The following is a 57,417-nucleotide window of genomic DNA, read 5'->3' on the forward strand; positions in this document are numbered from 1 at the left end:
ATGACATCGTATTGCTCAGCAATTTCCGGCAGCTCGTCGCGATTGACGTCAAACCATTGGTAATTATCGTATTGTTCCATGATCGGGTCGATAAACATATCCATACGCGTGCAGTCTGGGCACCAGCCAGCTTGGAATTTTACGATGACTGGAGCATCGTTGTTAATTGTATCGTTAAACTGTTCAGTAGTTTTTAATGATTTCATAAAATTGCCTCCTTAAATATAATCTTTATCAGTTTACCCTTTTTTACCTGTCTCTCCAAGCACTTGATTTGAAGTGCTTGAAAAATCTTCCGATTAAATATTGCGAAAATAAGAAATATAATTTACACTAAGAACAAGAAGGACAGCATTTCTTTTTTTTATCCAGAAAATGAATGAGTGTTCATTCAAAAACAGGAGGGTTTGCTCGTGTCATATAAAATTAAAAAAGCAGCCGTGCTCGGATCAGGCGTCATGGGATCTGGAATCGCAGCGCATCTAGCCAATATTGGAATTCCGGTCATGCTGCTTGACATCGTCCCGAAAGAAACCACACAAGAAGAACAAGCGAAAGGGCTGACGCTAGAAGACAAAGCAGTCCGCAATCGCATGGCCCAAACGGCTACTCAAAAATTATTGAAACAAAAACCTGCTCCACTGACACAAAAGAAAAATCTGCAATTGATTACACCTGGTAATTTCGAAGACGACCTCGACAAATTATCTGATGTGGATTGGGTCATCGAAGTCATCGTGGAAAACTTGGAGATCAAAAAATCGCTTTATGAAAAAATAGATGCCGTCAGAAAACCCGGCACCATCATCTCGTCCAATACATCGGGCATCAGCATCAATGCGATGGCAGAAGGGCGCTCAGAAGATTTCCAGAAACATTTCCTCGGCACTCATTTCTTCAATCCGCCGCGTTATCTGAAACTGCTTGAAATCATTCCGGCGCATAAGACGGCTCCAGAAGTGGTCGGGTTCATGCAGCAATTCGGGGAGGACCAGCTCGGAAAAGGCGTCGTCTTAGCGAAAGACACACCGAATTTTATCGCTAACCGCATCGGAACGTATGGCTTGCTTGTCACAGTACGTGAAATGCAAAACCGAGGCTATTCTATCGGTGAAGTGGATTCGGTCACCGGACCTTTGATCGGCCGCCCGAAATCGGCGACATTCCGCACTCTCGATGTTGTCGGACTTGATACGTTTATGCATGTTTCGAAAAACGTCTATGATCAAACAGAAGGCGAAGAACAGCAAGTTTTCAAAACGCCTGACTTTATGAAGCAGATGGTCAAAAACGGCTGGATCGGCGCCAAAGCGAAGCAAGGCTTCTTCCAGAAAAAAGACAAAGAAATCCTAGAGCTCGATCCAGAGACGATGGAATATCGTCCAGCGCAAAAATTGAAAACGCCTTCACAGGAAATGGCCAAGCAGCAAAAAGGCTTATCCGCCAAAATGAAGACGCTCGTTTATGCAGATGACCGCACAGGTGAATTGCTGTGGAGCATTCTCGCTCCGACACTTGCCTATTCTGCACAATTACACGGTGAGATCGCAGACGACATCGTTGCCATCGATAATGCCATGAAATGGGGCTTTGGATGGGAGCAAGGGCCGTTTGAAGTATGGGACGCAATCGGCGTCAAGCAATCCACTGAAAAAATGACCGCGCAAGGTTTGGAAGTACCAACATTTGCACAAAGCTTATTGGATAAAGAATTCGATTCTTTCTATAAAGAAGAAAACGGCGACTTGTATTATTTCGATGGTTCGGATTATCAGCCGGTCCCGGTCAATGAAAAAGTGATTGATTTGAAACGCTATAAGAAAAAGCATGGCGTCATCAAATCGAATTCTGGCGCAAGCTTGATCGATCTTGGAGACGGCATCGCATTGCTCGAATTCCATTCGCGTTCGAATGCGATCGGGCTCGATATTATGCAAATGATCAATTTTGCAGTGGATGAAGTCGAGAAAAACTACAAAGGGCTTGTCATCGGCAACCAAGGCAAGAATTTCTGTGTCGGCGCCAACCTCGGCATGATTTTGATGGAAGCGCAAGACGACAATATCTTTGAACTCGATTTGACGATCCGCACGTTCCAGAATGCCATGCTGAAATTGAAATACAGCTCGAAGCCGGTCGTTGCGGCACCATTCGGCATGACGCTTGGCGGCGGGGCAGAAGTCATCTTGCCAGCGGCACGCGTCCAAGCTTCGATGGAAACGTATATGGGCTTAGTTGAAGCAGGCGTCGGGCTTATTCCTGGCGGCGGGGGAAATAAAGAACTTTATATGAAGCAATTAAAAGGCTTGCCAAATCATGTGACAGCCGATTATGTCAATGTGGCAGCGGGTGTATTCGAATCAATCGCGACCGCTAAAGTGTCCACTTCAGCAGATGAGGCACGTCAAAACAACTTTCTGAACTTTGTCGATCACATCAGCGTCAATAGCGACCATTTGATCTACGATGCGAAGCAATTGGCGTTAGCGCTCCATGATAGCGGCTATCAGGCACCGAGAAGAGAAAAAGTGCCGGTCGCAGGGGAAGCGGGCTACGCAGCTATGCTACTCGGCGCGGAAGGCATGCTATTGTCCGGCTATATTAGCGAACACGATATGAAAATCGCCAAAAAACTGGCTTACGTTTTGTCCGGAGGCAAATTGCCATACGGCACAAAAGTAGATGAACAGTATTTGCTCGATTTAGAACGCGAAGCATTCTTGAGCCTCGTTGCGGAACCGAAATCACAGCAACGCATGCAGCATATGCTCATTAAAGGAAAACCATTACGCAATTGATCGCCGATTAGATAGAGGAGGAAATGAAATGCGCGAAGCAGTTATTGTGGCCGGTGCGAGAACACCGGTCGGAAAAGCGAAGAAAGGTTCTCTTGCCTCGGTGCGCCCGGATGATTTCGGGGCACTGGTCGTGCGGGAAACATTGAAGCGGGCAGGATATGACGGCCCGATAGACGATTTGATCATGGGTTGTGCAATGCCAGAAGCAGAACAGGGCATGAACATCGCCCGCAATATCGGGGCGCTTGCGGGATTGCCGGATACAACGCCGGCTGTTACCGTTAACCGTTTTTGTTCATCAGGCTTGCAATCCATTGCGTATGCCGCGGAACGGATCATGGTCGGCCATGCAGAAGCAATTATTGCCGGAGGCGTCGAATCGATGAGCATGGTGCCAATGATGGGCAATGTGCTGCGGCCAAACGCCAAAATCGCTGAAATTGTCCCGCAATATTATATGAGCATGGGCCATACAGCAGAACAAGTCGCCACGCAATACGGTGTCAGCCGGGAAGACCAGGATGCGTTTGCGGTCCGTTCCCATGACAATGCAGCTCGGGCGATTGAAAAAGGCCATTTCGTCGATGAAATCGTGCCGGTCGAAGTGATCCAGCGCTATGTCGATAGCCAGAACAAATATCAGGAAAAATCATTCATGTTCGAAATGGATGAAGGAGTGCGCCACGGCACTTCTATCCAGACACTCAATAAATTACGCGCTGCGTTCTCTGCGCGCGGCACGGTGACTGCAGGGAACTCTTCCCAAACTTCTGACGGTGCAGGTTCAGTGCTCGTCATGGACCGGGAAAAAGCGGAAGCGCTGGGGCTTAAGCCAATCGCAAAATTCCGTTCATTCGCGACAGGCGGTGTCCCACCAGAAATCATGGGAATCGGTCCGGTCGTCGCAATTCCAAAAGCGTTAAAACTTGCGGGTCTGACAAAAGACGATATCGATGTTTGGGAACTGAACGAAGCATTTGCGTCTCAATCGCTCGGCGTCATCCGCGAGCTCGGCTTGGATATGGACAAGATCAATTTGAATGGCGGCGCCATCGCACTTGGCCATCCGCTCGGTGCGACAGGCTCGATTTTGACTTTGCGCATGCTCAGTGAATTAAAGCGTCAAAACAAACAATTCGGCGTCGTCACAATGTGCATCGGCGGCGGCATGGGCGCAGCCGGCGTCTTCGAAATGTTGTAAAGAGAACTTTAGGGGATACGGCTAACAGGGGATTCAAGATAAACGATAAATTGGGAGGAATGGAAAATGGAACAAGAAAAAACATTGATCAAAGGCGGAAGCTTCTTGATCGAAGATGCAGACTTATCGCGTGTATTCACGCCGGAAGATTTCACAGAAGAGCATAAAATGATCGCCAAGACGACAGAGGATTACGTCAACACAGAAGTTATGCCTTTGGTTGAAAAGCTGGAGAACCATGAATTCGAGCATTCCGTTAAGCTATTGAAAAAAGCGGGCGAACTTGGGCTACTCGGGGCAGACGTTCCGGAACAATACGACGGGCTTGGGCTCGACAAAGTTGCCTCTGCCTTGATTGCGGAGAAAATGTCGAAAGCGGGCGGCTTCTCGATCACGCACGGCGCACACGTCGGCATCGGGTCGCTTCCAATTGTCTTGTTCGGCAATGACGAACAGAAAAAGAAATACTTGCCAGTCCTTGCAACAGGCGAGAAAATCGCAGCGTATGCTCTGACTGAGCCAAGCTCTGGTTCAGATGCTTTGGGCGCGAAAACAGTCGCGAAACTAAATGAAGCAGGCACACATTACGTTTTGAATGGTGAAAAGCAGTGGATCACAAACGCAGGATTTGCGGATGTTTTCGTTGTCTATGCAAAAATTGACGGCGAACAGTTCTCGGCCTTTATCGTCGAGCGCGATTTCGGCGGCGTATCGGTCGGCCCGGAAGAAAAGAAAATGGGCATCAAATCATCTTCTACGCGTACATTGATTTTGGAAGACGCAGAAGTGCCGGTCGAAAACCTCCTCGGCGAAGCAGGACGCGGGCATATCATTGCCTTTAACATTTTGAACATCGGGCGCTATAAACTGGGTGTCGGCACAATCGGCGCATCCAAGCGTGCTATGGAATTGACGATTCCTTACACGAACCAGCGCCAGCAATTCAAGACGCCAATTTCTTCTTTTAACCTGACAAAAGAGAAACTAGCGACAATGGCTTCCAAATTGTATGCAGTTGAAAGTTCCGTTTACCGCACAGTCGGCTTGTTCGAAGACCGCATGAGCGGCTTCACGGATGAGCAGCAAGCGGACGGCAAACTGGTTGCGGATTCTATCGCGGAATTTGCTATCGAGTGTTCATTGAATAAATTCTTCGGAACGGAAACTTTGGATTATATTGTGGACGAAGGCGTTCAATTGCACGGCGGTTACGGTTTTATGCAGGAATATGAAATCGAGCGCATCTACCGCGATTCCCGCATCAACCGGATCTTCGAAGGAACGAACGAAATCAACCGCCTGCTCGTACCGGGCACATTGCTCCGCAAAGCGATGAAGGGCGAATTGCCGCTATTGCAACATGCACAAGCTTTGCAGGAAGAATTGTTGATGATGATGCCTGAAGAAGTCGGCACAGAAGCTTTGGCGCAGGAAAAAGCATTGGTGAAAAACGCTAAGAAAATTGCCATTCTTGCAGCCGGACTTGCCGCGCAAACTTACGGCAAGAAATTAGAAGCCGAGCAAGAAGTATTGGTTAACATCGCCGATATCGTCAGCAATGTATTCGCAATGGAATCCGTTGTTCTTCGTACAGAAAAAGCGATTGCAGCAAGCGGAGAAGAAAAAGCGAAGCAGAAGCTTCTCTATACGCAAATCTTCTGCCAAGAAGCATTGGAAGCTATCGAAAAGGATGCGAAAGAAACGCTCATCGCAGCAATCGATGGCGACAACCAGCGCATGATGCTGTCCGCGCTCCGCAAGTTGACGCGCTCTACACCTTATAACTTGATCGCGAAAAAACGCGAAGCATCCGAAAAATTGATCGATGTGGAAAAATACGTCGTGTAATAGATTGGACAAAACAGGAAGGGGAAACCCTTCCTGTTTTCAGGCTGTCGAGAAAGGTAATAAATCGTATTTTCCGAAGCTTATCGCACGACTCCGTGGGCTCGCGCCCAAGCCTCCTCAGTCGCTATGCGCCTTGCGGGGTCTCGGTCGTCTCGCTGATCCACAGGAGTCGAGCGGACGCTTCTCCAAATACTTAAATAGGTCTTTGATTTTTAAATGTCGAAAAGATGGTCCGATTTTAATTCGTAACTGTTTATTAAACTTCTTCAAAAGTCTGAGAAAGGGAAGGAAAAAACCTTTCCTTTTTTTGTTTAAGACATGCAAGAAGAGGAAATTTTATAATTTTTGTATAAAGTACTTTTTCTGAGCAACAGAAACGGTGAGGTTTCTTTAGTATTTAAGATCTTTCCTTCGTTCGATACACAATAACGGATGGGAATGGAGACGGCGACTCCTGCGGAAACAGCACGAGTTGAAGACCCTGGACTGAGCGTAGCGAAGGAAGCGGCTGAAGCCGTGTCCACGGAAAGCGTCCGTCGAAATGGACATCCGCTTTTTAATACAGGACAACCTTATTTGTAATTTAATTTGCATAAACTCCCTTCCAGTCGACTGCTTCGGGGCATTTTGATATGCTTGATTGACAAGATAGGAGGAGATTGAATGATCCAGTATTACGCATATCCCAAATGCTCGACTTGCCAAAAAGGCAAGAAATGGCTGGAGGCGAATGGCGCGGAGTTCGACTATATCGATATCTCGCAAACCCCGCCTTCCGCAACGCAGCTGAAAGAAATCCACGAGGTGAGCGGCATCGAGCTGAAAAAGTTTTTCAATACGAGCGGCAAAAAATACCGTGAACTGGAATTGAAGGAAAAGCTGCCGGAAATGTCTGCAGCTGAGCAATACGAATTGCTCGCATCAGACGGCATGCTGATCAAACGCCCACTTGCTTGGGACGGGTCCAAAGTGACACTCGGCTTCAAAGAAGAAACCTACACAAATACCTGGGGCTGACAAGCCTACCATCTTGTTTTTCAGCCTTCGTTGTGGCAAACTGAAATTGAGTCAATTACATATTTGGAGGGGTTTGGATGAGCACACCACAAGAGCTTCGCTATTCAAAAGAACACGAATGGGTCAAAGTCGAAGACGGCAAAGCAACAATCGGCATCACTCATTTCGCGCAAGATGAACTTGGAGACATCGTATTTGTCGAGCTTCCGCAAGTCGGCGACGAGCTGAAAAAAGACGAGCCATTCGGCAGCGTCGAATCCGTTAAAACGGTATCGGAATTGTATGCGCCGATCAGCGGGAAAATCGTCGAAGTCAATTCTGAGCTTGAAGACAGCCCGGAATTCGTCAACGAATCACCTTATGAACAAGCGTGGATGGTCGTTGTGGAAGCCCCTTCCGAAGATGAGGTCAATGCCTTGATGTCAGCTGACGAATATAAAGAAATGACAAACGAGTAAGTTCCGAAAGCGCCTTTTTTTGGCGCTTTTTTTCATCTATCGTTTTCTTGGGGGGATACCTATGCAGAAAGTAATAGTGGTTGAAGGGATTAGCGACAAAACCCGCATCGCGCCATTGATTGCAGAACCCGTGACGATTCTTTGCACAAATGGTACAGTAAGTGCTACAAGACTCGAAGAAATGCTTTTGCCTTTTGAAGGGCAGGACATTATCATCCTGGTTGATGCGGACGCATCCGGCGACAAACTGCGCAAGCTTATCAAGCGCGAGTTTCCGGAAGCCCGCCATTTCCATATCGACCGAAGTTATAAAGAGGTGGCGACGACGCCGCTGCGGAAGTTGATCGATGTGCTCATCGCAGCAGATGTACGGGTCTTAAATCCAGTAGCAGGGAATGACTAGTATGAACGAATGGACACATAAAGAATGGCTGAAGGAAAAAAACACGCAGCCGGTTTCAGCTTATTATTTGTATACGCCGATGTGCGGCACATGCCAAGTGGCGAGCAAGATGCTCGGTGTGGTGGCGGAACTATTGCCGGATCTTCCGATGGGCAAAGCCAATTTGAATTATGTACAGGAAGTGGCGGAGCTCTATGAAGTGGAAAGCGTGCCGTGCCTATTGATTTCACAGGATGGCCAAGTGACGGATAAGGTCTATGCGTTCCAATCAGTGCCGTATTTGTATGAAAAATTAAAAACGGTTGACGAATACAGCCAGCCATGATAGATTTAATTTCTGAAATTAACTAAATAGCGTAGCTCTTATAAAGAGAGGTGGAGGGAAGTGCCCGATGAAGCCCGGCAACCGTCATGAAAATGAAATGGTGCCAAGTCACTCAAAGTGAAGACTTTGAAAGATGAGAGAACGGTTTATTGTGTTTACACATGTGCCTTTCTGCTCATCTGAGCAGAAAGGCTTTTTTATTAGCCAAAGATTTAGGAGAGTGCCCAAACATGATTGAGTTAAAAGGATTAACAAAAGTGTTCGATACGGGGAAGGCGCGTTTAACAGCTGTCGACCATGTCGATTTAACGGTGCCATCAGGTGAGATTTTTGGCATTATCGGCTATAGCGGAGCAGGAAAAAGTACGTTGATCCGTCTGCTAAATGGCCTAGAACAGCCGAGCGAAGGATCCGTAGAAATCAATGGCCAGAACATCACGGCGATTTCAGGCCCGAAGCTCAGAAAAGCCCGCCAAAAAGTCAGCATGATCTTCCAGCATTTCAACTTGCTCTGGTCACGCACCGTTCGTGAAAATATCGAATTCCCGCTGGAAATTGCCGGTGTAGGGAAAGATGAGCGGCGCAAGCGTTCTGCAGAGTTGATCGAATTGGTCGGCTTAGAAGGACGCGATAATGCATATCCGTCACAACTTTCCGGTGGGCAAAAGCAGCGCGTCGGCATCGCACGCGCATTGGCCAACGATCCAGAAGTTTTGCTTTGCGATGAAGCGACTTCAGCACTGGATCCACAGACGACCGATGCCATTTTGGATTTATTGGTCGACATCAACAAGCGCCTCGGCTTGACGATTGTGTTGATCACTCACGAAATGCACGTCATCCGGAAGATCTGCCACCGGGTGGCGGTCATGGAAGGCGGGCGCGTCGTCGAATTAGGCGAAGTGCTGCATGTCTTCCAGCATCCGAAAGAGAACATCACCAAAACGTTCGTCGCTCAAGTGACCGAGACGGAAGACTCAGCAGAAACCGTCCGCCATTTGCGTGAGCAATATCCGGAAGGCCAACTGGTCAAACTGATTTTCGTCGGAGACCAAGCAGAACAGCCAATCTTGACGCAGCTCATCCGGGAATATGCAGTGGAAGTCAATATCGTCCACGGCAATATTTCTCACACCCAGCGCGGGGCGTATGGTACGCTGATTCTTCAATTGAAAGGCACTGCAGACGAAATAAGCAAAGCGATCGCTTTCCTCGGTGCACATGATGTACAGACGGAGGTGATGGGCAATGCTTGAGACTTTATTCCCGAACGTGGATTGGGCAGATATGTGGGAAGCGACACTTGAAACCATCTACATGACAGCGATGTCCACATTCTTCACTTTTGTCATAGGCTTGGTTCTAGGAATCGTTTTATTCCTGACCGCACCTAATCAATTATGGGCCAATAAAATCGTCAACTGGTTGACTGGCGCATTCGTCAATATCTTCCGGTCGATCCCTTTTATCATTTTGATCATCTTATTGATCCCGTTCACGAAATTCTTGATCGGCAGCATCCGCGGGCCGAATGCGGCACTTCCAGCTTTGATCATCGGGGCCGCTCCTTTTTACGCTCGAATGGTGCTCATCGCCTTGAAAGAAATTGATAAAGGCGTTATTGAGGCAGCCCGTTCAATGGGAGCGACGACGTGGACTATCATCCGCAAAGTCTTGCTTCCTGAATCCAAACCGGCACTCATTTCCGGCATCACGGTAACGGCCATTGCTTTAGTCGGCTATACCGCAATGGCAGGCATCATTGGCGCTGGTGGCTTAGGAACGCTCGCTTTCTTGGATGGTTTCCAAAGAAGCCGCGAAGACGTTACATTGATGGCAACTATCGCGATTCTCGTCATTGTATTTATCGTCCAATTCATCGGCGATTATTTGACCGGAAAAGCAGACAAGCGCTAAAACCCGGATGGTCTTTAGATCATGAAAAAGATTGGGCTTTACAGTCCATGAAATAAAAATACATTCAATAGTAGAAAAGGGGAAAATTGTAATGAAAAAACTAGTATTTGGTTCATTTGCAGCAGTATTGGCACTATCCGCTTGTGGCGCAGAAGAAAGCGGCAGCGGTTCATCAGAAGGAGAAACAAGCACGCTAAAAGTTGGCGCTTCTAACATTCCACACGCTGAAATTCTGGAACAGGCCAAACCGATTTTGGAAGAACAGGGCATCGAGCTTGAAATCGAAACGTACCAGGACTACATCTTGCCAAACCAAGATTTGGAATCGGGCGATTTGGATGCGAACTATTTCCAGCACACACCTTATCTTGAATCACAAATTGCTGATCATGGTTACGATTTTGTCAGTGCTGGAGGCATTCACATCGAGCCGATCGGTGTCTACTCACAAGACTATGCGTCTTTAGAAGAGTTGCCACAAGATGCAACGATTCTCATGAGCAATTCAGTAGCTGACCATGGCCGCATCCTGGCTATGCTTGAAGCAGAAGGCTTGATCACATTAGAAGAAGGCATTGACAAAACAACAGCTGAAACGAGCGATATCGTCGAAAACGAGAAAAACCTTCAGTTCGATACTGAGTACGAAGCAGCTTTGCTCGTACAAATGTACGAGTCAGGTGAAGGCGATGCGGTCTTGATCAACTCAAACTATGCCATCGATGCTGGATTGAGCCCGATGGAAGATGCCATTGCGCTTGAAAGTTCGGATTCGCCATACGCCAATATCATCGCAGTGCAAGCTGGGGATGAAGAAAACGAAGATATCCAAGCTTTGGTGGACGTATTGACCTCGCAAGAGATTCAAGATTTCATTTTGGAAGAGTGGAATGGATCGATCGTTCCAGTTGAACAGTAAAATTTTTAGCCAGCCTATTCCATGAGAATAGGCTGGTTTTTGTATTGCACAAAGCAGGGGCTTGGGTAAATAGCTTAAAGGAATAGAACTAAATGAGTAGCTATCTTTCTTCTTTTATTTTATCGGAATAATAAAAATATTACGTGATTTCGTAAAAAGCTATTAGCTTTTCGAAAACTGTGGTAATTTCACATAATACACAATAAACATCTGTTTACACAGGGAGGACAAGATCATGAAAATTCAATTCGGTTTATTGCCGCGGATTGTGCTGGCCATTGTGCTTGGCGTACTCATCGGTTCGTTTGCTCCAGAAGCGCTCGTTCGCGTATTTGCAACATTTACAGGAGTTTTTGGCGGGTTCTTGAATTTTATCGTGCCATTAATCATCCTTGGCTTTATCGCACCAGGTATCGCAAAGCTTGGGAAAGGCTCAGGGAAATTGCTAGGCCTGGCAACTGCAATCGCTTATTTATCAACGGTAGTGGCAGGGGTTCTAGCGTTTGCCGCGGCATCATCGATTTTGCCTAGTTTGATGGAAGGCGGTTCACTGAGTAATCTGGATGATCCTGAAAACGCACTTGCTGAAAGTTTTATCGCTTTAGAAATCCCTCAATTGTTTGGGGTCATGAGCGCCTTGATCTTGGCATTCCTGCTTGGTATTGGAATGGCTTCTACAGGAAGCAAGACGATGGCATCGTTTTTTGAAGAGTTCCAACAGATTATTGAAAAAGTTATTTCATACATCATAATCCCGTTATTGCCTTTTCACATTTTCGGTATTTTCGCGAATATGGCCTACGGCGGTGCCGTGTTTGAAATCCTTTCGCTCTTTGCGGTTGTCTTTATCCTCATCATCATCATGCATTGGGTGATGCTGACAGGGCAATACACAACGGCGGGACTATTACAAAAGAAAAACCCGTTTGCTTTAATCCGTACCATGCTGCCGGCATACTTCACAGCACTTGGTACACAGTCTTCCGCAGCGACAATTCCAGTGACGTTGCGCCAGGCACGTAAAACGGGTGTGAAAGAACGCGTAGCTGACTTTACAGTTCCGTTGTTTGCCACTATCCATTTGTCAGGCAGCACGATCACGCTTGTCACATGCGCAATAGGTGTCATCTTGTTGACAGGCCAGGCGCCGTCGTTCGGCAACTTCTTCCCGTTCATTTTGATGTTGGGCGTAACAATGATCGCAGCACCAGGTGTTCCGGGCGGTGCTGTCATGGCAGCTATCGGCTTGCTTGAAGTGATGCTCGGCTTTGACGAGACGATGGTCGCGTTAATGATCGCCTTGTATCTCGCACAGGACAGCTTCGGAACGGCAGCTAACGTCACAGGAGACGGAGCGCTCGCGAATATCGTCGACCGTTTCACTCCAAGCCAAAAAGTATGAATTGTGCCGGAATTCAATGAATTCCGGCTTTTTTACGCTCTCTATACGGGTAAATCTGGCTATGCTATCATATGCTGGATATGAAAATCAGGAGGCACGAACATGAAAAAAATCACAATTATCGGCTTATCTGCGGCGCTATTGCTAGCGGCATGCGGAAACGAACAATCTACTGACACAACTGAAACGACATCGGGGTCTGCCACGATGGAATCTGGTAAAGAGAGCATCAAGAGCCAATTGATGCAATTCTACCTATCCGTTTCCAAAGAAATAAATTCAGAAGATGCACCATTAAACGACTTTGAAATTGCGCAAGCTGAAGAGGCCTTGCCTAGTGGCGAAGAGCTTTCAGAGATGAAAGAAGCGGCTGCTGCAGCTGCAGAACAAGCCAAACAAGCGGTGGAAGCGATTGAAGTACCCGAATCATTAAGCGACTATCAAGAAGAGATCGACGGAGCGCTTACTTCGATTGCCACATCTTACGAGATGAAAATCGAAGAACTTGGAAAAGAGACAGTTGACTTCCAAGCGGCTGCTGAAAAATTTGCGGAAGCTGACGAAGTACTCAATGAATTATTGGAAGAAAACGGCTTAGTTGCTTCTAACTTATACAACGAAGTAAGCCAATAAATTATGAAAACTGTCCGTCTAGCGGGCAGTTTTTTCTATATATTCCCAATAACTATGACGATAGGTCTATTTTCAGATAAATTAGATTATTTTTGTTGTTTAACTTTCAATCAGTCGGGTATACTAATAAAAGTAAAATAAGAAAACTCGAAAGGGATGGTTTATTATCGATTCTCAAGGTATTGAAAAGACGGAAAAAATGGAACAGGCATTCAGAGACGTACACGGGTACGGACTGAACGAATACCAAAACGACCCGCAAAAAATCCTTGAAGTTGAACAGCGCCGTGAGCAAGACTACCGACAAGGCCAATCGGTCGCGACACAGATCGAGCGCCAAGCGCACCGCGAATAGTAAAATCCCTACACATGAATTTGACATGAAGCTGCCGGACAGAGTGATTTCTCTGTCCGGTTTTTTCTATGTCCAAACTAGTAGAATAAGCTGATTTTGCAAGGCTTCATTGAAATGCATTCTCATTTAGACTGACTTTATTGAAAATGCAGGCAATCGCCGCGATTTGTCAGAAATGGCTTCCTGACTGCAGAGAACACGGATTTCGAAATGGTTTTAATCCAAGGTTTCTAGCCGATTTTAACATTTGCTACTGAAGTGAATATAAGTTAAGATTAGAATGATACTAATTAAGAGTGCGCGGCATTCTTCAATAACATTATGGAGGTATTTACATGTCAACTTTGGTCATTAAAGATCTGCACGTTGAAATCGAAGGAAAACAGATTTTAAAGGGTGTAAACTTAAGCATTAACACAAGCGAAATTCATGCCATCATGGGGCCGAACGGAACAGGGAAATCAACCTTGGCGTCTGCTATCATGGGGCATCCTAAATATGAAGTAACACAAGGTACGATTGAATTGGACGGGGAAGATGTATTGGCGATGGAAGTCGACGAACGTGCCCGTGCAGGCCTATTCTTGGCTATGCAATACCCAAGCGAAATCTCAGGTGTTACAAACGCTGACTTCATGCGCTCTGCAATGAACGCACGCCGCGAAGAAGGCAACGAAGTTTCTTTGATGAAGTTCATCCGTGAACTCGACAGCAAAATGGAAACTCTTGCGATGGACCAAGATATGGCACAGCGTTACTTGAACGAAGGGTTCTCAGGCGGCGAGAAGAAACGCAACGAAATCCTTCAAATGATGATGATCAAACCGACATTTGCTGTACTTGATGAAATTGACTCCGGACTTGATATCGATGCATTGAAAGTTGTTTCAGAAGGCATCAACCAAATGAAGGGCGAAAACTTCGGTTGCTTGATCATCACTCACTACCAGCGTCTCTTGAACTACATCACTCCAGATCACGTCCATGTCATGATGCAAGGCCGCGTCGTAAAATCCGGCGGACCTGAACTTGCTCATAAACTGGAAGCAGAAGGCTATGACTGGATCAAGGCAGAGCTCGGCATCGAAGACGAGACTGTTGGACAAGAAGCATAATTGGAAGGAGAGACTAACGTGACGGTTGAAACAAAACTAACGATGACCGAGCAGGATGTACGCTCCTTCTCGGCTTTGCATTCAGAACCAGAAGCATTTACAGATTTGCGCGTACAAGCATTGGCAGCTGCTGAAGCGTTGCCGCTCCCAAAACCTGATAAAACGAAAATTATCAACTGGAACTTCACGGATTTCCCGGCGCATACAGTAGATAGCTCTACGTATGAATCGCTTAACGAACTGCCAGAACAAGTGAAATCTATTGTCGATCTAGAACAGAAAAACTTATATATCCAGCATAATAATACGCCGGCTTATATTTCCTTGGATAAAAACTTGGAGCAGCAAGGCGTCATTTTGACGGATATCCAAACAGCGATCCGCGAGCACAGCGATTTGGTCGCTAAATACTTTATGACAGAAGCTGTTAAAGCGGAAGAGCATAAATTGACAGCCCTTCATGCGGCATTATTGAACGGCGGGGTTTTCCTCTACGTGCCAAAAAATGTGGTCATCGAAAAACCGGTACAAGCAGTTTTCCTTCATGACAACGAGGAAGCATCCTTGTTCAACCATGCGTTGATCGTAGCGGATAAGAGCAGCTCAGTCACATACGTTGAAAACTATATTTCTACAGTGCCGCAAGCAAAAGGCCAAGCGAATATCGTGTCGGAAGTATTTGCTGAAGACAACGCGTCTGTCACTTATGGTGCAGTCGATGTACTCGCTGAAGGATTTACAACTTATGTGAACCGCCGTGGTGTCGCACAGCGCGATGCACGCATTGAATGGGCGCTCGGCATGATGAACGATAGCAACACCATTTCTGACAACACAACGTTCTTGATCGGCGACAATTCAGTTGGCGATACTAAAACAGTCGTTGTTGGCAGAGGAACGCAAAAGCAGAACTTCACGACACAAGTTATTCATTGGGGTAAAAACTCCGACGGTCAGATCTTGAAGCATGGCGTCATGAAAGATTCCGCTTCTTCGATCTTTAACGGTATCGGAAAAATCGAACACGGCGCAACGAAAGCCAATGCAGAACAAGAATCACGCGTTCTGATGTTGAGCCCGAAAGCACGCGGCGATGCAAACCCGATCCTTTTGATCGACGAAGACGATGTAACGGCAGGACACGCAGCATCAGTCGGCCGTGTTGATCCGGTTCAATTGTATTATTTGATGAGCCGCGGTATTACAAAACAAGAAGCTGAACGTCTTGTTATTCACGGCTTCCTGGCACCGGTTGTAAACGTGTTGCCAATCGAAGGCGTTAAAAAGCAATTGACGGAGGTTATCGAAAGGAAAGTCCGCTAATGAATCCAGAGATCAAGAGCTATTTCCCGATACTCAACCAGGAAATCAATGGACATCCCTTAGTATATTTGGACAGCGCAGCTACTTCACAAAAACCGACTCCGGTCATCGAGGCGCTGAAAGAATATTACGAGTTTGATAATTCCAATGTCCACCGTGGCGTTCATACGCTAGGAAACCGGGCAACAGAGAAGTATGAAGGCGCACGCGAAAAAGTGCAGCAGTTCATCAAGGCGAATTCGACGCAGGAAATTGTCTTCCTTCGCGGCACGACCACAGCGATCAACTTAGTCGCACAAAGTTATGGCCGTGCAAACGTAGAAGAAGGCGACGAAATCGTCATTACGTATATGGAACATCACTCGAACATCATTCCTTGGCAGCAGTTGGCAAAAGAACGCGGCGCTGTCTTGAAATACATCGAGCTTGAAGAAGACGGCACCATTTCGCTCGAGAACGTCCGTGCAGCCATTACCGACCGGACTAAAATTGTTTCAATGGTTTACGTTTCCAACGTACTTGGTACAATGAATCCGGTGAAAGAAGTCGCGAAGATTGCCCACGAACATGGCGCTGTCATGATGGTGGACGGAGCCCAGGCTGCCCCTCATTTGAAAATTGATGTCCAGGACTTGGATTGCGATTTCTTCGCATTTTCTGGCCATAAGATGGTCGGACCGACAGGCATTGGCGTACTCTACGGCAAAAAGCATTTGCTTGAAGCGATGGAGCCAGTTGAATTTGGCGGCGAGATGATTGATTTTGTTGGATTGTATGATTCAACATGGAAAGAACTGCCGTGGAAATTTGAAGGCGGCACGCCAATTATTGCAGGGGCAGTTGGGCTCGCAGCAGCGATCGACTTCCTGCAAAACATTGGATTGGACGAAATCGAAAAACACGAACACCATATGGCTGCTATGGCCATGGACAAGATGTCAAAAATTGAAGGGCTCGATATTTACGGCCCGACCGACCCTGCGAAACGCGCAGGCATCGTCACCTTCAATTTGAAGGAAGTCCATCCCCATGACGTGGCAACCGTGCTCGATATGAGCGGCATCGCTGTCCGCGCAGGACACCACTGCGCACAGCCATTGATGAAATGGCTTGACGTGACAGCGACAGCACGCGCAAGCTTTTACCTTTATAATGATGAATCGGATATCGATCGTCTAGTGGAAGGCTTGCGTTCTGCAAAGGAGTATTTTAGCGATGTCTTTTAATAACTTAGACCAGTTGTATCGACAAGTGATCATGGATCATTACAAGACGCCCCGCAACAAAGGGACGCTTGAAGAAGATAGTGTTAATATTGAGATGAACAACCCGACTTGCGGAGACCGGATTCAATTGACCCTGCAAGTAGAAGACGGCATTGTCAAAGATGCTAAATTCGACGGGGAAGGCTGCTCAATTTCTATGGCTTCTGCTTCCATGATGACGCAAGCTGTCAAAGGCAAAGACGTAGACTCGGCATTGAAAATGTCTGAGATCTTTTCAGACATGATGCTTGGAAAAGAGTACGACGATTCTGTGGACCTTGGGGATATTGAAGCCTTGCAAGGTGTATCCAAATTCCCAGCGCGTATCAAATGCGCGACCTTAGCGTGGAAAGCCATGGAAAAAGGTGTGCACGAGGAAGAAAAATCGTAACAGAGAACGGAGGAACGACGATGGCGAAAAAAATGCCGGATATCGGAGATTATAAATATGGGTTCCATGACAAGGACGTTTCCATCTTCAGATCCAAACGCGGTCTGACGGAAGACATTGTCAGAGAAATTTCGAAGATTAAAGAAGAACCGGAATGGATGCTTGAATCACGCTTGAAAGCGTTGAAACTATTTTACTCCATGCCGATGCCGCAATGGGGCGGAGATTTGAACTCGCTGGATTTTGACGAAATCACGTATTACGTCAAACCATCTGAAGCGAGCCAGACTTCTTGGGATGAAGTTCCTGAAGAAATCAAGCGTACGTTTGATAAATTGGGAATTCCTGAAGCCGAGCAAAAATACCTTGCGGGTGTTTCTGCACAGTATGAATCTGAAGTGGTTTACCACAACATGAAAGAAGACTTAGAAGAGATGGGCATCATCTTTAAAGATACGGATGCAGCGCTTCGTGAAAACGAAGACCTCTTCAGAGAAAACTTCCAGACAGTCATTCCAGCAGCAGACAATAAATTTGCTGCCTTGAACACGGCTGTATGGTCAGGTGGTTCGTTCATCTACGTACCAAAAGGCATTAAAGTGGAATCGCCGCTGCAAGCCTATTTCCGCATCAACTCGGAAAATATGGGCCAATTCGAGCGTACATTGATCATTGTCGACGAAGGCGCAAGCGTTCACTATGTAGAAGGCTGTACAGCACCGGTTTACACGACCAATTCATTGCACTCTGCAGTTGTTGAGATCATCGTGAAAAAAGATGCGTATTGCCGTTATACAACGATCCAGAACTGGGCGAATAACGTTTATAACCTAGTAACCAAACGTGCTTTCGTGGACGCGAACGGCACAATGGAATGGATCGATGGCAACATCGGTTCGAAATTGACAATGAAATACCCTGCTGTCTTCCTTAAAGGCGAAGGCGCGCGCGGCATGACCTTGTCGATTGCGATTGCCGGTAAAGGCCAGCACCAGGATGCAGGCGCGAAAATGGTCCACTTGGCACCAAATACGTCTTCATCGATCGTATCTAAATCGATTTCGAAACAAGGTGGGAAAGTTTCCTACCGCGGAATCGTGCATTTTGGCCGCAAAGCGGACGGCGCACGTTCGAACATCGAATGCGATACATTGATTATGGACAACCAGTCCACATCCGATACAATTCCTTATAACGAGATCATGAACGACAACGTTTCGCTTGAACACGAAGCGAAAGTGTCTAAAGTCTCTGAAGAGCAATTGTTCTACTTGATGAGCCGCGGCGTTTCTGAACAAGAAGCGACAGAAATGATCGTCATGGGCTTCATCGAGCCATTCACTAAAGAATTGCCGATGGAATACGCAGTCGAAATGAACCGTCTCATCAAGTTCGAGATGGAAGGCTCAATCGGTTAATAGATTTATCCCCGGCATTTTCGTGCCGGGGATTTTTTATGCCGATTGTGATTTTGCCTAGCTCTTGTTTTATGGATTTCCCATCGGGTATAGAGAAGGGGAAGCTAAAAATTGAGGAGGGATTTTTTCAATGAGCCAAACTTTTGACGCATTAAAAGAGAAAATCAGCAATGCTGATATGGGGGAAGCGAAAGAAATCATCACCCAAGTTAAGCAGGCATACGAAGACGGCAAAATCGATGAAAACGAAAAAAACGAATTAATGGACCTCGCCAAATCCAAAATTGGCGGCGGGCTTGGCGGTTTGTTCTAATAGCCTGAAGCCTAGTGAAAATAAGCTTTAGCTTCCATGCGGAGGCCAAAGCTTATTTTTTGTCTTTTAATGCTTCTCGCACTAGAAGAGTATAGCGTTAGAACCGTGTGTTAAATCGGTCTTCTCAAGAAGAGCAAGTAATTCGATGGCTGGGCCGTTATCAAGACGACGCGCATATCTGGATAAGGACGCCTGTTTTGTTCTATGCTATCATAAAATAATAACGAAAATGGAGGCAGGACGATGATTTATGTTGGATTGACGGGCTGGGGCGATCATCCGGATGTGTATAGCCCCGGGTCGAAACAAAAAGATAAATTGGCCGACTACAGTGCCCACTTCCCGATTGTTGAGCTGGATTCTTCATTTTACGCAGTCCAGCCTGAACGCAATATCAGCAAATGGATCCGCGAGACGCCGGACAATTTCCAATTCGTCGTAAAAGCCTATCAAGGCATGACGGGGCACCAGCGCGGCGAGAACCCATTTGATAGCCGGGAAGAGATGTTTGAAGCTTACCGGTTATCCGTCCGGCCCTTGAAAGAAGCAGGCAAGCTCGCGATGGTATTATTGCAATTTCCGCCATGGTTCGACTGCCAGAAAGAGCATGTCGATGAAATCCGCGCGATCATCGGCGAACTGCAGGAATTCGACTTGGCGGTCGAATTCCGCCACCAGTCCTGGTATGCAGACGGCATGAAAGACAAGACCTTGGAGTTTCTCCGCGAACATGGATTGATTCATTCCGTGTGCGATGAGCCACAGGCAGGGGAAGGGTCAATTCCACTGGTACCGGAATCGAGCCGCAATGACAAAGTGCTGCTGCGTTTGCACGGGCGCAATGTCCATGGCTGGCTGAATCCCGGAAACGCCGAAAAGTGGCGGGAAGTGCGCTATCTATACGATTATAACCAGCAAGAGCTAGAGCAGATCAGCCAGGCTGTGAAACGTCTCGAGCAGCAAGCAGAGCAAGTGTATGTGATCTTCAATAATAATTCAGGCGGGCATGCCGCGGGAGACGCCAAAGAATTCCAGGAATTGAACAGTTTGCAGTTTGAAGGGCTGTCGCCGAAACAGCTGGACTTGTTCGAAGGCGATTTTTGATGGTCTTCCTTATCCTTCTAGCGGCCGGTCTGGCTTCCGGCATTGTCGGCGCGCTGATCGGCCTGGGTGGAGGCGTCATCTTAGTGCCGGCGCTTTTGTTCCTCAGCTCGTCGGTCAGCCTGTTCCCGGATTTATCTCCGCAACAGATTGTCGGCTTGTCGGTCGTCATGATGATTTTTACTGGCTTGTCTTCGACGATCGCCTATATGAAAGTGGGGACTGTCGATTATAGGAGCGGCTTCATTTTCTTTCTCGGCAGTGCGCCGGGGACGGTTGTGGGCGCCTACGTTAACCGCAGTCTCGATGTGCCGTCTTTCCAATTATATTTCGGTTTGCTCTTGGTGTTCTTGTCGCTTCTGCTATTATTGAGAGACCGCTTGAAGGCGGTCAGCTGGTTTGTCGACAAGGGCAAGAAAAGAAGCTTTTATGACCGCAAAACAGATCAGGAATACGTTTACGGTTATCCGGTGTGGTTTGCGCTTGCGTTAACTTTTTTCATCGGCTTTGCATCCGGCTTGTTCGGTATTGGCGGCGGCTCGATTCTTGTGCCGGCCATGATCCTGCTGTTTTTATTTCCTCCCCATGTCGCTGTTGGAACGTCGATGCTCATGGTTTTCTTATCGGCCATTGTCAACTCTTTTACACATGTCTCGCTTGGGAACGTGCCATGGATTTATACTTTAGCCATTATCCCTTCTGCTTATATCGGAGCAAAGTTAGGAGCAATGCTGAACCGCAACATCCACTCTGAGACACTAGTTGTCGTGCTGCGGATTGCGTTATTATTATTCGGGCTCCGATCGATTTACGAAGGAATCTTCAGTTCATAAGAGGTGTTTGACATGAGTGAAATCATTCATATTTATCATACAAACGATTTGCATAGCCATTTTACGCATTGGCCGCGTATTCAATCCTTGCTGAAGGGGCGCAGGCAGTGGCATGAGGAAGCTGGTGATATGTGTTTGGTGCTCGACATCGGGGACCACGTAGACCGCTCACATCCGTTTACCGAAGGTTCTGCTGGAAAAGGCAATATCGAGCTGCTCAATGAAGCAGGATACGATGCCGTAACGATTGGCAATAACGAAGGAATCACATTATCGAAATCAGAACTCGACGTGTTGTACGATCAAGCTGATTTTTCCGTAGTGGTTGCCAATTTAATGGATATGGATGGCAAGCAGCCACCATGGGCCAGTCCGAACAAAATCATTGAAACAAAAAATGGCACGAAGATTGGACTCGTCGCTGCTACCGCTGAATTTACGCCCTTTTACCGACGTCTCGGCTGGCAAGTGACGAGCGGCAGGGAAGCGGTCAAACAAGAAGCGGCGGCTATCCGCCAATCAGTCGATCTTTTGGTCTGCATGTCTCATCTTGGCATCCGTGAAGATGAGCTTTTGGCTGTCGAATGTCCGGAAATCGATATCATTTTAGGGGCGCATACCCACCATCTATTCCATCAAGGAAAAGAAATCGGCAATACATTGCTTGGGGCCGCCGGTAAATTCGGCTATTATGTCGGCCATATCGAAATTAACCTCGAAACGCGCAAGATGACTGCAGAAGTGATCGAGACCGACCAATTGCCAGAAGCCGATGAAGGGTTCAATGAATATTTGGTCGGTGTTGGTAAACAGCAGATGGCTGAGACCGTCTTCTATAACGAACGCGCCATGAAAGCCGAGTGGTTCAAGCCCTCCGTGATGGCAGAGCTGTTCGGCGATGCCTTGGTTTCTTTTGCATCAGCGGATTGTGGCCTCTTTAACGCGGGGATTTTCATGGAAGATATGCCGGAAGGCGAAATGACGCGCTACGATTTTCATCGCATGTTGCCGCATCCAATCAATCCGTGCGTCATTGACCTGAGCGGCGCAGAACTGAAGGAAATTTATTTGCAGTCTTTGAACAAAGACTGGCCACAGCTTGAGCTGAAAGGGATGGGCTTTCGAGGAGCGGTATTTGGCCGCATGATCCATAGCGGGATGAACATGCATAACCATCAATTGATGGTGGGCGGCGAACCGGCAGACCCGGATCGCATTTACCGGCTTGCGACTCTCGACCTCTTCACATTCGGTTATTTTTTCCCTGCACTTAAGCGTGCACCGAAGAGTTATTTCATGCCGGAGTTTTTGCGCGATGTATTCGGTGACTATTTCCGCATGAAAACCGTGAAATAGAACAAACATTCAAAATGGACTGTTAGTTGATTTTCTGTGCATTTTGGGCTATGCTTTTTATGAATTAGATATCGATGGGTAGAGGCTGCAGCCTCCATCAGTAGGATGTGCGAGTTGACCGCGTTGACCACATTTGAAAGGGGAGCTTGCCGAAATTTCCGTCTCCGGGTCAAGGAGGCGGCGATTGGGGGCATTTCGAAGAGGAATGCCACTGTCATTTGCAGGTTGCTGCAGATGGAGAGCTACAGGGTTGTTTGATGCTTGTGCACACAGACGAATTGTAGGAAGCCGGTTTATCCATTGGATGAGCCGGCTTTTTTTAGTCTAGGCCTTACCATCAAAATGAATAGGAGGAATCTAATTATGGAAAACACGATTTTTTCGATACTGCCGCCAATCATCGCGATTGCGATGGTGTTGTTGACGCGACGTGTATTGCTGTCACTCGGTGTGGGTATTGTCGCGGCTGCGCTGATCCTGACTTCGTTTGCGCCAGTAGAGGCCCTGAACGAATTGTTCACTTCATTCGCAGTCATTTTTTGGAACGAGGGCTTTAATGCTTATAATGTCTTCATTATTTTGTTCTTATTATTGCTAGGAGTCATCACCGCGTTCGTCAGCTTATCCGGTGGTAGCCATGCCTTTGCCGACTGGGCATCAGCGCGCGTGAAAACACGCCGCGGGGCGAAATTGGTTACGGTATTTCTTGGTATCTTGATCTTCATCGACGATTATTTCAACGCGTTGGCGGTCGGGCAAGTTGCACGGCCGATTACAGATCGCTATAAAGTATCACGGGCAAAACTTGCCTATTTCATCGATTCTACAGCGGCTCCAATTTGTGTTGTGTCTCCGGTATCAAGCTGGGGCGCAGCGATAATCGGCATTATCGGCACGATTCTGGCAGGCCAGAATTTCTTGGAATATTCAGCCTTGGAAGCCTTTCTCTGGATGGCCCCGATGAACTTTTATGTCATCGCAGCATTGGCCATTGTTCTTTTCGTCGCTATCCGTGATGTCGATTTTGGGGAAATGAAAAAGCATGAACGTTTGGCAATTACAGAAGGCCAACTGTTCAATCCGGACAAAGTGATTCCGGGTGAGATGAAAGAAGATTTCCCAAGCCATTCACACGGGCGAGTCCGTGACTTGCTGTTGCCGATCTTGCTATTAATCGCCGGGACGGTTGCCGCGATGATCTGGACAGGTTATGTAAACGCTGGAGAAGTATTCGATATCTGGCTCATTTTCGAAAATACCGATGTTCCTTTATCCTTGATCACAGGCGGAATCATCGGCGCGCTTGCAGCGATCATCCTGTACGCCCTCCAAATCAAACGCAACGAAGTGGCAAAAGTGCAGTGGATCGGCAGAGGCATCTGGGCTGGCATTCAATCGATGGCCGGTGCAGTGTTTATCTTGATCTTTGCCTGGTCGCTGACGTATTTGATCGACGCGCTGCAAACTGGTACGTTCCTTGCCGATGCAGTGGCACGCGGCAATGTACCGACTAGTGTACTGCCAGTTCTATTGTTTGTGCTGGCGGGCGTCATGGCCTTTTCGACAGGCACTTCTTGGGGCTCGTTCGGGATCTTGCTGCCGATCGCTGGAACGATCATGATCCAGGCAGAACCTGAGTTATTGCTCGCTTCGTTATCGGCCGTTTTGGCAGGGGCTGTATTCGGAGATCATTGCTCGCCGATCTCGGATACGACCATCTTGTCATCGACAGGTGCAGGGAGTAACCATATGGACCATGTCGTGACACAGCTTCCTTATGCATTGACCTCGGCTGCCATTGCAGCGATAGGGTATATCGTCATAGGCTTCACTGGCTCGCTGCCTTTGGCTCTAGGAGCGGTAGCTATTGTATTGGCAATACTATTCGTTTTCTGGTCTAAGCGTACAACCTTAATGGAAAAACATGAACAGAACTAAGATTTGGAAGGTGGAGATAGTTTATCTCCACCTTTTTATTATTGTTATAATAGTTTTTTTGAAAAATTTTCAGAAATTATCTTTACTTTGTACAAGGCCCTAGTTATACTAAATTTAGATTCCAAAATAATCTGAATATAAACAAACTTCCTATTTTTCTGTTAAAAAATTGGAAGTTACAAACAAAAGGGGGAAGAGAAATGGAACGTTCTACATGGGGAACGAGAGCCGGTTTTATCATGGCGGCTGTCGGTTCAGCAGTAGGGTTAGGGAATATTTGGCGATTCCCGTATGTAGCATATGAAAATGGTGGGGGCGCATTTTTTATACCGTATTTGTTTGCTCTTTTAACTGCCGGAATTCCGATTCTCATATTGGAGTTCACCATCGGGCATCGTTATCGCGGATCCGCACCACTTTCATTTTTTAGAATGAGCGGCAAGAAAGCAGAATGGCTTGGTTGGTGGGCGATGTTCGTATCGTTCGTTATATCCGTCTATTATGCCGTCATCATCGCTTGGGCGATGCGTTACACGTTGTTCTCATTCAATCAGGCATGGGGCGAAGATACAGAAGGCTTCCTATTCAGTGATTTTCTTCAACTGACCGTATCGCCAGGCGAAACCGGGGGAATCGTTTGGGGCATCTTCATTCCATTAGTAATTGTTTGGGTCATCACGCTCGGCATATTGCTTGCAGGAGTCAAAAAAGGAATCGAATTGGCCAACCGAATTTTCATTCCAACTTTGGTGCTTATCTTCATTGTCATTGTTATTCGCGCAGTGACGCTTGACGGGGCAGCAATGGGCTTAGAAGCATTCTTCAAGCCGAATTTTAATGCCATCATGGATCCGACCGTTTGGGTTGCGGCCTATGGGCATATCTTCTTCAGTTTATCGGTCGCTTTTGCGATCATGATCACTTACTCCAGTTACCTTCCGAAAAAATCGGATATCACGAATAATGCATTCATTACTGGATTTGCGAACTCAAGTTTTGAGTTACTTGCCGGTATCGGGGTATTTGCAGTACTTGGGTTCATGGCAGCGCAATCAGGCGTAGAAGTGGCGGATGTAGCATCTGCCGGCGTTGGTCTTGCCTTCGTTGTATTCCCGGCGATCATCAATGAATTCCCAGGATTTAACGGACTCTTCGGATTCCTATTCTTCTTGTCATTGACGCTTGCGGGACTCACATCGCTTATGTCGATCACTGAAACCTATGTCGCTGGATTCACCGAGAAATTCGGGATTTCACGCCGTAAAGCAGTCGCAATCGGCGGGGGCCTTGCAGCTTTGATTTCCATCCTTTTCGCTACTCAAGGCGGTTTGTTCTTCTTGGATATCGCCGATTACTACATCAACCAATTCGGTGTCGCGGCTGTCGGTCTTGTGGAAGTTGTCATGGTCGTTTGGATCTTGCGAAAAGCAGGTGCTTTGCAAGACCATGCAAACGAAATCTCGGACATCCGTCTCGGCGGCTGGTGGAAGTTCAGCCTTGGGGTCATCACACCGATCGTTCTTGGTTATATGATGTTCGGCTTGTTGCGCTTGAACATTTTCCAGCAATTCGAAACGGATACGGGTAACTATGAAGGCTATTCCAATATGTTCACCTTGTTCGGTGGCGTAGCCGTCGCAGCAGGAGCCTTGATCTTCGGCATCTTGTTCTCGCTTGGCAAATGGCATAAAAACTATCGCTATTACGACGAGCATTCTGAACATCCAGCAAAAGAAAAAGAATAAGGGGGAATCGGCATGTCAGTTAGCGCGATTGTAGTCATGATCATCGGGATGGTCCTCCTCTGGGGTGGCCTTGCAGCGAGTATTTTCCACGCTGTAAAATCCAGTAAAGCAAATAAAGCAGAAGACTTAGGATAGAAACAAAACCTCTGGCAGAAGAGTCGCCAGAGGTTTTTGTTTGTACCTAGGCCAATAGCACAGCTTGTCCACAAAGCCCTGTTGTGATACATTTGAAGCAGGATTCAAGCACGTAAAGCAGAATGATGCGGGCCCAGGCTTTTGTCATTACTAGGTATGGATGGTGAGGATATTGATCACAATTGAGAAATGGAATTACGAGGTGATCGAGGATCATCGCGAAGGGTTCCAGCAAGAAGCGTTCGAGAACAGGTATAGCGATATTCTGGCCAAATACGATTACATCCTGGGCGACTGGGGATACGGGCAGCTTCGTTTAAAAGGATTTTTTGACGATACCAATAATAAAGCAAGCTACGATACAAAGATTAGCACGCTTCAAGATTATTTATACGAATACTGCAATTTTGGATGCTCTTATTTTGTTTTGAAAAAGGCAGGAAAAGCGCCTGAACCGGAAGTGCAGGAACACCTGGAAACCCCCGAGGCGGATTGAGCCGCTGGGGGTTTTTTTGTGTCTGTATGATATGATAGAGAAGAAAAGACACAGCGAGAAACAGCTAAATGGAGGGACTTATTATGTACTTTATCGACCGTGGAAACATCAAGCAAGCCATCACCTATATGGATGCACTCATCGCATTATATGAAGAGAACGGCAGCTGGGAAACTTTAAAAGACGAATTGGCTTTGGAGCGTCTCGCACTCGGGGCGATTGAAGCGGTGATCGACGTCGGAAATTCCATGATCGATGGTTTTATTATGCGCGATCCGGGTAGTTACGAAGATATCATCGATATACTCGTGGATGAAAAAGTGATCACTGAAGAAATGGACCAACCGTTAAAAGAGCTTGTTGGACTGCGCAAGATGCTGGTGCGTGAATTTATTGCGGTCGACCATGCCGAAATCAAGCGGGTGCTGGACGCCCACTTGGACAGCCTGAAGCAATTCGGCCCTAAAGTGGCCCATTACCTTGAGCATGAACTCGGCCCGGTTTCTGCGTTTATCCCGGAGAACGAAAATGGAAAAAATTAAACGCTACAAAGCTTATTGTTTGGATTTGGACGGCACTGTGTACCGGGGCGAGGCACCGGTACAAGAAGCTGCCCGATTCGTCAGCCGCTTGCAAGAAGATGGCATTGAAGCTTTTTATGTGACGAACAACGCTTCTAAAACACAGGACCAATTATACGAAAAACTGAAACGAGTTGGGGTCCAGGCCGATAAATCGCGTATTATGTCTTCAGCGGTAGCGGCAGCGAAATACATCAAGCGCTGGTATCCTGGACGCACAGTTTACTTGATCGGTTCAGATGGCTTGAAAGAGGCACTTGATGCAGAAGGAATTGAGCGCGTCGAACAGCAGGCAGATATCGTTTTGATGGGCCTTGATCTGCAGATTTCGTATGACAAGCTATCCCGTGCTTGTCTTGAAGTGCAAAAGGGAGCCGTCTTCTTGTCGACCAATAAGGATTTGGCATTCCCTTCAGAACAAGGGTTTCTGCCGGGCAACGGGTCCTTTACAGCCGTAGTATCCAAAGCGACAGATGTTGACCCCGTATTTATCGGCAAGCCGGAAATCCATATGCTCGAAGCAATCCAGCAGGAATGGGGATTCGAAAAAGAGGATATGGTGATGATCGGGGATAACTACGATACTGATATACAAGCGGGTATCCGTTTTGGCATCGATACGGTCCATGTCAACACGGGCGTGACCTCGATGGATGCCGTCATGCAAAAAGATTATCCTCCGACACATCTGCTTGAAAATCTTGGTTTTTGGAAACATTAAAAAAGCCGCTCAACAGGCGGCTTAAAACAAAGGATTTTCCTCTATGAATGTATAGATTTTCTGGGTTAGCTCTTCAGGGGTGTCCGCTTCCACAATTTCACCATTAACGAGTGCAAATAAGGATTCAGCGCATTGGCTACAATAGCTTAAACAACCATATTCGAGTACATCCAGATTCGGGTCTTGCTCTAATTTTGCAAAAGACTCTTCTGAACCATTGGCAAGATTGCTCATGCAAAATTCAATAATCGGATTCATTCAGCTCACCTCACTACTAGAAAATCCTACCGTGTTTCCGTTCAACCGTCAATTAATTGATTTTGCCGAGAAATGATTGTGAAAGTTATCACAATCAGCTATACTCATATTTGGAATCTACAGCAGAATGACGGGCTAAAGGAGAATTATATGAAGAAACTAGTCTTATTAGGCGGCGGCTATGGCAATATGAGGGTCTTGCTTCGGCTTTTGCCGAATAATTTCCCGCAAGACATGGAAATTATCCTCATCGACCGTACGCCTTTTCACAGTATGAAAACGGAATTTTACGCACTCGCGGCAGGCACCGAATCTGACCATGAGGTACGTGTCCCGTTTCCGGAACACGAACGCCTGAAAATCGTCAATGGGGAAATACGCGAAATCGGCCTGGAGGAAAAGTGCATCTTCTTGGAAGATGGCCAGCGCATCGCATACGATGACTTGGTCATTGGGCTTGGCTGCATCGACAAATACCACGGCGTGCCGGGGGCGGATGAGTTCACATACAGCATCCAGACCATCGGCAATTCCCGGAAAACTTACGAAGCCTTACTTGGCTTGAAATCAGGAGCTACTGTCGGTGTCGTCGGTGCAGGACTTAGCGGCATTGAACTTGCGAGTGAATTACGTGAAAGCCGTAAAGATCTGCAGATCAAGTTATTTGACCGCAGTCCGCGGATTTTGCGCGACTTCCCGGAACGGCTCAGCAATTTCGTTAAAAAATGGTTCGATAACAATAACGTCGATGTCGTCTCTAATTCAAATATCACGAAAGTAGAGCCAAACCTGCTGCACAATCACGAAGAAACGATTCCGGTCGATGCAGTGGTCTGGACGGCAGGCATCCAGCCGGTTAAACCAGTGCGCGATTTGAATTTGGAAAGCGATAGCAGCGGCCGCGTCGTCATCAACCAATACCACCAATTGCCAAACGACGAGAATGTTTACGTAGTTGGGGATTGTGCGGCACTTCCAATGGCGCCTTCTGCACAATTGGCGGAAGAACAAGCAGAACAGATTGTCAAAGTGCTACGCATGAAGTGGAAAGGCGAAGCGTTGCCTGAGACGATGCCAGAGATTAAGCTCAAAGGTTTCCTCGGCTCACTCGGGAAAAAACAAGGCTTTGCTTACCTCGCAGACCGTACCGTCACCGGGCGCATAGCGCGTTTGATGAAATCAGGCGTCTTATGGATGTACAAATGGCATAATGGGTGAATAAAAAAGCGCTCTGAGGAGCGCTTTTTTATTTATTCAGCAGCGGAAAAGCCGTGTTTCTCAAGTTCTTGGTAGACGGGTTTCAATTGGATATAGCCTTCGCCAACCACTTCGCCTTCGATCAGTACGAGTGGATAGAAAAATTCATCTTCCAAAATGCGTTCCGCATACTCTTGTTGCTTGGCATCTTGCAGCGGTTTCTCAATATCGATATAGCTTATTGAAAATGGCTGGTCTTTGTATTTTCGCGAGATGGCCGCCTCGAGCCATTCGTAGGTATCTTTAGACGACGGGGCATTTACACAGCTGGCGCAGATCTGGTCGGTTCCGTAAACTTCGATGTTCGGTTTTTTTGTCATGGATAATGGCCTCCTGAAAATTCATTATTGGCTTTTTGTGCTTATTCACATTATAATGATTGTAATGAAAGGAGTCGATAGAAATGACTGAAGCTATGATGGAAGATCAAGTAATGGAAGTCTTAGATAAATTACGGCCATTCCTTTTGCGCGACGGGGGAGACTGTGAATTGGTAGATGTAGAGGACGGCATTGTGAAATTGCGCCTACTCGGAGCTTGTGGCAGCTGCCCAAGTTCGACGATCACATTGAAAGCGGGCATCGAACGCGCGCTCGTTGAAGAAGTTCCTGGCGTTGTTGAAGTGGAACAAGTCTTTTAATGTCCAGGGGCCTGCTACAGGTCCCTTTTTATGTCTGCCCCATGCGGGTAGCAAAATGGAAAAGAAAGGGTGAACGTAGATGACACAAGTTGTAGAAATTACAGAAGCCGCTTCTTTCCAAGTGAAGGAAATGATGCGCCATAACGAAGAGGAAGGGTCCTTCCTGCGCGTCGCTGTTAAAGGCGGCGGATGCAGCGGTTTGACTTATGGCATGGGTTTCGAGCCGGAAGCTTCTGATGCGGACGATCAATACGAACAACACGGTATCCGTATTTTGATCAATAAAGAAGATGCCCCGATTTTGCAAGGAACGATCGTGGATTACAAACAGTCCTTGATGGGCGGAGGCTTCACGATCGACAATCCGAACGCCATTGCCTCATGTGGTTGCGGAACGAGTTTCCGTACTGCGAAAAAAGCAGGGACTCCTGAAAACTGCTGATGCAAGAACCCGCTTTGTGACAAAAGCGGGTTTTTTTATTTTCGTTTCGATTACGCATCTTGTGCTGAGGCATTCAACTGTTGAAAAGCATTTGCAAAAGGGCTAATATAGAGGATAGGTGTTTACTGGATTCGGTTTTATTATTTCCGGTACATAAAATGACTTGAAGGTGGTTGCGATTGTGTTGAAAAGACCGTCAATATTAGTATTAGGTGCAGGCTATGGTGGCTTGACTACTGTAGTGAACTTGCAAAAAGAATTTGGGACAGACGCTGCGGACATTACGCTGATCAACAAAAATGAATATCATTACGAAAGCACGTGGCTTCACGAAGCGGCAGCAGGAACATTGCTTCCGGAACAAGTGCGCTACGATATCGCAGACGTCATCGATACGGGCAAAGTCAATTTTGTCCAAGCTACTGTTGAAGGCATCGACGTTGACAGCAAAAAAGTTTCGACTGACAACGGGGAATTCACTTATGATTACCTCGTGATCGGACTTGGCTTTGAAGGGGAAACATTCGGGATCGAAGGCCTGGACACATATGCGTTGTCGATTGCCAACGTAAAAGCTGCGCGTTATATCCGCGAGCACATTGAATTCCAATTTGCGACTTGGTCCACTGAAGATGTGAAAAACGACAGCCGTTTGACGATCGTTGTCGGAGGAGCTGGCTTTACGGGAATCGAATTCCTTGGGGAACTTGCGAACCGTGTGCCTGAACTATGTAAAGAATATGATGTGCCACGTGAAAAAGTGCGCGTTATCTGCGTAGAGGCTGCACCGATGGTCTTGCCAGGATTCGATCCTGAATTGGTAGACTATGCTGTTGGCCATCTTCAAGCGAAAGGCATTGAGTTCTCTATCGGAACGCCTGTCGTAGAAGCGACTCCAGAAGGCGTGAAGATCAAGAAGAATGATGATGAGTTTGAATTCATCTATGCTGGCACAGTTGTTTGGGCAGCTGGTGTCCGCGGAAACCGCTTGATTGAAGAAACATCGATCGAGAGCATGCGCGCACGCATTAAAGTCGAAAAAGACATGCGTGCACCGGGCTACTCCGATGTGTTCATCGTCGGTGACTGCGCATTGATGATCAACGAAGAAACGAACCGTCCATATCCGCCAACTGCACAGATTGCGATGCAGCAAGGCGAACGCATTGCGAAAAACATTAAAGCACTTGCGGGAGAAGGCTCGACTGAAGAGTTCGTACCGGACTTGAAAGGAACTGTTTGCTCACTAGGCGATGAAGATGCAATCGGCGTCGTATTCGGCAAAAAGGTAACAGGAAAACGCGCGTCATTCATGAAGAAAATGATCGACAACCGTGCCTTGTATATGATTGGTGGACCTGGACTTGTCTTGAAAAAAGGTAAATTCAAGGTACTATAAGAATGAAAGCCTCCCAGTGCGGGAGGCTTTTTTTCACATGGCAAGAAGGAGGGGCATCTATGTCAAAAAGCAAAAGAGGAGACGTCTGGCTCGGTGCTGCCGGGCTAGTCGTAAATCAAAAGAATGAATGGCTCGTTGTCAAAAAGCGTTACGGCGGGCTACATGGCAAGTGGTCATTGCCAGCGGGATTCGTCGAAAAAGACGAAACCGTGGATCAAGCAGCGTTGAGGGAAGTCAAGGAAGAAACCGGTATTGATTGTCGCTTGCTTGGTATGATCGGCTTTCGCTCAGGCGTTATCAAAGGGAGAATTAGCGATAACATGGCAGTTTTTTTGTTGAGTCCAATTGAGGATGGTCAGGCCATCCAGGCACAGCAAGAAGAGCTGTACGAAGCTGCCTGGCGTACACCTGCAGAGTTATCAATTGATGAAGACGCTTCAGTCATGCTGCACGAGATGGCTTCCTATATCGTTGAAGAGGGCTTCGAGCCGATAGAAGATGTCGACCCTGGACATATCTTTGGTTATACCGACTACAAATTATTTTTCCGGCATAAATAGCCTTAAACTAATTAACAGATTATTTTGAAATAATAAGAAAAAAGAAGTATAGAAGAGAAAAAATGAGAAAAAGGCGTTTGTATCCGTTTACAAACAGCCTTTTTTATTTGCGGCGAGTTGCGATACGTGATATATTACCAATTATCAGAATATTAAAAACAACAGAGGAGGTGTTTCGAATGACAGTCTTCAAGAAAAGAGCAACTGGCAACCATTGCCCTTACTGCGCGGGCCAAGGATATTTCCAATTACGGTTGGGCGGCTCCGAAACGTGCTCCTGCTGTTCAGGATCTGGAAAAAACAAATAAACTATGAACACACAAAAGAGCAGCTATGCAGCTGCTCTTTTTTTTTAGAGTGTTGAAGAAGTCTATGATCCGCTAACAAATAAGAGAGAAAATCGCTATTTCTACATTTAATATACAATGATCTTCCTAAGTATTTGGAGAAGCGTTCGCTCGACCCCAGTGGATCAGCGAGACGACCGAGACCCCGCAAGACGCGAAGCGGCTGAGGAGGCTTGGGCGCGAGCCCACGGAGTCGTGCGATAAGCTTCGGAAAATACAACTTCCTATCTTTCTCGAGAGCCTGCAAAAGAGCAGCTATGCAGCTGCTCTTTTTTCATGGACTGCGCCCTTCTGTGACAAAGTCATGAATACTGTTCCTCCACATTGAAAGGGCCTTAGGTTTCGGGTAAACTGAGGAAAGGAATAACGGAGGTTAGAGTCCATGAACAGTTCATTTACCATTGTCCAATTGATCATTTCCATCTTGCTTTTTTATGTAATGTTTTTCGGCATCGGCTTTCTGTTGAACATGCTGCTGCGTATGACGTGGCTCATGGCAGTTGTCTACCCGGTTGTCATTTTGCTTGTCATTGACGATGTCGGCGTGTTTGATTATTTTACGGCTCCAGGTGAATCCTTTGCCATGCTCGGAGATACAATCCGTTCGTTGACGGGCAGCGATATTGCCGTCCTGACAGCCGGTTTTCTCGGGGCAGTTACTTCGGGATTTGTCATGAAAATATTGCGCAAGATGGGGTATCAAATGTTTTGATCCCAATTATCGAAAAAGCCGGTCCGCAAATTTGCGGGCCGGCTTTTTTTTAGAGCATGCTATAGAAGACGACGGACAGCGCAATTCCCGTCAGTGCCCCCATGAACACTTCACTCGGTTTGTGGCCGAGCAGCGTTTTGAGTTCCTCTATTTTCTCTTCCTCTTTTTTGGATGGCCATTTACGGGTTTCTTCCATAAAGTTATTCAAATCTTGGCGCAAGCGATTGATGGTCAATGCCTGTTGCCCAGCCTGAAAACGCACCCCTGTCGCGTCATACATCGTGATGACTGCAAAAAGGGCAGAGACAGCGAAGACAGTCGACGAAATGCCTGCCTCATAAGCGACTGCTGTTGTCAGTGAGGTCACGGCTGCAGAATGAGAACTCGGCATTCCGCCGGTCGAAGTGAAAAGACCCCAGTTCAATTCTCGTGTAACTGCATATTGAATGGGGATTTTAACGAATTGGGCGAAAAAAATCGCAAACAACGCAATCATTAATGGCGTATTTGATAAGAGTTCCATTTGGCCAACAGCCCCTTCCACATAAATTCCGTACAGAAAGTATATCATATGCCTGTCCTGGCACGCGCTTCATGCCACTATTCCGGAAGCCGAAGGAATGATACACTGAAGATGCAGCTAAAAGGAGGATACCTATGGAAATCAATGTATTGAAATCAACTGAACACAACGAAGCCGAAATTTTGATTGTCGGCTTAAGCCGTCACCCTGAAAATGCGGAGGGCTGGAAAGAATTAGAGAAGCGCTTTGATGGCCGATTGGCACAATGGATCAAAGCCGGCTTGTCATTCGATTCGAACTCGCTGAGCATTTACCCAACCTTAACAGGCAACATCCCGCGAGTGTTATTTGTGGGCATCGGTGATCGAAAAAAATTAACCGCAGATGAGTTGCGCCGCTCTTTCGGTATCGCAGGAAAGCAACTGGTAAAGGAAAAAATTCGCCATGCTGCCATCTACACCGCTTCTTTTGAAAACGAGAAAGTCACTGGTGAACAAGTCGCGCATGCTGCGGCTGAAGGTATTCAAATGGGCGCATACCGATTTGCCGATTACAAAACCAATTCCAATGAAGTAGATCATCGTCTTGAATCGCTGAGCTTTTTGACGAATCAGTCGGCAGATGCGATCCGCCAGGCAGCATTTGTCGGTACAGTCCATGCAGAGGCCGTCAACGAAGCGAGAACGCTCGTCAACATGCCAGCTAATATTCTGACGGCAACGGCAATGGCTGATTACGCACAAGATCTCGGTGAGACTTACGGTTTTGAAACAGAGATCCTTGGCCGCAGCGAGATCGAAGAGCTTGGCATGGGCGCGCTTTTGGCCGTCAACCAAGGTTCTGTCGAAGAGCCTCGACTGATCGTCATGAAATACAAAGCGACAGACAATTTTGACGCACCGCTTGCTTTGGTCGGAAAAGGCATCACTTTTGATACGGGCGGCTATTCGCTCAAGCCGAAAGACGGCATTGTCGGTATGAAAGGGGATATGGGTGGAGCGGCTGCTGTGCTCGGCGCGATGCGCATCATCGGTGAACTAAAGCCAGCTAAAGATGTGGTAGCGGTTATTGCTTCTACCGACAATATGGTATCAGGCGATGCCTTCAAACCAGATGACGTCATCACATCGATGAGCGGCAAGACGATCGAAATCCTCAATACTGATGCAGAAGGGCGCCTCGTGTTGGCAGATGCTGTCACATATGCTAAACAGCTCGGCGCAAGCCAAGTGGTGGATGTGGCGACGCTGACAGGCGGTGTTATTGTCGCGCTCGGTAAAGATAAAACAGGCGCATTGACGAATGATGACGCGTTCTACAGCAAACTAGTCGATGTTTCGAAACAGACCGGGGAGTTTGTCTGGCAATTGCCGCTTACTGAAAACGACAAAAAGCGGTTGCGCAAAAGCGACGTCGCAGATTTAAACAATTCGCCCGGACGCGATGGGCATATGATTTTCGGTGGTGGTTTTGTCGGTGAATTCGTTGGGGATACACCGTGGATCCATCTTGATATTGCCGGAACATCCCATGCCGATGGCGCGCATGATTTGGGCCCTCAGGGAGGCACCGGCGCGATGGTACGGACACTCGCACTATTCGCTGAAAAACTTGGAGAAGACAAATAAAAAAACTGCAGCCAAATCGGCTGCAGTTTTTTATTCGTTTTCTAGTTCTTCTTGCTGGTTGTTTTTACGTTTTTCAATTGCAGTGCCCATATCGTCGCGGACGGTTTCTTCTGCGACTTTAATGCCTGTCATATAAGCAGCTCGGCCGATTAAATGGCCGGCCACGGGCTGTGTGATGAACAAGAAGGCGATGGCGATGACCATCTGCGTATTGAAAATATCTTCTTTAAACCAAAAATGGACGAAGGTTCCGAGCAGGATGGACAATACACCGAGTGTCGAGCTCTTAGAGGCGGCATGTGTCCGCGTATAGACATCCGGTAGCCTGATAAGCCCGAGAGCAGTAACGGCGCTAAATAGGACACCAGTGCCGATTAGAATGATAATTAGGATATCAACGAGAATCTCGATCGAAAATCTCCCCTCTCTCCAGGAATTTCGCAAAGGCGGCAGTTCCGATAAAGGATAGAATACTCATCAGCAGAATGACCTCGAGGAAAAATTCTGTCTCAATGATCATCGACAATAAAGCCACAATCGATACGAGCGTCACGCCAATTGCATCGAGTGCAACCACGCGGTCTGCAACTGTCGGACCTTTTACGAGGCGGAACAATAAGCCAGCAAACGAAATGCTGACGATGAACAGGGAAACCCAATAAAACATCATCATGTCCGGCTCACCTCCTGTATTGCGCGCTCAAACGTTTTCTTGATCGATGACACTGCGGAATCGATGTCCTCAAAATCCAAGGCATGGATGTACAAGCGTTTTTGGTCTTCGGAAATTCCGATGACCAAGGTCCCTGGTGTCAAAGTGATTAATGCTGACAGCAAAGTCACTTGCCAATCGTTATTGAGTTCGGTTTCCATTTCAAAAATGGCCGGTTTGATGTTCATGTTCGGGCTTATGACGATGGATAGCACCTGAATACTTGATTTGAACAGTTCGCGTAAAAATAACAAGAACAGTGAAATCACTGCCCAGATACGCAGAACGTATAGCCGTTTTGAAAAGAAGCGGCGCATCAGGATAATGATGCCAAGGCCGACCAAAAAGCCGATGACGAAGCCGGAAGGAGTGAACGACACGGTCATAAACATCCAGACGAGCGCCAGGAAAAAATTCAGTAGTACTTGTAAAGACATATTGACCTACTCCTTTAATACCGCGTCAATATAGAGCGATGGATTCAGCAGCACTTCACCTGCGTCCGAAACGAACGGCATGAAGAGTTCCGCACCGGCGCCGAGCACAACAGTCAAGGCGACGAGTATAGCTGTCGGGACAAATATGGATAGATAATGTTTACGATCGATCGTAACAATCTTCGCTGGCTCGCCCCAGAATGCATAGATGAAAATGCGCACGACACTGAGCAAGACCAATAAGCTAGTCGCCAGAATCACCAGGCTGCCCCAGAAATGAGTGCCTTCAAAGCCACCTTGGACAATCAATAGTTTGCCCGGAAATCCGCTAAGCGGGGGAATGCCGGCGAGGCCGAATGCCGCAATGAGGAAGGTCCAGCCAAAGAGCGGATAGCTCTTGATCAAACCACCCATCTTGCGTAAATCGCTAGTACCGAAAATGACTGTCAAGATGCCCACTAACAAGAATAGAGCCGCTTTGATCAGCATGTCGTGCACCAAATAGAAAATGGACCCTTCGACACCTGCCGCGTTCATTTGCGAGATGCCGAATAAGATGACGCCGACTGCGATAATGATGTTGTAGATAATAATCTTTTTGACATCAAAATACGCAAGGGCGCCGATGCAGCCAGCAAGGATTGTCAAAATGGCGATGATCGCCAGCAACTCATGGGTAAATCCAATATTCATCGTGAAGAACAGTGTATAAGTTCTCATGATGGCATAGACGCCGACTTTCGTCAGCAATGCGCCGAACAAGGCAAGAATCGCCATAGGCGGAGCAAAGTAAGATCCAGGCAACCAGAAGTATAATGGGAAAATCGCCGCTTTAAAGCCGAAAACGACCAAGAACAAAACAGCAATTACCGTCAGGATGCCGACAGCTTCAATTTCTGGAATCTTGACGGCCAAATCGGCCATATTGAGTGTGCCGGTGACTGAGTACAGATAAGCGACAGCGGAAACGAACAATGCAGATGAAATAATGTTCACGAGCAAGTATTTGATGGATTCGCGCAGCTGTGGCTTTTCACCGCCATGAACGATCAAGGCATAAGAAGCCATCAACAGCACTTCGATAAAGACGAATAAGTTGAAGATATCGCCTGTCGTGAACGCACCATTGACGCCGGTCATCAAGAACAAGACAGCTGGATAATAGTACGATTGCTCCCGCTTTACACCAATCGTTGGAATGCTGTAGAACAGCACGAACAGCGTGACGAGTGTAGAACTGAGCACCAATAGCACCGACAACATATCGGATACCATGGAAATGCCGAACGGGGCAGGCCAGCTGCCGAGTGTCACGGCTTGAATGCCATCAGTAGAAACTTTTGAAAACAAGAACAGTGCCGAAACGAGTGTCGCGCTGACACCAGCAATCGCCACAATGCGTTGCATAGATACATTTTTCGGGAATAACATCAAAACAGCGGCAAAAATCAACGGAATCACTATTGGGAACAAGGCTAAATTACTCATAATCTTCTGTACCTCTCAATAGCTCCATATTGTCAGTGCCAAGTTCCTGGTATGCGCGGTAGGCGAGCACCAGGAAAAATGACGTGACGGCGAACGAAATAACAATCGCTGTCAGGATAAGTGCCTGTGGCAGGGGATCGGCATAATCACTTACCGAAACCCCATCCGCCACAACAGGCGGCGCCGTGCCGCCAAGGCCACCCATCGTTAGCAATAATAAATGCGCCCCGTGGCTCAAGAGGCCAGTGCCGATAATGATGCGGATTAAACTTTTCGATAGCATTAAATATACAGCCGCCATAAACAATAAGCCGATGGCAACCGACATGACTATTTCCATTATTCATCCTCTCCAATCGTTTGAATAATGGTCATCGTTACTCCTACAACAACCAAATAGACACCTAAATCAAATAACATTGCCGAGTGCAGAGACGTTTTCCCAAACAGCGGCAAATCGAAATAATCGTAGGCATGTGTGAAGAATGGGACATCAAAAACGATCGATGCACTGGCAGTTGCGATGGCAATCAATAAGCCGACCGCAGTCAGCACGACGTAATTGATCGGCACAATCTTCTTGACGGTCGGGAGGTCAAACGCCAGCATCAACAAGACGATGGCGCTTGCGGTTAACAACCCTCCGACAAACCCTCCACCAGGCGTGTAATGCCCGGCGAAGAAAATATGGACAGCAAACATCAAGATGATGAAGGTCACCACTTTTGTGGCGGTTTGAAGCATGACATCATTTGTTCTCATGCTGACCCTCCTTTTTCGTGAGGCGAAGGCGGATCATGGTAATAATCCCAATGCCCGCAATGCCAAGTACGGCAATCTCGAACAAAGTATCAAACCCGCGGTAATCGACAAGGATGACGTTGACGATATTGCCGCCACCTGCTTCTTTGTACACGGTTTCTTTGTAGAATTCAGAAATGGATGGCAAAGCTTTCTGCGAATGCGCCGACAAGGCAACTAAGGTCATCGTGACCCCGACGCCAAGTGCGACAAGTGCATTGCCGAAACGGAACTTCATGCGTTCTTCTTTGCGGCTGATTTGCGGCAAATGATAGAACGCCAGCAAGAACAAAGCAACTGAGATGGTTTCGATGACAAGCTGCGTCAGAGCCAAGTCAGGTGCGCGGAAGATAACAAATAATAAGGCAACAGAATAGCCGACAGCCCCAAGTGCGATAATCGCAGTCAACCGGGACTTAGCGCCAAGAATTGTTAAAGTGGCACCGACCATCGCCAGTAAGATGACGATTTCATAGACGCCAATTGGCGCTAAATTACTAAAATCGACTTGGAACGCTTCGGTCAAGAACAGTGTCAGCAAAACGATAAATGTCATAAAGCTGAACATATATACGAGATAGGACCGGATAAATCCTGTCATGTAAATGCGGGAGAAGCGGTTGGCCCCTCCGCCGCTGAGCAGCATCATTTCATCGTAAAGACGATTCAGTGACACAGCGTCGGGATACAAATCGTATAGGTGCTGCCATTTGCGCAAGGTCCAGAACATTAAGCCACCGATCGAGAAAATGCCGAGTGCCATGAACAGCTCGGTATTGAATCCGTGCCAAGCTGCAACGTGGATGTCGACGTTTTGCGGCGAGTCATAAAGGAAGGGCTGGATCGCCGCAACGGCTGGCTTCACGAGCCAATCGCCAATCAAGTTCGGAATAAAGAAAATCAAGACGACAAGCGCGGCCAAGAACACTGGCGAAATGAGCATGCCGATTGGCGCTTCGTGCGCTTGTTTTGGCAATTCTTCCGGCTGATGTTTGCCGGCAAATGTATGGAATACGAAATACAAGCTATAGATGAACGTGAAGACCGACCCAATCCAAGCGATGATCGGGAACAACACCCACCAGACGTCCATCGAGAACATCTCGAATTCCTGAAGCGACAGCATCGCCGTCAAGAACATTTCTTTACTGAGGAAGCCATTAAAAGGCGGCAGGCCGGCCATCGACAAGGAACCGATCAAGGCGACCGTGAAACTAACTGGCATCAAACTCATCAAACCGCCAAGTTTTCGGATGTCGCGCGTTCCTGTTTCATGGTCGACAATGCCTGCAATCATAAACAGGCTGCCTTTGAACGTTGCGTGGTTGATTAAATGGAAAATCGCCGCGAACGCTGCGTATTTTAAGTAGGTTTCAGCCGCATCTTCGACATGGTAAGCCGCTGCAGCGACACCGAGCAAGGACATGATTAGCCCGAGCTGGGAAACAGTCGAGAATGCCAAAATCCCTTTCAGGTCTTTCTGCTTTAAGGCGAAGAATGATGCCCACAACATCGTGAACAATCCAACACCAGCGACAAGCCACATCCAAATTTCAGATAAAGCGAAGATCGGGGTCAAGCGGGCGACCAAGTAAATACCCGCTTTAACCATCGTCGCCGAGTGGAGATAGGCGCTGACAGGCGTCGGCGCTTCCATTGCATCCGGCAACCAGATGTAGAATGGGAATTGCGCTGATTTCGTAAATGCGCCGAGCAGCACAAGGACTAAAGCCCATATGAAAAAATCATGCTGTGCCAGCTCTGGTGCCTGAGCAATCAATTCGCGAATGGAATACGTGCCCCCCATGACGCTAAGCAACACAAATCCCCCAAGCATCATCAAGCCGCCGAAGACGGTAATCATCATCGACTTTAATGCACCGAAACGAGAACGGTCGCGCGTATACCAATAGGCGATCAATAGGAATGAGGAAATCGAAGTCAATTCCCAGAACAAGTACAAAGTAATCAAATGATCTGACTGCACGACACCAAGCATGGCGCTCATGAAGATCAAGAGATACACATAGAAGTTATGTAATTGTTCGCGGTGCTTGTCCAAATAGAAAATCGAGTAAAGTACGACAAGCGCGCCAATTCCAGTAATCAGCAAAGTGAACAATAAACTCAACCCATCGAGATATGCAACAAAGGCGATATCGAGGGAAGGGATCCAGGAAAATTCAGATACATATGTGCCGCCTTCCATAACTGAAGGGAGGCGGGTGGCGTAGTATGAGAACAGCGCTGCCGGAACCATCAAAACGAACCAGCCTGTATGAATCTGGCCGAGTCGTTTAAATAGCAGCGGGATAAAAAGCGCTGCAAGGATCGGGATGAAAATCAGAAATACAAGAGACAAATGAATCCTCCTTCCAAAGTGGTACGTGATGAGTTTCTAATTAAAAAGTATAACGCATTCAGAGCGGATTTGCACCGCACACCCTTGCGATGATTGAAAGGGGGACTTTTGATTTTGGTGTTTTGTAATAGGAAGAAACTCTTCAATCTGAATATTGCGAATATAAAAAGAGGCTAAAAAACCCGGTAAAAGGCAGCTGCCTTTAACCGGGTTTTTCCAGTTGGTTTATGAATGTTTCAATTCCTGCTCCAATAGCACATCCTCAAAATCCTGGTCAGGTTGTTTTTTCGTATACCATAAAAAGACGAAAGCCAAGACGAATAAGGTACCTGTCACGATAAAGACAGAAGAAATGCCGATAAAGCCACTGACGATTCCGCCGAACATCGGCCCGACGATATTGCCGAGGAAGCGGAAGCTGGTATTATAGCCCATGACTTCGCCTTGAATGTCGATTGGCGCTTCTCGGCGCATCAAGGCGGTGGTGGTCGGAATCATGCCGCCAACTGCGATGCCGAAGAACAAGCGCAGAACAATGAGCTGCCACAATTCGGTGTCAAAAGCTTGCGGAATGATGAAGACAAACGCGAGCAGCAACAGCAAGCCGAGAATTTTCTCATAGCCGACTGAGTCTCCAAGCCGTCCCCAAAGTCTTGCGAACAGTAAATTGCCGACACCTGTCGCACTAAAGGTGACACCTGCGAGAAAAGCGACTTGTGCCGTGCCTTCCGTCAATTCCGCCACATACAAAGACAATAAGGGCTGAATACTGAAATTGCCGATTTGAATCAACGCAGTAATGATCATGACATTGAGCAGCAAGCGGTGATGCAAAATGCCATGGATAACGGTGCTGCGTGCATAGACGTGCGCACCTTTTCGTTTCGGTTTGCGGATTTCCTTTAGGCCGAAGACAACGAACAAGGCGGCGATGCCGATGATGGTGGCGGTGATGAGAAAGGTATAGGTAAAGCCGAATGCATCGGCCATCAAACCGCCGATGACCGGCCCGAACAAGGTACCTGACACACTGCCCATCTGGAGCGTGCCAAGTGTTTTGCCGGCCGTTTCTTTTGTTGTCTGGGAACTGACAAATGCAAGCGAAGTCGGGATGAATCCCGTCACGACGCCCATGAACAACCGAATCATAAACAAACCTAAGACGGAGTCGGCCGTCCCCATCAAGAAAATACTAGTGGCAATCCCGAAGCCGTTAATGATTAAAATGGGCTTGAAACCGTATTTGTCTGCAATACGCCCCCAAACCGGCGACATGAACAAAGCAGCCACAAAGGTCACGCCGAACACCAGCCCCGACCAGCGCTGCACGTATTCATCCGAAAAGTTACCGAGCGATTCGATATATAAGGATAAAAACGGCATGATCATTGTGGTGCTTCCAGCGACTAGGAAATTGGTGAACATAATGATGTAGAAATTTCTTTTTTGAGTATCCAGTTGGAACCCCTTCTTTCTAAAAACGAAACTCTTCCTATATTATATAATAGTTCGTTACCCGAAAAAAGCAGAATTAATTACCGCTGTATTCTGAAAAATTCTATGCTAGAATAAAGCGGGGTGAAACGAAATGAAAAAGAGTATATGGTCAGGACTACTTCTAGTTTGTGCAGTTGCGTTAGCGGCTTGCGGGAATTCTGAAGAAGAGCCACAAGGCTATCCACAGCTTGAAAAAGGTATTACAGAAGAAACTGTAGTAGAGATGACAACATCGGAAGGCACGATGCGCATCCGGCTATTCCCGGAAATCGCACCGAAAGCGGTAGAGAATTTCCTCGGGCATGCCGAATCGGGATATTATGAGGGTATCATTTTCCACCGTGTCATCGAGGACTTCATGTTGCAGACCGGTGACCCGACTGGCACAGGGGGCGGCGGCGAAAGCATTTACGGCGAGCCGTTTGAAGACGAGTTCAGCGATCGACTGTTCAATTTCCGCGGCGCCTTGTCCATGGCGAATGCCGGTCCAGGAACGAACGGGAGCCAGTTCTTTATCGTCCAGGCTAGTGAAATTGAAGCAGGCAGCGCCTCCGATTATCCAGAGGAAATCACGGCCGCTTACGAAGAAATGGGCGGGACGCCTTGGCTAGACGGGATGCATACCGTCTTTGGACAAGTCGACGAAGGCATGGATGTCGTCGATAAAATTGCAGCTGTCGAAAAAGGTGCAAATGACAAACCACTTGAAGATATCGTCATCGAATCGATCGAGATCATTGAGTAATAAGAAAAAGCTATCGCCTGAAGCGATAGCTTTTTTGTGTGTTCAAGTGAACGCGCGGACGATCCGGTTGACGCCATCTTCCAGGGTTTTTGTGGGGCAGGCAATATTCATGCGCAAGAAACCACGTCCGGCCTCACCGTATTTCGATCCCGGCTCAAGCGCTACTTTCCCTTGTTCAAGCAGGCGCTTCATGGCTTCATCTTCCGTGAGGCCAAGTGAACGGTAATCAATCCATAATAAATACGTCGACTGAGGCTTGCGGATTTTCAAACCAGGCACTTCCCGTTCGAGCCGACTAACCGCATATTCGATATGATGAGTTAACACTTCAAGCAATTCATTCAGCCACGGTTCGCCGTGTTCATACGCCGCTTTCCAGGCAACAGGCGCAAACGCATTCAAAGACCCGGTGCCATGGGCTTGCATATGTTGCTCTAAACGTTTGCGTTTTTCCGGATCAGGAGTGACAATCATGGCGGCTTGAATGCCAGCTAAGTTAAAGGTCTTCGTCGGGGCAATGCATGTGAAGACGCGATTCCGTTCGTTCCCAGCAAGTGATAAGAGCGGTAGGTGGGTTTCGCCCGTATGGATCAAGTCGCTATGGATCTCGTCTGACAAAATCAAGACTTCGTGGCGTGCACATAATTCGATGATGTGCTGCAAATCTTCTGCGGTCCAAAGTTTGCCGCCAGGGTTATGCGGGTTGCATAAAATGAACAAACGGGATTGCTGGAGCTTAGCTTCAAAATCAGCCCAGTCGATCGAATAATCGCCGCCTCGTTCGATGAGTTCGGAATACAAGACTTCACGCCCCAGGTTTTTCGGAATGGAGAAAAACGGCGGGTAGACAGGCGGAGTCACTAATACGGAATCGCCTATTTCTGTAAAGACATCGATGATGCTGGCCATGGCCGGGATAACGCCCTGATGGAACAGCATCCAGTCGGTTTCAAGTGTTAACCCGTGGCGTTTATTAAACCAATCCAAAGCCGCCGTCTTGCACTCCTCGCATATATATGAGTAACCGAAAATCGGATGTTCTAATCGCTCTCGCAAAGCGGCAGTCACTGGAGGGGGAGCCGGAAAGTCCATATCTGCCACCCACATAGGCAAGATATCGGATGCATCTTCGATTCCATAAACACTCTCCATACGCCCCCATTTCACCGAACGGGTTTTTTTGCGTTCATGCACTTGTTCGAACAAATTCAAAACAATCTCCTCATTTCTTTTTGGTTTCTATGATATTATAGCTGGTAATGATACAGGAATGATAGGTGAAGGCGATTGAATACGGTAGAGATGGATAAAAGAGCGCTAAGGATTATCGAGGGGTGGGATCCTTTTTCGCTCAAGACAATCGAATACCAGGCAGAAGCGGCCCAAGTCATTAGCAAGCTGCACGATATTGACCACCCGTCAGATTTAGGGAAAGCGATTCAAGGGATATACGAAACATCTTTTAAATTGTGGATCCCGCTGGAAAAATGCGTGGAAGTCTCATATAAGTTACTCGCTGTAAAATACGAAGCGAAGCACATTATTTGAAAAGGCCAAAATAAAAAAAGCTCCGGCACATTGCCGAAGCTTTTTTATTTGGTGGTTTCCAGTCCGTCAAGCAAGTTGGAAGCAGGTACTTCGAGTGCATTCGATAGCACGAGGATCGTTTGGACGGATGGAACTTCTTCGCCGCTTTCATAGGACTCAAGGCGTGCTGTTCCGATACGTGTCTTCAAGGACAAGTCATCGAGTGACAGGTTGCGTTCTTCCCGCAGCATTTTCAATTGGGTGTGCAAATCTTTTTTCAAAGTCATACACTCCTTTTCTTAGAGACTTCCTTCTAGCTCCATCATACCACGGGGAAGTCAAATGTTGCATAAAGAGTTGTGGCATTTTTCGAACAAAGGGCTCACGAAAAGATATTAATGATGCCATTGATGAATACGACGATAATGGCAACTGGCGCTACATAGCGCACAAGCACACGCCATACTTCCACCCACGATTGTTGCTGGGTCAATTCGTTGTGCGCATCTTGATTGCTCAGGACATATCCCGCAAACAGGGAGGTGAATAATGCGCCGAGCGGTAAACCGATACGGCTCGTTAAGATGTCGACAAAGTCGAAGAAGGTATATCCGAAGAATACAGGCTCGCTCATAACACCGAACGATAGGGCACTCGGGATGCCGACCACGAAAATGGCCAAGCCAATGATGAATGCCAAACGGCGGCGGCGGTCGTATTTGTTTTTAACAGCGATCGATACCGTGATCTCAAGCATCGAAATGGATGACGTCAAGGTGGCGAACAATAATAGGATAAAGAAAATAATAATCAGGAATTGTCCCATGAACAATTGGTCGAAAATGGCCGGCAAGATGATAAAGACTAGCCCCGGCCCTTGATCAGGCAAATAGTCAAGTGCGAATACCGCCGGGAAGATGATCAATCCGGCCATGATAGAAATGACGATATTCAAAGTGACGACACTGACGGCTGAGCGCGTCAAATTCTCGGATTTCTTTAAGTACGAAGCGTAAGTGATCATACCGGCAACACCGACACTAAGAGAGAAGAACGCTTGACCAAGTGCCACGAGCGCCGTTTCAAAATTGAAAAACGACCAGTCAGGCACGAACATGAAACGGACGCCTTCCATCGCCCCGTCTAATGTCAATGAACGGATCATCAAGATGACAAAAAACACGAGCAATGCCGGCATCATAATTTTGCTGGCACGTTCGATGCCGCCTTTAATGCCGCCTTGGACAATCCAAATGGTTAAGGCCATGAACGCTGCCTGTGCAATCAGAACTTCCAATGGACTGCTGATGATGCTGCCGAACAGCTCGGCGAAATCAGCATCGCCAAGCCCAGACAATTGCAAAGTGACGGCGCGTACCAGATACGATAGCACCCAACCTCCGACGACGCTGTAGAAAGAAAGGATCAAGAAAGAAAAAATAAATCCGGACCAGCCAATCAAATACCACGGCTTTCCGGGTGCTTGTTTTTTGAGTCCGCTGACGGCGTCTGCCTGCCCGCGGCGCCCGATGACGAATTCAGCAAGCAGGATCGGCAAGCCGATCAAGACGGTGCTCAGGATGAACAGTAAAATAAAAACGCTGCCTCCGTTTGCGCCGGTTTCATATGGGAACTTCCAGATCGCCCCGAGGCCGATAGCGCTGCCGGCTGCTGCGAGAATGAAACCGATCTTGGATGTCCATTGTTCACGTGCTTTCATAATTGGTTCCTCCTAAATCGATTGGATTTCACTATTTTACACGAGCCCCCCAGAAAAAAATAGAATTATTTAAAAAGGGATTGATTTTCTTCTGTATAATAGAAATAAAAGGAAATTCATGAGAAAGAGAGCTGATGGGGAGATGGACGAAAACAACAATCTGGTAAGCGGAATGAACGAACCAATGACACAGCTAGCAGAAGAGCTTAGGCGGTTCGCTTACCAAAATGGCATGTCTGCGGACCGCACGAATGCCTTTATTCAGAATGTCTGGGAATCTGTGGGAAACCTGGATACAGCGGACGATACGGAGTTGTATTTCTACCGGGCTGCTGCAGAACAACTGGCACAATTTCCCGATTTGCAAAACGATGGCAGCTTGATTGGCTTCCAAGAAGACCGGGAAAGTCATTTTGCGCTGCAATCATTGCCGCTCAATCAGCGCATAGCGACCGTTCTTTATTTGGTGAATGGGAGAAATCTATCTTTTGCCGCACAGGTACTACAACTAAATGAACCCGAAATGCTCAGTTACATAGACATCGCAAAAAGCGAATTAGCAATGAAGTTGGCTGTCGCAGATCAACAAGAACTTCTCCAACGGCTCGAATTCCTGGAAAAATCCATCAAACGGCTCAAGCTGCCGGAGAGGGAAGTGCTAGTGGAAGATCATATCAGCCCGGCCGAAGCTCCGCAATCGCAAGTGCCGACAGCGAAAAAGCCGGCTATTTGGATAGTGGCAGCTGCGATTGCCATGCTCGCCGGTATTGTCGGCGCGTCTTTTTTCTTCGACAGCTTCCGGCTGCCATCCGCCTCTGAAGCAACAGCAGGGCAATTGACGCAGGAAATGGCGGAGGAGATGGAACAACAGTATGAGGAAACGCGGGAAAATGCCAAACAACGTCTCGGCTTGGAAGAAGAGGAATTTGTCGAGTTTGCTTACGTCGCTGACGCGGACGAAGAAAAAGACCGGTTGTTCAGCCGTAGCGAGCTAAAGCAGCACGAAGATGATGCGGAACTTTTTGCTCAACAGGTAGAAGAACTGCTGTGGAGAGTTGAAACACCGAAAGGAATGACCGAATCCTTGGTGAACTCTGGTCATATGCAGACCGATGAAATAGACCGATTTATGCAATTGTATTTGGAGAAAACAAATGAACTGCAGGACTTTGCGGAGGGCATTTTAAAAAACAATGAAGGTCAATTGCCCGCTGCATCTGAGCATTACGGAGAACCCCAGTTATTAATAGAAGATATTCCGGATGCATCAGCTGAATTGCAGCAATTGCTCACTGCCTGGAGTGAATATGGGCTGCGCTTTCGTCTGACAGAGCCTGATAGAATGTACTTATTGATCAAGGATACCGAATCATTGCAGTGGCTACCGCAATTCCAGACGCATCCATTTGCGCATATGTATCTAGAAATCTTTGCCGTCTATCCCTATTTTGATGAGCAGGGCTGGCTAGTGGAACCGTTCCAGCTCTCCAATGAATTTTACAAAATGCTTTACCTATTGGTTGAAGAACCGACCGATAGCAAGCTAAAAGCTGAAATCGAAGTCATATATGAACAAACCGTTTGGCAAATCTTGAAAGGCGCAGAACAAGATATTTATACGGATGGTGTCGTTAAACCTGAAATCCGCGAGTTTTGGAAAACGCTGACTTACCATGACGCATTGGCGGCTATCTTGCTGCCGGTGATTGACGAAATGGAAGACAGCGGCTGGCAACATTCTGCTTTCTTGGACAACTTGGAATACGGCGACAGCCTGCGGATGCTTGAACTGGCAAAGCAAGGAGAATTGAGTGAAACTTTGCCAAATGGCGATTTTCAAGTGGAATCGGAAATGGTGGACTTGGCAGATTTTGATTACAGTCGTGTGAAAGAGCTGTATACGCGTTTCAAAAAATCGCATGATACGAATTTACTAGCCGGTGTTCAGCCCTTAGACGTTTACTTTCTTTATTTCTACGCCAATCATGAGAAGGACCCAGAAACGATGTACCATCTTTTAGCTGACAGTGAACTCAAGCCAAGCCTAGAAGAGTATATGGTTGATTGGGAGCCGATTCCTGAATTGACGGAAACTGCATTATGGGTGGAGATTCGGGAAGAAATGACACAGCGCATCTACGAGAAAGTGATGATCCACCCATCGGTGATGTACGAAGAGCAGGATATTGGATTTCACCAATCCAATCCGCTTCAGCCAGCATTGGTGACTGAACGTGACCAGATTTGGATGATCCAATACGAACTGCAAGAATTTTCACAAGGATCGAACCCTGAACTGCAAAAACGTGGCTTAGAAGCCTATGAATTATTGGCAAACAACAAAAAGCTGCCGGATGACACACGTCCATTTATTATCGCTTACGCTTTATTGCACGCGATTGATAACGAGAACATAGCGGTTGCCAATAAATTGCTCCAACCAGGAGTGGAAGGAAGGGAAGCAGAGTTTTGGCGTAATTTTGCCAGTAGCCATGTGGTCGCCGGATTCGAAAATATGACAAGTATGTCGTTTGCTGCGACGGATTTAAATGTTCTCGACCAAGTGGATGCGAATTTGCAAATTAGCTACGAAACGGAGGAATCCGAAGTCTGGCGCGAACAACTGATGATGGTCTTGACGCCTGAAGGCTGGCGCTTCGAGCTATTTCCTAACTACTGATTTTACTCTTACAAGGAACCTGTGCTATAATATACAGATGCCAATAGGTGTACAGTAATTTAGATAAAGACTAGGAGCGGTTAACTATGACAAACACGTATCAAACAGGAGATAAAGTCTCCGGTAAAGTAACAGGAATCCAGCCATACGGTGCATTCGTTGCACTTGACGACCAAACACAAGGACTTGTCCACATTTCAGAAATCACGCACGGTTATGTGAAAGAAGTCAGCGAATACTTGTCTGTTGGACAGGAAGTAGACGTGAAAGTATTGGACGTCGATAGCAAATCGAAAAAAATCAGCTTGTCGATCCGCGCATTGCAAGAACAGCCGCCGGCAGCTCAAAAAAGTGAAAAGCCACGCCAATCACTTCAGTCTCACGTGAACGAGAGCGATTCTGAAGGCTTTAACACATTGAAAGACAAAATGCAGGAATGGATCAAACGTTCTGGCCAATAAGTCTATAGCAAAACGCCCAATCGACCTTACGTCGATTGGGCGTTTTTTTTGATTTTCCGCAGGCGGTATTGAAGATTCTGGCGGCTCATGCCGAGTGCCTGGGCGGCTTTTGTTACATTGCCCCCGAACAGGTCCATCGCTTTTTCCAAGTAATACATTTCCGCCTCTTGCAAGTATTCCTCTAAAGGCAGCAAATCCTTGTCAGAACGGACTAGGAAATCTTCCGGCTGCAGCGATCCGCTTTGTGTTTTCAGTTTGAAATGGTGGGGCAGCATCGAAGCAGTCACCGTTTCCTGTGTCGTCACAAGCGAGGTAATCTCATCGAGCAGCAATTCGAGCTCTTTCAAATTGCCTGGCCAATCATACCCAAGGAATAATTTCTTCACTTCATCCGACAGGGAACGAATAACCGATCCGACTTTCATCCGATGCCGCGAGAAATAATCATCGACAAAAGGAAGGATATCTTCTTTTCTATGGCGTAACGGTTCCACTTGAATGGTCATCGCCGAGAAGAAATAATACAAATCTTTCACCAAAGTATTGGAAGAAACCAATTCGACAGGATCATCCCCGACACTTGCCACAAAGTAACACTCACCCGCCATGTGCCGCTCGACCACTTCAAGCAATTGCAGTTGCAATGCGCGGGGCAACAAATCGATGCGCTCACAATAAATGGTGCCGTGCTGCATGCGTTCGATTTCCTCGCCCAATTCATCGATCAATCGGCCATCGGTGCCATGGCAATACAAAACATGCATCGGAAGTTCAGAGTCGTGTGCAGAATGGATAGCTTCTGCGAGCAGTTCTTTCCCGGTGCCGGATTCGCCTACCAATAGTACAGGGAGTTTAGCTGCAGCCGCTTTTTCAGCGCGGGCGATAATGTTTTTCATACTGGCAGATACGGCAGTCAGGCTAGCAAACGTGATCGGCTCTTCGTATTTTTTCAAGGGTTGATAAATGACCCGCTCGAGTGTCGTCACATCACGCGCCAACTCAACTGCCCCGATTAGTACATCATGATCGAACACGGGATAACTATCGTTAATCGTAGTAATTTCTTGTCCTTTACGGTTCCAATAGGTTTGCTTAATGTTCAAAATCGGCGTTCCGCTCGTCAGCGCTTTTAGCAGTGTGCTCTGCGTTTGATCAAAGCGGAACATCTCCAAAAGTGAACGGTCGGTTAATTCCTGAAAATCGAAACCTTCAATCTCTCTCATCTTGCGATTATATAAAATGGTTTTCCCTTTGCTGTCGATAGCGTGTATCCCTACAGCCACATGGTCTCCAGCGAATTTATAAAAAGGGGCCAAGTCTATTTGATGTTCGTTCATAGCCTTCACTCCAAAATTTTTTTGACTTTTTAGATTAAAACACTTGAAAAACGCAATAATCTTTTGCATTATTATAAGTGGAAACAGATTAAGAGTGCAAATTTTTTTTGCACTCGCTCAACTACAAGGAGGATTCCCAATGATTCCCTACAAACATGAACCATTCACAGACTTCTCGATCGAAGAGAATCGCAATGCATACTTGGAAGGCCTGAAAACGGTAGAAGGATACCTCGGCCAGGATTACCCGTTGATCATCGGCGGAGAACGCGTAACGACTGAAGACAAAATCGTTTCATTCAATCCGGCGGATAAAGAAGAAATCGTTGGGCGCGTCTCCAAATCAAATAAAGAACTAGCAGAAAAAGCAATGCAAGAAGCAGACGCTGCATTCAAGACATGGAAAAAAGTGAAACCAGAAGTACGTGCTGACGTGTTGTTCAGAGCAGCAGCGATCATTCGCCGCCGCAAACACGAATTCTCAGCCCTTTTAACTAAAGAAGCAGGCAAACCATGGAACGAAGCGGACGCAGATACTGCAGAAGCGATCGATTTCCTTGAATACTACGGCCGCCAAATGCTGCGCCTGAAAGACGGCATGCCAATGGAAAGCCGCCCGGGCGAATACAACCGTTACGACTACATTCCACTTGGTGTCGGCGTTGTCATCTCCCCGTGGAACTTTGCGTTCGCAATCATGGCAGGTACAACTGTCGCGGCAATGGTCACAGGAAACACAGTATTATTGAAACCAGCATCTACAACTCCGGTTGTCGCTTATAAATTTATCGAAGTGTTGGAAGAAGCAGGCATGCCGAAAGGCGTCGTCAATTATATTCCAGGACCGGGCTCAGAAGTCGGCGACTACTTGGTCGACCACCCGAACACTCGCTTCATCTCATTCACTGGTTCAAAAGAAGTCGGCCTGCGCATCGCAGAGCGTTCTTCTAAAGTGAACGAAGGCCAAATCTGGATGAAACGCTTGATCGCTGAAATGGGCGGCAAGAACACAATGGTCGTTGACAACAACGCTGACCTCGAACTTGCTGCACAATCCATCGTCAAATCCGCTTTCGGTTTCAGCGGCCAGAAATGTTCTGCCGGCTCACGCGCAGTGATCGTAGAAGATGTCTACGATGAAGTACTTGAGCGCGTCGTGGAATTGACGAACGAACTCACAATCGGCAACACAGTCGAGCAATCTAACTTCATGGGCCCTGTCATCGATGGAAATTCATACAAAAAAATCATGGACTACATTGAAATCGGTAAAAACGAAGGACGTCTTGTCGCAGGTGGCGACGGCGACGATTCAACTGGATTCTTCGTCAACCCAACTGTCTTTGCTGACTTGGACCCACAAGCCCGCATCATGCAAGAAGAAATTTTCGGGCCAGTTGTCGGTTTGATGAAAGCAAAAGACTTTAAAGAAGCAATCGACATCGCCAACAACACAGAATACGGCTTAACTGGCGGCGTCATCACCAACAACCGCGAACACCTTGAGTACGCGCGTGAAGAATTCCATGTCGGTAACTTGTACTTTAACCGTGGTTGCACAGGAGCAATCGTAGGTTATCAGTCATTCGGTGGATTCAACATGTCCGGTACTGACTCGAAAGCCGGCGGTCCAGACTACTTGGTTCTTCATATGCAAGCACAAACAACTTCTGAGATGTTTTAATTATTCACTTAATGGTATAATGATGCGCAAAAGGCAGACTCCGTGTCTGCCTTTTTTAAAAAGGGCACCGTTAAGCGCTTCCAACAGGGTTAATGGATAGGGTCTAAATTTAAGGAGGAATTTGGAATGACACAAACACAGTCAATCATTGAAAAAACAGAACAGTACGGGGCGAAGAACTACCATCCACTGCCGATCGTCATCTCAAAAGCGGAAGGCGTTTGGGTAACAGATCCGGAAGGTAATAAATTCATGGATATGCTTTCTGCCTATTCTGCAGTAAACCAAGGCCATCGCCACCCGAAAATCATCCAGGCATTAAAAGATCAAGCGGACCGTGTCACATTGACGTCTCGTGCTTTCCACAATGATCAACTGGCACCATGGTATGAAATGATTTGTGAAATTTCAGGAAAAGAAATGGCTTTGCCGATGAACACCGGAGCGGAAGCTGTAGAAACCGCCATCAAAGCTGCACGCCGCTGGGCATATGACGTTAAAGGCGTTGAAGAGAACAAGGCAGAAATCATTGCATGTGAAGGCAACTTCCATGGCCGTACCATGACAGCAGTTTCCCTTTCGTCTGACCCAGAATACCGCAGAGGCTTCGGTCCGATGCTGCCAGGTATCAACATCGTTCCATTCGGTGATTTAGATGCGTTGAAAAATGCCATTACACCAAACACAGCAGCGTTCCTAATCGAGCCGATCCAAGGAGAAGCAGGAATCATTATGCCACCTGAAGGCTTCTTGAAAGCTGCACGTGAGTTGTGCCGCGAGCATAATGTTTTGTTCATCGCTGATGAGATCCAATGTGGGCTTGCGCGTACAGGAAAAATGTTCGCTTGTGAATGGGAAGATGTAGACCCAGATATGTACATTCTCGGAAAAGCCCTTGGTGGCGGAGTATTCCCAATCTCTTGTGTTGTCGCAAACAATGAAGTGCTTGGCGTCTTTAACCCAGGCTCGCATGGTTCGACATTTGGCGGAAATCCGCTTGCTTGTGCTGTATCCATCGCTTCTATGCAAGTGCTTCAAGAAGAGAGCCTACCGGAACGTTCATTAGAGCTTGGCACATACTTTATGGAAGAGTTGAATAAGCTCGACCATCCAGTCATTAAAGAAGTCCGCGGCCGTGGCTTGTTCATTGGGATGGAATTGACAGAAGCAGCACGTCCATACTGCGAACAACTAAAAGAACTTGGGCTATTGTGCAAAGAAACGCATGACACAGTCATTCGTTTTGCACCGCCATTGATCATCACAAAAGAAGAATTGGACTGGGCGCTTGAGCGAATTCACCAAGTGTTCACAAAATAACAATCGTTATGGCAAATGGAAGTTTGCCATGTTACACTAGATGCGAGTAATTACTAAAACACAAAGAGGCGAAATTAAACAATGGCTGAAAACTTGAACTTGTTGACGTCAACGCAGGATGTCATTAAAATTGCATTGGATAAACTTGGATACGAAGATTCGATGTACGAACTTCTGAAGGAACCGATGCGGATCTTGGAAGTGCGTATCCCGATCCGGATGGACGATGGGAAAACGAAAGTGTTCACGGGATTCCGTGCACAGCACAATGATGCTGTCGGTCCAACTAAGGGGGGAGTCCGCTTCCACCCTGATGTGAACCGCGACGAGGTTATCGCACTATCCATGTGGATGACATTGAAATGCGGAATCGTGGACTTGCCATACGGCGGCGGTAAAGGCGGCATCATTTGCGATCCGCGCGAAATGTCCATGCACGAAATCGAAAAGCTGAGCCGTGGCTATGTACGTGCCATCAGCCAGATTGTCGGGCCGAACAAGGACATCCCGGCGCCGGATGTATTCACAAACTCGCAAATCATGGCCTGGATGTTCGACGAATACAGCAAGATTGACGAATTCAACTCACCAGGATTCATTACAGGTAAGCCGATTGTGCTCGGTGGCTCGCAGGGGCGTGACAAAGCAACTGCACAAGGTGTCACAATCGTGATCAACGAAGCGGCGAAAAAACGCGGTCTTGATATGAAAGGCGCACGTGTTGTCATTCAAGGCTTCGGTAACGCGGGGAGTTTCCTAGCCAAATTCTTGCACGATGCAGGCGCTAAAGTTGTCGGCATTTCCGATGCATACGGTGCACTTCATGATCCGGAAGGTCTGGATATCGATTATCTTCTAGACCGTCGCGACAGCTTCGGAACCGTCACAACACTTTTCGATAACACTATTACTAATAAACAATTGTTCGAAATCGATTGTGACATTTTGGTTCCTGCAGCAATTGCCAACCAGATCACAGAAGAAAACGCGCACGACATCAAAGCTTCTATCGTAGTGGAAGCGGCGAATGGGCCGACAACGGCAGAAGCGACGAAAATTTTGACTGACCGCGGCATTCTGCTAGTGCCCGATGTACTTGCAAGTTCTGGTGGTGTAACAGTGTCGTACTTTGAATGGGTTCAGAATAACCAAGGCTATTATTGGACGCAGGAAGAAGTCGATGAGAAACTTGAGAAGAAATTGGTGGAAGCTTTTGAGAACGTATACAATGTAGCCACCAACCGCAATATCGATATGCGTCTTGCAGCTTACATGGTCGGTGCAAGAAGAACTGCAGAAGCCTCACGCTTCCGTGGATGGGTATAAAAAACAACCGCTCGGCTGATGCCGAGCGGTTTTCTTATGCTCAATGTTTTGCTTTTTCAGGATTGAAAATTCATAATGAAAAATGAACGTATTTAGAGGAGGAGATTAGATGAACGCATTTTCATTTTATAACCCGGTTAAATTGATTTTTGGCAAAGGGCAACTAGAAGCATTAAAAACAGAAGTTCCAAATTATGGTAAAAAAGTATTGGTCGTATACGGTGGAGGCAGCATCAAGAAAAATGGCCTTTACGACGAAGTGATGGCGACGCTAAATGAAATGGGTGTAGAAATCCATGAATTATCCGGTGTAGAGCCGAACCCGCGCTTGTCAACAGCGAAACGTGGAATCGAGATCTGCAAGCAAGAAAACATCGATATGCTCCTAGCAGTAGGCGGCGGCTCTGTCATCGACTGCACAAAACTCATCGCAGCTGGAGCGAAATACGACGGCGACGCATGGGATTTCGTTACCCGTAAAGCGACACCGGAAGAAGTATTGCCATTTGGCACAGTTTTGACTTTGGCAGCAACAGGTTCAGAAATGAATGCCGGTTCTGTTATCACGAACGAAGAAACAGAAGAAAAATACGGCTGGGGCAGCCCGTTGACTTTCCCGAAATTTTCTATTTTGGACCCAAGCTACACGATATCCGTACCGCGCAACCATACAATCTATGGGGTAGTGGACATGATGTCGCACATGTTCGAGCAATATTATCACAACGCAACGAACACACCGGTCCAGGATCAGATGATCGAAGGGGTATTGCGCGCTGTGATCGATACAGCTCCAAAACTTATGGAAGACCTCGAAAGCTACGAACACCGTGAAACCATCCTATTCGCCGGCACAATGGGGCTTAACAACTTCCTACAGATGGGCTATAACGGAGACTGGGCATCGCATAATATTGAACATGCCGTATCAGCAATCTACGACATTCCACACGCAGGCGGCTTGGCGATCCTGTTCCCGCAATGGATGCGCCACAACGTTCCGGTCAACCCATCACGTTTTGCACAAATGGCCACTCGCGTATTCGGAGTCGATCCGGATAACAAATCTGAAGAACAAATCGCGAACGAAGGAATCGATCGTCTCGTTGAGTTCTGGACATCAATCGGAGCTCCGAGCAGCCTGAAAGATTACGACATCGATAATTCCCGTTTCTCAGACATCGTCGACAAGACTCTCGTCTACGGCGAATTCGGCAACTTCAATAAATTGAACGGTGAAGACGTAGAGAAAATCTTGCAAGCTTCGCTCTAATATAGAAAAAATCCCGATGCATGATGCATCGGGATTTTTTTATTCTGGTTTTTTTAAGGAATCTGGGCGCTTGCTTACGTGCACCCAATGTTTTTCACCATCATCCGCATCAAGTGAAACGATCACATCGTCAACGCTCGGCTGGCTCAAGATAAGTTCAGCCAAACGGTTCTGAAGTTCATCTGCTTCCCTGACGGTGAGATTAGGATCGACTTCCACTAAAGTTTCAACGTGCAAGAATTCACCTTCCTTCACTACTTCAAGTTCCCGGATA

General features: G+C 47.2%; 62 protein-coding genes and 2 riboswitches (2 of these 64 only partly in view). Of the genes, 45 read left to right on the plus strand and 17 right to left on the minus strand.

Features of this window, described 5'->3' with window-relative positions:
* A protein-coding gene (locus AY633_RS14380; protein ID WP_068488933.1) for a thioredoxin family protein crosses the window boundary here: on the minus strand, nt 1-206 show its 5' portion. The gene continues 115 nt to the left of window position 1, outside the view; 206 of the gene's 321 nt are visible here — the first part of the coding sequence; it begins with the start codon at nt 204-206; its stop codon lies beyond the left edge, outside the window.
* Between the two features lie 207 nt (nt 207-413).
* Here AY633_RS14380 and AY633_RS14385 point away from each other — a divergent pair, with 207 nt between their 5' ends.
* The 29 genes from AY633_RS14385 to AY633_RS14510 all read left to right on the plus strand — a co-directional run bounded on the left by AY633_RS14385 (nt 414) and on the right by AY633_RS14510 (nt 28,007).
* Nucleotides 414-2,798 (plus strand): 3-hydroxyacyl-CoA dehydrogenase/enoyl-CoA hydratase family protein, encoded by a 2,385-nt coding sequence (locus tag AY633_RS14385; RefSeq protein WP_068488934.1) that lies wholly within the window; start codon nt 414-416, stop codon nt 2,796-2,798.
* Nucleotides 2,799-2,826: 28 nt separating this feature from the next.
* Nucleotides 2,827-3,999, plus strand: coding sequence for an acetyl-CoA C-acetyltransferase (locus tag AY633_RS14390; RefSeq protein WP_068488935.1), 1,173 nt, complete (start codon nt 2,827-2,829; stop codon nt 3,997-3,999).
* Nucleotides 4,000-4,065: 66 nt separating this feature from the next.
* Nucleotides 4,066-5,847: an acyl-CoA dehydrogenase family protein gene (locus AY633_RS14395; protein WP_068488936.1), complete on the plus strand. Its 1,782-nt coding sequence runs from the start codon at nt 4,066-4,068 to the stop codon at nt 5,845-5,847.
* 432 nt (nt 5,848-6,279) lie between these two features.
* Nucleotides 6,280-6,429 carry a hypothetical protein gene (locus AY633_RS16660; protein WP_186008781.1) on the plus strand — a complete coding sequence of 50 codons (150 nt, stop codon included), beginning with the start codon at nt 6,280-6,282 and terminating at the stop codon, nt 6,427-6,429.
* Between the two features lie 81 nt (nt 6,430-6,510).
* Nucleotides 6,511-6,864, plus strand: a complete 354-nt coding sequence (locus AY633_RS14400; protein ID WP_068488937.1) for an arsenate reductase family protein — start codon at nt 6,511-6,513, stop codon at nt 6,862-6,864.
* Between the two features lie 77 nt (nt 6,865-6,941).
* Complete coding sequence (gcvH, locus tag AY633_RS14405) at nt 6,942-7,322, plus strand: glycine cleavage system protein GcvH (protein ID WP_068461403.1); 381 nt, start codon at nt 6,942-6,944, stop codon at nt 7,320-7,322.
* 61 nt (nt 7,323-7,383) lie between these two features.
* The gene (locus AY633_RS14410) at nt 7,384-7,725 is read left to right on the plus strand and encodes a toprim domain-containing protein (RefSeq protein ID WP_068488938.1); all 342 of its coding nucleotides are present in this window, start codon (nt 7,384-7,386) and stop codon (nt 7,723-7,725) included.
* A 1-nt stretch (nt 7,726) separates the two neighbouring features.
* A complete protein-coding gene (locus tag AY633_RS14415; protein ID WP_068461407.1) occupies nt 7,727-8,050 on the plus strand; it encodes a thioredoxin family protein in 324 nt (107 codons plus the stop codon).
* Nucleotides 8,051-8,085: 35 nt separating this feature from the next.
* A riboswitch (SAM riboswitch) is annotated at nt 8,086-8,190 on the plus strand.
* 90 nt (nt 8,191-8,280) lie between these two features.
* Nucleotides 8,281-9,306, plus strand: a complete 1,026-nt coding sequence (locus tag AY633_RS14420; RefSeq protein WP_068488939.1) for a methionine ABC transporter ATP-binding protein — start codon at nt 8,281-8,283, stop codon at nt 9,304-9,306.
* Nucleotides 9,299-9,967, plus strand: coding sequence for a methionine ABC transporter permease (locus AY633_RS14425; RefSeq protein WP_068461410.1), 669 nt, complete (start codon nt 9,299-9,301; stop codon nt 9,965-9,967). Before AY633_RS14420 ends, AY633_RS14425 begins: the two co-directional genes overlap by 8 nt.
* A 91-nt stretch (nt 9,968-10,058) precedes the next feature.
* A complete protein-coding gene (locus tag AY633_RS14430; protein WP_068488940.1) occupies nt 10,059-10,886 on the plus strand; it encodes a MetQ/NlpA family ABC transporter substrate-binding protein in 828 nt (275 codons plus the stop codon).
* A gap of 235 nt (nt 10,887-11,121) precedes the next feature.
* A complete protein-coding gene (locus AY633_RS14435) occupies nt 11,122-12,288 on the plus strand; it encodes a dicarboxylate/amino acid:cation symporter (protein WP_068488941.1) in 1,167 nt (388 codons plus the stop codon).
* A gap of 102 nt (nt 12,289-12,390) precedes the next feature.
* Nucleotides 12,391-12,921 carry a hypothetical protein gene (locus AY633_RS14440; RefSeq protein ID WP_068488942.1) on the plus strand — a complete coding sequence of 177 codons (531 nt, stop codon included), beginning with the start codon at nt 12,391-12,393 and terminating at the stop codon, nt 12,919-12,921.
* A 199-nt stretch (nt 12,922-13,120) separates the two neighbouring features.
* Nucleotides 13,121-13,276: a hypothetical protein gene (locus AY633_RS16665; protein ID WP_171900956.1), complete on the plus strand. Its 156-nt coding sequence runs from the start codon at nt 13,121-13,123 to the stop codon at nt 13,274-13,276.
* 335 nt (nt 13,277-13,611) lie between these two features.
* Nucleotides 13,612-14,391, plus strand: a complete 780-nt coding sequence (gene sufC, locus AY633_RS14445) for a Fe-S cluster assembly ATPase SufC (protein ID WP_068461419.1) — start codon at nt 13,612-13,614, stop codon at nt 14,389-14,391.
* An 18-nt stretch (nt 14,392-14,409) separates the two neighbouring features.
* Nucleotides 14,410-15,714: a Fe-S cluster assembly protein SufD gene (gene sufD, locus AY633_RS14450; RefSeq protein WP_068488943.1), complete on the plus strand. Its 1,305-nt coding sequence runs from the start codon at nt 14,410-14,412 to the stop codon at nt 15,712-15,714.
* Nucleotides 15,714-16,940 (plus strand): cysteine desulfurase, encoded by a 1,227-nt coding sequence (locus AY633_RS14455; RefSeq protein WP_068488944.1) that lies wholly within the window; start codon nt 15,714-15,716, stop codon nt 16,938-16,940. Before sufD ends, AY633_RS14455 begins: the two co-directional genes overlap by 1 nt.
* Nucleotides 16,930-17,370 (plus strand): Fe-S cluster assembly sulfur transfer protein SufU, encoded by a 441-nt coding sequence (sufU, locus tag AY633_RS14460; protein ID WP_068488945.1) that lies wholly within the window; start codon nt 16,930-16,932, stop codon nt 17,368-17,370. Before AY633_RS14455 ends, sufU begins: the two co-directional genes overlap by 11 nt.
* A 20-nt stretch (nt 17,371-17,390) precedes the next feature.
* On the plus strand, nt 17,391-18,788 hold the full coding sequence (sufB, locus tag AY633_RS14465) for a Fe-S cluster assembly protein SufB (RefSeq protein WP_068488946.1): 1,398 nt from the start codon (nt 17,391-17,393) through the stop codon (nt 18,786-18,788).
* A gap of 130 nt (nt 18,789-18,918) precedes the next feature.
* The gene (locus AY633_RS14470) at nt 18,919-19,101 is read left to right on the plus strand and encodes a hypothetical protein (protein WP_068461429.1); all 183 of its coding nucleotides are present in this window, start codon (nt 18,919-18,921) and stop codon (nt 19,099-19,101) included.
* A gap of 243 nt (nt 19,102-19,344) precedes the next feature.
* Nucleotides 19,345-20,205, plus strand: coding sequence for a DUF72 domain-containing protein (locus tag AY633_RS14475; RefSeq protein WP_068488947.1), 861 nt, complete (start codon nt 19,345-19,347; stop codon nt 20,203-20,205).
* Entirely contained in the window at nt 20,205-21,035 is an 831-nt protein-coding gene (locus AY633_RS14480) for a sulfite exporter TauE/SafE family protein (RefSeq protein ID WP_068488948.1), read from the plus strand. Before AY633_RS14475 ends, AY633_RS14480 begins: the two co-directional genes overlap by 1 nt.
* Nucleotides 21,036-21,047: 12 nt before the next feature.
* On the plus strand, nt 21,048-22,391 hold the full coding sequence (locus AY633_RS14485; protein ID WP_068488949.1) for a bifunctional metallophosphatase/5'-nucleotidase: 1,344 nt from the start codon (nt 21,048-21,050) through the stop codon (nt 22,389-22,391).
* A gap of 71 nt (nt 22,392-22,462) precedes the next feature.
* Nucleotides 22,463-22,644: riboswitch (Lysine riboswitch) on the plus strand.
* Between the two features lie 110 nt (nt 22,645-22,754).
* A complete protein-coding gene (locus AY633_RS14490) occupies nt 22,755-24,329 on the plus strand; it encodes a Na+/H+ antiporter NhaC family protein (RefSeq protein ID WP_068488950.1) in 1,575 nt (524 codons plus the stop codon).
* A 200-nt stretch (nt 24,330-24,529) separates the two neighbouring features.
* On the plus strand, nt 24,530-26,074 hold the full coding sequence (locus AY633_RS14495; RefSeq protein WP_068488951.1) for a sodium-dependent transporter: 1,545 nt from the start codon (nt 24,530-24,532) through the stop codon (nt 26,072-26,074).
* A 12-nt stretch (nt 26,075-26,086) separates the two neighbouring features.
* Nucleotides 26,087-26,209: a methionine/alanine import family NSS transporter small subunit gene (locus AY633_RS16485; protein ID WP_141705936.1), complete on the plus strand. Its 123-nt coding sequence runs from the start codon at nt 26,087-26,089 to the stop codon at nt 26,207-26,209.
* A 160-nt stretch (nt 26,210-26,369) separates the two neighbouring features.
* The gene (locus tag AY633_RS14500) at nt 26,370-26,705 is read left to right on the plus strand and encodes a YutD family protein (RefSeq protein WP_390176122.1); all 336 of its coding nucleotides are present in this window, start codon (nt 26,370-26,372) and stop codon (nt 26,703-26,705) included.
* An 83-nt stretch (nt 26,706-26,788) separates the two neighbouring features.
* Entirely contained in the window at nt 26,789-27,247 is a 459-nt protein-coding gene (locus AY633_RS14505; RefSeq protein WP_068488952.1) for a DUF86 domain-containing protein, read from the plus strand.
* Entirely contained in the window at nt 27,234-28,007 is a 774-nt protein-coding gene (locus tag AY633_RS14510; RefSeq protein WP_082799255.1) for a TIGR01457 family HAD-type hydrolase, read from the plus strand. Before AY633_RS14505 ends, AY633_RS14510 begins: the two co-directional genes overlap by 14 nt.
* 21 nt (nt 28,008-28,028) lie before the next feature.
* On the opposite strand, the gene AY633_RS14515 is transcribed toward AY633_RS14510, so the two are convergent.
* Nucleotides 28,029-28,265 (minus strand): YuzB family protein, encoded by a 237-nt coding sequence (locus tag AY633_RS14515; protein ID WP_068461450.1) that lies wholly within the window; start codon nt 28,263-28,265, stop codon nt 28,029-28,031.
* A 150-nt stretch (nt 28,266-28,415) separates the two neighbouring features.
* Between AY633_RS14515 and AY633_RS14520 the strand changes: the two genes are divergently transcribed.
* Nucleotides 28,416-29,483, plus strand: coding sequence for an NAD(P)/FAD-dependent oxidoreductase (locus AY633_RS14520; protein ID WP_068488953.1), 1,068 nt, complete (start codon nt 28,416-28,418; stop codon nt 29,481-29,483).
* A gap of 32 nt (nt 29,484-29,515) precedes the next feature.
* On the opposite strand, the gene AY633_RS14525 is transcribed toward AY633_RS14520, so the two are convergent.
* Nucleotides 29,516-29,842 carry a YuzD family protein gene (locus tag AY633_RS14525; RefSeq protein WP_068488954.1) on the minus strand — a complete coding sequence of 109 codons (327 nt, stop codon included), beginning with the start codon at nt 29,840-29,842 and terminating at the stop codon, nt 29,516-29,518.
* Between the two features lie 83 nt (nt 29,843-29,925).
* On the opposite strand from AY633_RS14525, the gene AY633_RS14530 reads away from it, so the two are divergent.
* The 6 genes from AY633_RS14530 to AY633_RS14550 all read left to right on the plus strand — a co-directional run bounded on the left by AY633_RS14530 (nt 29,926) and on the right by AY633_RS14550 (nt 33,622).
* Nucleotides 29,926-30,162 (plus strand): NifU family protein, encoded by a 237-nt coding sequence (locus AY633_RS14530; RefSeq protein WP_058381195.1) that lies wholly within the window; start codon nt 29,926-29,928, stop codon nt 30,160-30,162.
* A 79-nt stretch (nt 30,163-30,241) separates the two neighbouring features.
* Nucleotides 30,242-30,604, plus strand: a complete 363-nt coding sequence (locus tag AY633_RS14535; RefSeq protein ID WP_068488955.1) for a HesB/IscA family protein — start codon at nt 30,242-30,244, stop codon at nt 30,602-30,604.
* Between the two features lie 184 nt (nt 30,605-30,788).
* Nucleotides 30,789-32,003: an NAD(P)/FAD-dependent oxidoreductase gene (locus AY633_RS14540; RefSeq protein ID WP_068465626.1), complete on the plus strand. Its 1,215-nt coding sequence runs from the start codon at nt 30,789-30,791 to the stop codon at nt 32,001-32,003.
* Nucleotides 32,004-32,062: 59 nt separating this feature from the next.
* Complete coding sequence (locus AY633_RS14545; RefSeq protein ID WP_068461457.1) at nt 32,063-32,563, plus strand: NUDIX domain-containing protein; 501 nt, start codon at nt 32,063-32,065, stop codon at nt 32,561-32,563.
* 179 nt (nt 32,564-32,742) lie between these two features.
* Nucleotides 32,743-32,871 (plus strand): YuiA family protein, encoded by a 129-nt coding sequence (locus AY633_RS16670; RefSeq protein WP_167358030.1) that lies wholly within the window; start codon nt 32,743-32,745, stop codon nt 32,869-32,871.
* 421 nt (nt 32,872-33,292) lie between these two features.
* The gene (locus AY633_RS14550; RefSeq protein ID WP_068461459.1) at nt 33,293-33,622 is read left to right on the plus strand and encodes a YuiB family protein; all 330 of its coding nucleotides are present in this window, start codon (nt 33,293-33,295) and stop codon (nt 33,620-33,622) included.
* A gap of 49 nt (nt 33,623-33,671) precedes the next feature.
* On the opposite strand, the gene AY633_RS14555 is transcribed toward AY633_RS14550, so the two are convergent.
* A complete protein-coding gene (locus AY633_RS14555) occupies nt 33,672-34,145 on the minus strand; it encodes a divergent PAP2 family protein (RefSeq protein ID WP_058381190.1) in 474 nt (157 codons plus the stop codon).
* A gap of 134 nt (nt 34,146-34,279) precedes the next feature.
* Between AY633_RS14555 and AY633_RS14560 the strand changes: the two genes are divergently transcribed.
* Entirely contained in the window at nt 34,280-35,773 is a 1,494-nt protein-coding gene (locus tag AY633_RS14560) for a leucyl aminopeptidase (protein ID WP_068488956.1), read from the plus strand.
* Nucleotides 35,774-35,803: 30 nt separating this feature from the next.
* Here the strand turns inward: AY633_RS14560 and mnhG are convergent, their stop codons facing one another.
* The 8 genes from mnhG to AY633_RS14600 all read right to left on the minus strand — a co-directional run bounded on the left by mnhG (nt 35,804) and on the right by AY633_RS14600 (nt 43,031).
* Nucleotides 35,804-36,217: a monovalent cation/H(+) antiporter subunit G gene (gene mnhG / locus AY633_RS14565; RefSeq protein ID WP_249929485.1), complete on the minus strand. Its 414-nt coding sequence runs from the start codon at nt 36,215-36,217 to the stop codon at nt 35,804-35,806.
* Nucleotides 36,168-36,446, minus strand: a complete 279-nt coding sequence (locus tag AY633_RS14570) for a Na(+)/H(+) antiporter subunit F1 (RefSeq protein ID WP_068461465.1) — start codon at nt 36,444-36,446, stop codon at nt 36,168-36,170. Before AY633_RS14570 ends, mnhG begins: the two co-directional genes overlap by 50 nt.
* Complete coding sequence (locus tag AY633_RS14575) at nt 36,443-36,922, minus strand: Na+/H+ antiporter subunit E (RefSeq protein ID WP_068488957.1); 480 nt, start codon at nt 36,920-36,922, stop codon at nt 36,443-36,445. Before AY633_RS14575 ends, AY633_RS14570 begins: the two co-directional genes overlap by 4 nt.
* A gap of 6 nt (nt 36,923-36,928) precedes the next feature.
* Nucleotides 36,929-38,410 (minus strand): Na+/H+ antiporter subunit D, encoded by a 1,482-nt coding sequence (locus tag AY633_RS14580; protein ID WP_068488958.1) that lies wholly within the window; start codon nt 38,408-38,410, stop codon nt 36,929-36,931.
* A complete protein-coding gene (locus AY633_RS14585; protein WP_068461472.1) occupies nt 38,403-38,750 on the minus strand; it encodes a Na(+)/H(+) antiporter subunit C in 348 nt (115 codons plus the stop codon). The genes AY633_RS14580 and AY633_RS14585 overlap by 8 nt, the downstream gene beginning before the upstream one ends.
* Entirely contained in the window at nt 38,750-39,172 is a 423-nt protein-coding gene (locus AY633_RS14590; RefSeq protein WP_068461474.1) for a Na(+)/H(+) antiporter subunit B, read from the minus strand. Before AY633_RS14590 ends, AY633_RS14585 begins: the two co-directional genes overlap by 1 nt.
* Complete coding sequence (locus AY633_RS14595; RefSeq protein ID WP_068488959.1) at nt 39,159-41,573, minus strand: Na+/H+ antiporter subunit A; 2,415 nt, start codon at nt 41,571-41,573, stop codon at nt 39,159-39,161. Before AY633_RS14595 ends, AY633_RS14590 begins: the two co-directional genes overlap by 14 nt.
* A gap of 225 nt (nt 41,574-41,798) precedes the next feature.
* A complete protein-coding gene (locus tag AY633_RS14600) occupies nt 41,799-43,031 on the minus strand; it encodes an MFS transporter (RefSeq protein ID WP_068488960.1) in 1,233 nt (410 codons plus the stop codon).
* Between the two features lie 130 nt (nt 43,032-43,161).
* Here AY633_RS14600 and AY633_RS14605 point away from each other — a divergent pair, with 130 nt between their 5' ends.
* A complete protein-coding gene (locus AY633_RS14605) occupies nt 43,162-43,815 on the plus strand; it encodes a peptidylprolyl isomerase (RefSeq protein ID WP_068488961.1) in 654 nt (217 codons plus the stop codon).
* Nucleotides 43,816-43,857: 42 nt separating this feature from the next.
* Here the strand turns inward: AY633_RS14605 and AY633_RS14610 are convergent, their stop codons facing one another.
* Nucleotides 43,858-45,027 (minus strand): MalY/PatB family protein, encoded by a 1,170-nt coding sequence (locus AY633_RS14610; protein WP_068488962.1) that lies wholly within the window; start codon nt 45,025-45,027, stop codon nt 43,858-43,860.
* Between the two features lie 90 nt (nt 45,028-45,117).
* On the opposite strand from AY633_RS14610, the gene AY633_RS14615 reads away from it, so the two are divergent.
* Nucleotides 45,118-45,363, plus strand: coding sequence for a DUF1871 family protein (locus AY633_RS14615; protein WP_068488977.1), 246 nt, complete (start codon nt 45,118-45,120; stop codon nt 45,361-45,363).
* A gap of 44 nt (nt 45,364-45,407) precedes the next feature.
* On the opposite strand, the gene AY633_RS14620 is transcribed toward AY633_RS14615, so the two are convergent.
* A complete protein-coding gene (locus tag AY633_RS14620; RefSeq protein WP_171900955.1) occupies nt 45,408-45,623 on the minus strand; it encodes a helix-turn-helix domain-containing protein in 216 nt (71 codons plus the stop codon).
* 101 nt (nt 45,624-45,724) lie between these two features.
* Complete coding sequence (locus AY633_RS14625) at nt 45,725-47,062, minus strand: sodium-dependent transporter (RefSeq protein ID WP_068488963.1); 1,338 nt, start codon at nt 47,060-47,062, stop codon at nt 45,725-45,727.
* A gap of 118 nt (nt 47,063-47,180) precedes the next feature.
* Here AY633_RS14625 and AY633_RS14630 point away from each other — a divergent pair, with 118 nt between their 5' ends.
* Nucleotides 47,181-49,742: a hypothetical protein gene (locus tag AY633_RS14630; protein WP_141705934.1), complete on the plus strand. Its 2,562-nt coding sequence runs from the start codon at nt 47,181-47,183 to the stop codon at nt 49,740-49,742.
* A gap of 86 nt (nt 49,743-49,828) precedes the next feature.
* Nucleotides 49,829-50,203, plus strand: coding sequence for a S1 domain-containing post-transcriptional regulator GSP13 (gene yugI / locus AY633_RS14635; protein ID WP_068461486.1), 375 nt, complete (start codon nt 49,829-49,831; stop codon nt 50,201-50,203).
* 26 nt (nt 50,204-50,229) lie between these two features.
* Here the strand turns inward: yugI and AY633_RS14640 are convergent, their stop codons facing one another.
* Nucleotides 50,230-51,540, minus strand: coding sequence for a sigma 54-interacting transcriptional regulator (locus tag AY633_RS14640; RefSeq protein ID WP_068488965.1), 1,311 nt, complete (start codon nt 51,538-51,540; stop codon nt 50,230-50,232).
* A gap of 139 nt (nt 51,541-51,679) precedes the next feature.
* On the opposite strand from AY633_RS14640, the gene pruA reads away from it, so the two are divergent.
* From pruA to AY633_RS14660, 4 genes are all read left to right on the plus strand, one after another.
* Nucleotides 51,680-53,224 (plus strand): L-glutamate gamma-semialdehyde dehydrogenase, encoded by a 1,545-nt coding sequence (gene pruA / locus AY633_RS14645; RefSeq protein ID WP_068488966.1) that lies wholly within the window; start codon nt 51,680-51,682, stop codon nt 53,222-53,224.
* Between the two features lie 126 nt (nt 53,225-53,350).
* Nucleotides 53,351-54,544, plus strand: a complete 1,194-nt coding sequence (locus tag AY633_RS14650; RefSeq protein ID WP_068488967.1) for an ornithine--oxo-acid transaminase — start codon at nt 53,351-53,353, stop codon at nt 54,542-54,544.
* A gap of 81 nt (nt 54,545-54,625) precedes the next feature.
* On the plus strand, nt 54,626-55,870 hold the full coding sequence (locus AY633_RS14655) for a Glu/Leu/Phe/Val family dehydrogenase (protein WP_068461492.1): 1,245 nt from the start codon (nt 54,626-54,628) through the stop codon (nt 55,868-55,870).
* Between the two features lie 109 nt (nt 55,871-55,979).
* On the plus strand, nt 55,980-57,143 hold the full coding sequence (locus tag AY633_RS14660; protein WP_068488968.1) for an iron-containing alcohol dehydrogenase: 1,164 nt from the start codon (nt 55,980-55,982) through the stop codon (nt 57,141-57,143).
* A 39-nt stretch (nt 57,144-57,182) separates the two neighbouring features.
* Here the strand turns inward: AY633_RS14660 and AY633_RS14665 are convergent, their stop codons facing one another.
* Nucleotides 57,183-57,417: the end of a cation diffusion facilitator family transporter gene (locus tag AY633_RS14665; protein WP_068488969.1), read on the minus strand. Its footprint extends 755 nt past the window's final position; the window shows 235 of its 990 coding nt (coding positions 756-990); its start codon lies off the right edge, out of view; it ends in the stop codon at nt 57,183-57,185.

Source organism: Planococcus maritimus (genome assembly GCF_001592825.1).
In the GTDB taxonomy this organism is placed as follows: Bacteria; Bacillota; Bacilli; order Bacillales_A; family Planococcaceae; genus Planococcus; species Planococcus maritimus_C.

Coding starts and splice junctions, on each gene's coding strand:
- AY633_RS14430 (WP_068488940.1), top strand. CDS start 10,059: ATGAAAAAACTAGTATTTGGTTCATTTGCAGCAGTATTGGCACTATCC.
- AY633_RS14585 (WP_068461472.1), bottom strand. CDS start 38,750: ATGGAAATAGTCATGTCGGTTGCCATCGGCTTATTGTTTATGGCGGCT.
- AY633_RS14640 (WP_068488965.1), bottom strand. CDS start 51,540: ATGAACGAACATCAAATAGACTTGGCCCCTTTTTATAAATTCGCTGGA.
- AY633_RS14390 (WP_068488935.1), top strand. CDS start 2,827: ATGCGCGAAGCAGTTATTGTGGCCGGTGCGAGAACACCGGTCGGAAAA.
- AY633_RS14535 (WP_068488955.1), top strand. CDS start 30,242: ATGACACAAGTTGTAGAAATTACAGAAGCCGCTTCTTTCCAAGTGAAG.
- AY633_RS16665 (WP_171900956.1), top strand. CDS start 13,121: ATGGAACAGGCATTCAGAGACGTACACGGGTACGGACTGAACGAATAC.
- pruA (WP_068488966.1), top strand. CDS start 51,680: ATGATTCCCTACAAACATGAACCATTCACAGACTTCTCGATCGAAGAG.
- AY633_RS14415 (WP_068461407.1), top strand. CDS start 7,727: ATGAACGAATGGACACATAAAGAATGGCTGAAGGAAAAAAACACGCAG.
- AY633_RS14505 (WP_068488952.1), top strand. CDS start 26,789: ATGTACTTTATCGACCGTGGAAACATCAAGCAAGCCATCACCTATATG.
- gcvH (WP_068461403.1), top strand. CDS start 6,942: ATGAGCACACCACAAGAGCTTCGCTATTCAAAAGAACACGAATGGGTC.
- AY633_RS14655 (WP_068461492.1), top strand. CDS start 54,626: ATGGCTGAAAACTTGAACTTGTTGACGTCAACGCAGGATGTCATTAAA.
- sufU (WP_068488945.1), top strand. CDS start 16,930: ATGTCTTTTAATAACTTAGACCAGTTGTATCGACAAGTGATCATGGAT.
- yugI (WP_068461486.1), top strand. CDS start 49,829: ATGACAAACACGTATCAAACAGGAGATAAAGTCTCCGGTAAAGTAACA.
- AY633_RS16485 (WP_141705936.1), top strand. CDS start 26,087: ATGTCAGTTAGCGCGATTGTAGTCATGATCATCGGGATGGTCCTCCTC.
- AY633_RS14545 (WP_068461457.1), top strand. CDS start 32,063: ATGTCAAAAAGCAAAAGAGGAGACGTCTGGCTCGGTGCTGCCGGGCTA.
- AY633_RS14630 (WP_141705934.1), top strand. CDS start 47,181: ATGAGAAAGAGAGCTGATGGGGAGATGGACGAAAACAACAATCTGGTA.
- sufB (WP_068488946.1), top strand. CDS start 17,391: ATGGCGAAAAAAATGCCGGATATCGGAGATTATAAATATGGGTTCCAT.
- AY633_RS14530 (WP_058381195.1), top strand. CDS start 29,926: ATGACTGAAGCTATGATGGAAGATCAAGTAATGGAAGTCTTAGATAAA.
- AY633_RS14510 (WP_082799255.1), top strand. CDS start 27,234: ATGGAAAAAATTAAACGCTACAAAGCTTATTGTTTGGATTTGGACGGC.
- AY633_RS14615 (WP_068488977.1), top strand. CDS start 45,118: ATGGATAAAAGAGCGCTAAGGATTATCGAGGGGTGGGATCCTTTTTCG.
- AY633_RS16670 (WP_167358030.1), top strand. CDS start 32,743: ATGACAGTCTTCAAGAAAAGAGCAACTGGCAACCATTGCCCTTACTGC.
- AY633_RS14395 (WP_068488936.1), top strand. CDS start 4,066: ATGGAACAAGAAAAAACATTGATCAAAGGCGGAAGCTTCTTGATCGAA.
- AY633_RS14590 (WP_068461474.1), bottom strand. CDS start 39,172: ATGAGAACAAATGATGTCATGCTTCAAACCGCCACAAAAGTGGTGACC.
- AY633_RS14555 (WP_058381190.1), bottom strand. CDS start 34,145: ATGGAACTCTTATCAAATACGCCATTAATGATTGCGTTGTTTGCGATT.
- AY633_RS14560 (WP_068488956.1), top strand. CDS start 34,280: ATGGAAATCAATGTATTGAAATCAACTGAACACAACGAAGCCGAAATT.
- AY633_RS14550 (WP_068461459.1), top strand. CDS start 33,293: ATGAACAGTTCATTTACCATTGTCCAATTGATCATTTCCATCTTGCTT.
- AY633_RS14520 (WP_068488953.1), top strand. CDS start 28,416: ATGAAGAAACTAGTCTTATTAGGCGGCGGCTATGGCAATATGAGGGTC.
- AY633_RS14660 (WP_068488968.1), top strand. CDS start 55,980: ATGAACGCATTTTCATTTTATAACCCGGTTAAATTGATTTTTGGCAAA.
- AY633_RS14425 (WP_068461410.1), top strand. CDS start 9,299: ATGCTTGAGACTTTATTCCCGAACGTGGATTGGGCAGATATGTGGGAA.
- AY633_RS14495 (WP_068488951.1), top strand. CDS start 24,530: ATGGAACGTTCTACATGGGGAACGAGAGCCGGTTTTATCATGGCGGCT.
- AY633_RS16660 (WP_186008781.1), top strand. CDS start 6,280: ATGGGAATGGAGACGGCGACTCCTGCGGAAACAGCACGAGTTGAAGAC.
- AY633_RS14605 (WP_068488961.1), top strand. CDS start 43,162: ATGAAAAAGAGTATATGGTCAGGACTACTTCTAGTTTGTGCAGTTGCG.
- AY633_RS14570 (WP_068461465.1), bottom strand. CDS start 36,446: ATGATGATGTTTTATTGGGTTTCCCTGTTCATCGTCAGCATTTCGTTT.
- AY633_RS14480 (WP_068488948.1), top strand. CDS start 20,205: ATGGTCTTCCTTATCCTTCTAGCGGCCGGTCTGGCTTCCGGCATTGTC.
- AY633_RS14400 (WP_068488937.1), top strand. CDS start 6,511: ATGATCCAGTATTACGCATATCCCAAATGCTCGACTTGCCAAAAAGGC.
- AY633_RS14420 (WP_068488939.1), top strand. CDS start 8,281: ATGATTGAGTTAAAAGGATTAACAAAAGTGTTCGATACGGGGAAGGCG.
- sufC (WP_068461419.1), top strand. CDS start 13,612: ATGTCAACTTTGGTCATTAAAGATCTGCACGTTGAAATCGAAGGAAAA.
- AY633_RS14490 (WP_068488950.1), top strand. CDS start 22,755: ATGGAAAACACGATTTTTTCGATACTGCCGCCAATCATCGCGATTGCG.
- AY633_RS14440 (WP_068488942.1), top strand. CDS start 12,391: ATGAAAAAAATCACAATTATCGGCTTATCTGCGGCGCTATTGCTAGCG.
- AY633_RS14525 (WP_068488954.1), bottom strand. CDS start 29,842: ATGACAAAAAAACCGAACATCGAAGTTTACGGAACCGACCAGATCTGC.
- AY633_RS14580 (WP_068488958.1), bottom strand. CDS start 38,410: ATGAGTAATTTAGCCTTGTTCCCAATAGTGATTCCGTTGATTTTTGCC.
- AY633_RS14435 (WP_068488941.1), top strand. CDS start 11,122: ATGAAAATTCAATTCGGTTTATTGCCGCGGATTGTGCTGGCCATTGTG.
- AY633_RS14470 (WP_068461429.1), top strand. CDS start 18,919: ATGAGCCAAACTTTTGACGCATTAAAAGAGAAAATCAGCAATGCTGAT.
- AY633_RS14575 (WP_068488957.1), bottom strand. CDS start 36,922: ATGTCTTTACAAGTACTACTGAATTTTTTCCTGGCGCTCGTCTGGATG.
- AY633_RS14500 (WP_390176122.1), top strand. CDS start 26,370: ATGGTGAGGATATTGATCACAATTGAGAAATGGAATTACGAGGTGATC.
- AY633_RS14410 (WP_068488938.1), top strand. CDS start 7,384: ATGCAGAAAGTAATAGTGGTTGAAGGGATTAGCGACAAAACCCGCATC.
- AY633_RS14625 (WP_068488963.1), bottom strand. CDS start 47,062: ATGAAAGCACGTGAACAATGGACATCCAAGATCGGTTTCATTCTCGCA.
- AY633_RS14455 (WP_068488944.1), top strand. CDS start 15,714: ATGAATCCAGAGATCAAGAGCTATTTCCCGATACTCAACCAGGAAATC.
- AY633_RS14485 (WP_068488949.1), top strand. CDS start 21,048: ATGAGTGAAATCATTCATATTTATCATACAAACGATTTGCATAGCCAT.
- AY633_RS14515 (WP_068461450.1), bottom strand. CDS start 28,265: ATGAATCCGATTATTGAATTTTGCATGAGCAATCTTGCCAATGGTTCA.
- AY633_RS14475 (WP_068488947.1), top strand. CDS start 19,345: ATGATTTATGTTGGATTGACGGGCTGGGGCGATCATCCGGATGTGTAT.
- AY633_RS14650 (WP_068488967.1), top strand. CDS start 53,351: ATGACACAAACACAGTCAATCATTGAAAAAACAGAACAGTACGGGGCG.